The 51500-nt window shown below is 64.6% G+C and carries 70 protein-coding genes, 2 tRNA genes and 1 pseudogene (1 of these 73 running past the window's edge); 17 read left to right on the top strand and 56 right to left on the bottom strand.

Features of this window, described 5'->3' with window-relative positions; genetic code table 11:
* The 45 genes from PMI42_RS22065 to PMI42_RS40775 all read right to left on the bottom strand — a co-directional run.
* Positions 1 to 118 carry the 5' end (the start) of a hypothetical protein gene (locus PMI42_RS22065; RefSeq protein WP_008138140.1) on the bottom strand. The gene continues 422 nt to the left of window position 1, outside the view, so 118 of the gene's 540 nt are visible here — the first part of the coding sequence; it begins with the start codon at positions 116 to 118; the stop codon falls past the left edge of the window.
* Positions 119 to 246: 128 nt separating this feature from the next.
* Positions 247 to 1695, bottom strand: coding sequence for a phage major capsid protein (locus tag PMI42_RS22060; RefSeq protein ID WP_008138139.1), 1449 nt, complete (start codon positions 1693 to 1695; stop codon positions 247 to 249).
* Positions 1696 to 1823: 128 nt separating this feature from the next.
* The gene (locus PMI42_RS22055; protein WP_008138137.1) at positions 1824 to 2564 is read right to left on the bottom strand and encodes a head maturation protease, ClpP-related; all 741 of its coding nucleotides are present in this window, start codon (positions 2562 to 2564) and stop codon (positions 1824 to 1826) included.
* Positions 2565 to 2571: 7 nt separating this feature from the next.
* Entirely contained in the window at positions 2572 to 3540 is a 969-nt protein-coding gene (locus tag PMI42_RS22050; protein ID WP_008138136.1) for a collagen-like domain-containing protein, read from the bottom strand.
* A complete protein-coding gene (locus PMI42_RS22045; protein ID WP_008138134.1) occupies positions 3533 to 4915 on the bottom strand; it encodes a phage portal protein in 1383 nt (460 codons plus the stop codon). Before PMI42_RS22045 ends, PMI42_RS22050 begins: the two co-directional genes overlap by 8 nt.
* A 1-nt stretch (position 4916) precedes the next feature.
* Positions 4917 to 5120, bottom strand: coding sequence for a hypothetical protein (locus PMI42_RS22040; protein WP_008138133.1), 204 nt, complete (start codon positions 5118 to 5120; stop codon positions 4917 to 4919).
* Positions 5113 to 7050: a terminase large subunit domain-containing protein gene (locus PMI42_RS22035; protein WP_008138132.1), complete on the bottom strand. Its 1938-nt coding sequence runs from the start codon at positions 7048 to 7050 to the stop codon at positions 5113 to 5115. Before PMI42_RS22035 ends, PMI42_RS22040 begins: the two co-directional genes overlap by 8 nt.
* A gap of 2 nt (positions 7051 to 7052) precedes the next feature.
* The gene (locus PMI42_RS22030) at positions 7053 to 7586 is read right to left on the bottom strand and encodes a hypothetical protein (protein WP_240535272.1); all 534 of its coding nucleotides are present in this window, start codon (positions 7584 to 7586) and stop codon (positions 7053 to 7055) included.
* Positions 7587 to 7777: 191 nt separating this feature from the next.
* Entirely contained in the window at positions 7778 to 8140 is a 363-nt protein-coding gene (locus PMI42_RS38060) for an HNH endonuclease (protein WP_081502935.1), read from the bottom strand.
* A 152-nt stretch (positions 8141 to 8292) separates the two neighbouring features.
* Positions 8293 to 8414 (bottom strand) — tRNA-OTHER (locus PMI42_RS39335).
* Positions 8415 to 8517: 103 nt separating this feature from the next.
* Positions 8518 to 9180 carry a transcription termination/antitermination NusG family protein gene (locus PMI42_RS22020; RefSeq protein ID WP_008138127.1) on the bottom strand — a complete coding sequence of 221 codons (663 nt, stop codon included), beginning with the start codon at positions 9178 to 9180 and terminating at the stop codon, positions 8518 to 8520.
* A 539-nt stretch (positions 9181 to 9719) separates the two neighbouring features.
* Positions 9720 to 12032 (bottom strand): DNA primase family protein, encoded by a 2313-nt coding sequence (locus PMI42_RS22015; RefSeq protein ID WP_008138126.1) that lies wholly within the window; start codon positions 12030 to 12032, stop codon positions 9720 to 9722.
* Positions 12029 to 12916, bottom strand: a complete 888-nt coding sequence (locus PMI42_RS22010) for a DNA adenine methylase (protein ID WP_008138125.1) — start codon at positions 12914 to 12916, stop codon at positions 12029 to 12031. The genes PMI42_RS22015 and PMI42_RS22010 overlap by 4 nt, the downstream gene beginning before the upstream one ends.
* On the bottom strand, positions 12913 to 13653 hold the full coding sequence (locus PMI42_RS22005; protein ID WP_008138124.1) for a DNA N-6-adenine-methyltransferase: 741 nt from the start codon (positions 13651 to 13653) through the stop codon (positions 12913 to 12915). The genes PMI42_RS22010 and PMI42_RS22005 overlap by 4 nt, the downstream gene beginning before the upstream one ends.
* Positions 13650 to 14897, bottom strand: a complete 1248-nt coding sequence (locus PMI42_RS22000) for a DUF7146 domain-containing protein (protein ID WP_008138123.1) — start codon at positions 14895 to 14897, stop codon at positions 13650 to 13652. Before PMI42_RS22000 ends, PMI42_RS22005 begins: the two co-directional genes overlap by 4 nt.
* Complete coding sequence (locus PMI42_RS21995; protein ID WP_157195806.1) at positions 14897 to 15217, bottom strand: hypothetical protein; 321 nt, start codon at positions 15215 to 15217, stop codon at positions 14897 to 14899. Before PMI42_RS21995 ends, PMI42_RS22000 begins: the two co-directional genes overlap by 1 nt.
* Positions 15214 to 15681: a hypothetical protein gene (locus tag PMI42_RS21990; protein WP_008138121.1), complete on the bottom strand. Its 468-nt coding sequence runs from the start codon at positions 15679 to 15681 to the stop codon at positions 15214 to 15216. The genes PMI42_RS21995 and PMI42_RS21990 overlap by 4 nt, the downstream gene beginning before the upstream one ends.
* Positions 15681 to 15995, bottom strand: a complete 315-nt coding sequence (locus PMI42_RS21985) for a hypothetical protein (RefSeq protein WP_008138119.1) — start codon at positions 15993 to 15995, stop codon at positions 15681 to 15683. Before PMI42_RS21985 ends, PMI42_RS21990 begins: the two co-directional genes overlap by 1 nt.
* Positions 15992 to 16495, bottom strand: coding sequence for a hypothetical protein (locus tag PMI42_RS21980; RefSeq protein ID WP_008138117.1), 504 nt, complete (start codon positions 16493 to 16495; stop codon positions 15992 to 15994). Before PMI42_RS21980 ends, PMI42_RS21985 begins: the two co-directional genes overlap by 4 nt.
* Entirely contained in the window at positions 16492 to 16770 is a 279-nt protein-coding gene (locus PMI42_RS21975; protein ID WP_008138115.1) for a hypothetical protein, read from the bottom strand. The genes PMI42_RS21980 and PMI42_RS21975 overlap by 4 nt, the downstream gene beginning before the upstream one ends.
* Entirely contained in the window at positions 16770 to 16982 is a 213-nt protein-coding gene (locus tag PMI42_RS21970) for a hypothetical protein (protein ID WP_008138113.1), read from the bottom strand. The genes PMI42_RS21975 and PMI42_RS21970 overlap by 1 nt, the downstream gene beginning before the upstream one ends.
* Positions 16982 to 18961: a ParB/RepB/Spo0J family partition protein gene (locus PMI42_RS21965; RefSeq protein ID WP_008138111.1), complete on the bottom strand. Its 1980-nt coding sequence runs from the start codon at positions 18959 to 18961 to the stop codon at positions 16982 to 16984. The genes PMI42_RS21970 and PMI42_RS21965 overlap by 1 nt, the downstream gene beginning before the upstream one ends.
* 15 nt (positions 18962 to 18976) lie before the next feature.
* Positions 18977 to 19141, bottom strand: a complete 165-nt coding sequence (locus PMI42_RS39330; RefSeq protein ID WP_008138109.1) for a YfbU family protein — start codon at positions 19139 to 19141, stop codon at positions 18977 to 18979.
* Positions 19138 to 19662 (bottom strand): hypothetical protein, encoded by a 525-nt coding sequence (locus PMI42_RS21960; RefSeq protein ID WP_008138107.1) that lies wholly within the window; start codon positions 19660 to 19662, stop codon positions 19138 to 19140. Before PMI42_RS21960 ends, PMI42_RS39330 begins: the two co-directional genes overlap by 4 nt.
* Positions 19655 to 20005, bottom strand: a complete 351-nt coding sequence (locus PMI42_RS21955) for a hypothetical protein (protein ID WP_008138105.1) — start codon at positions 20003 to 20005, stop codon at positions 19655 to 19657. The genes PMI42_RS21960 and PMI42_RS21955 overlap by 8 nt, the downstream gene beginning before the upstream one ends.
* Positions 20002 to 20223: a hypothetical protein gene (locus tag PMI42_RS21950; RefSeq protein ID WP_008138102.1), complete on the bottom strand. Its 222-nt coding sequence runs from the start codon at positions 20221 to 20223 to the stop codon at positions 20002 to 20004. The genes PMI42_RS21955 and PMI42_RS21950 overlap by 4 nt, the downstream gene beginning before the upstream one ends.
* Positions 20224 to 20458: 235 nt before the next feature.
* The gene (locus tag PMI42_RS21945; protein WP_157195805.1) at positions 20459 to 20770 is read right to left on the bottom strand and encodes a hypothetical protein; all 312 of its coding nucleotides are present in this window, start codon (positions 20768 to 20770) and stop codon (positions 20459 to 20461) included.
* A complete protein-coding gene (locus PMI42_RS38055) occupies positions 20767 to 21843 on the bottom strand; it encodes an MT-A70 family methyltransferase (protein WP_008138100.1) in 1077 nt (358 codons plus the stop codon). Before PMI42_RS38055 ends, PMI42_RS21945 begins: the two co-directional genes overlap by 4 nt.
* Positions 21840 to 23075, bottom strand: a complete 1236-nt coding sequence (locus tag PMI42_RS37505) for a ParB N-terminal domain-containing protein (protein WP_008138099.1) — start codon at positions 23073 to 23075, stop codon at positions 21840 to 21842. The genes PMI42_RS38055 and PMI42_RS37505 overlap by 4 nt, the downstream gene beginning before the upstream one ends.
* Entirely contained in the window at positions 23072 to 24394 is a 1323-nt protein-coding gene (locus PMI42_RS21930; protein WP_008138098.1) for a DUF5131 family protein, read from the bottom strand. The genes PMI42_RS37505 and PMI42_RS21930 overlap by 4 nt, the downstream gene beginning before the upstream one ends.
* The gene (locus tag PMI42_RS21925) at positions 24394 to 25392 is read right to left on the bottom strand and encodes a reverse transcriptase/maturase family protein (protein WP_035966320.1); all 999 of its coding nucleotides are present in this window, start codon (positions 25390 to 25392) and stop codon (positions 24394 to 24396) included. The genes PMI42_RS21930 and PMI42_RS21925 overlap by 1 nt, the downstream gene beginning before the upstream one ends.
* A gap of 323 nt (positions 25393 to 25715) precedes the next feature.
* Entirely contained in the window at positions 25716 to 26135 is a 420-nt protein-coding gene (gene avd / locus PMI42_RS21920; protein ID WP_008138096.1) for a diversity-generating retroelement protein Avd, read from the bottom strand.
* Positions 26136 to 26182: 47 nt separating this feature from the next.
* Complete coding sequence (locus PMI42_RS21915) at positions 26183 to 27076, bottom strand: phage major tropism determinant (protein ID WP_008138095.1); 894 nt, start codon at positions 27074 to 27076, stop codon at positions 26183 to 26185.
* Positions 27073 to 27285 (bottom strand): hypothetical protein, encoded by a 213-nt coding sequence (locus PMI42_RS21910; RefSeq protein ID WP_008138093.1) that lies wholly within the window; start codon positions 27283 to 27285, stop codon positions 27073 to 27075. The genes PMI42_RS21915 and PMI42_RS21910 overlap by 4 nt, the downstream gene beginning before the upstream one ends.
* Positions 27285 to 27902, bottom strand: a complete 618-nt coding sequence (locus PMI42_RS21905; protein ID WP_008138091.1) for a J domain-containing protein — start codon at positions 27900 to 27902, stop codon at positions 27285 to 27287. Before PMI42_RS21905 ends, PMI42_RS21910 begins: the two co-directional genes overlap by 1 nt.
* Entirely contained in the window at positions 27899 to 28324 is a 426-nt protein-coding gene (locus PMI42_RS21900) for a GNAT family N-acetyltransferase (RefSeq protein ID WP_008138089.1), read from the bottom strand. The genes PMI42_RS21905 and PMI42_RS21900 overlap by 4 nt, the downstream gene beginning before the upstream one ends.
* Positions 28321 to 28656, bottom strand: coding sequence for a hypothetical protein (locus PMI42_RS21895; RefSeq protein ID WP_008138087.1), 336 nt, complete (start codon positions 28654 to 28656; stop codon positions 28321 to 28323). The genes PMI42_RS21900 and PMI42_RS21895 overlap by 4 nt, the downstream gene beginning before the upstream one ends.
* The gene (locus PMI42_RS21890) at positions 28653 to 28991 is read right to left on the bottom strand and encodes a hypothetical protein (protein WP_157195804.1); all 339 of its coding nucleotides are present in this window, start codon (positions 28989 to 28991) and stop codon (positions 28653 to 28655) included. The genes PMI42_RS21895 and PMI42_RS21890 overlap by 4 nt, the downstream gene beginning before the upstream one ends.
* Positions 28988 to 29323 carry a hypothetical protein gene (locus PMI42_RS21885; protein WP_008138085.1) on the bottom strand — a complete coding sequence of 112 codons (336 nt, stop codon included), beginning with the start codon at positions 29321 to 29323 and terminating at the stop codon, positions 28988 to 28990. The genes PMI42_RS21890 and PMI42_RS21885 overlap by 4 nt, the downstream gene beginning before the upstream one ends.
* Positions 29320 to 29481, bottom strand: coding sequence for a hypothetical protein (locus PMI42_RS39325; RefSeq protein ID WP_008138083.1), 162 nt, complete (start codon positions 29479 to 29481; stop codon positions 29320 to 29322). The genes PMI42_RS21885 and PMI42_RS39325 overlap by 4 nt, the downstream gene beginning before the upstream one ends.
* On the bottom strand, positions 29478 to 29717 hold the full coding sequence (locus PMI42_RS21880; RefSeq protein ID WP_008138082.1) for a hypothetical protein: 240 nt from the start codon (positions 29715 to 29717) through the stop codon (positions 29478 to 29480). The genes PMI42_RS39325 and PMI42_RS21880 overlap by 4 nt, the downstream gene beginning before the upstream one ends.
* A 119-nt stretch (positions 29718 to 29836) precedes the next feature.
* A complete protein-coding gene (locus PMI42_RS21875) occupies positions 29837 to 30364 on the bottom strand; it encodes a hypothetical protein (protein ID WP_008138081.1) in 528 nt (175 codons plus the stop codon).
* A 310-nt stretch (positions 30365 to 30674) separates the two neighbouring features.
* A tRNA-Met gene (locus PMI42_RS21870) sits at positions 30675 to 30751 on the bottom strand.
* Between the two features lie 390 nt (positions 30752 to 31141).
* Positions 31142 to 31414 (bottom strand): hypothetical protein, encoded by a 273-nt coding sequence (locus PMI42_RS39320; RefSeq protein WP_157195803.1) that lies wholly within the window; start codon positions 31412 to 31414, stop codon positions 31142 to 31144.
* A gap of 352 nt (positions 31415 to 31766) precedes the next feature.
* The gene (locus PMI42_RS40775) at positions 31767 to 31889 is read right to left on the bottom strand and encodes a hypothetical protein (protein WP_502692694.1); all 123 of its coding nucleotides are present in this window, start codon (positions 31887 to 31889) and stop codon (positions 31767 to 31769) included.
* Between PMI42_RS40775 and PMI42_RS39315 the strand changes: the two genes are divergently transcribed.
* The 11 genes from PMI42_RS39315 (at position 31888) to PMI42_RS39310 (ending at position 38854) form a co-directional block, all read left to right on the top strand.
* Positions 31888 to 32382 (top strand): hypothetical protein, encoded by a 495-nt coding sequence (locus PMI42_RS39315; protein ID WP_157195802.1) that lies wholly within the window; start codon positions 31888 to 31890, stop codon positions 32380 to 32382. The two genes, PMI42_RS40775 and PMI42_RS39315, sit on opposite strands and share 2 nt — an antisense overlap.
* A gap of 129 nt (positions 32383 to 32511) precedes the next feature.
* Positions 32512 to 33000, top strand: a complete 489-nt coding sequence (locus tag PMI42_RS21855; protein ID WP_008138076.1) for a hypothetical protein — start codon at positions 32512 to 32514, stop codon at positions 32998 to 33000.
* A complete protein-coding gene (locus tag PMI42_RS21850) occupies positions 32997 to 33212 on the top strand; it encodes a hypothetical protein (protein ID WP_008138075.1) in 216 nt (71 codons plus the stop codon). The genes PMI42_RS21855 and PMI42_RS21850 overlap by 4 nt, the downstream gene beginning before the upstream one ends.
* Complete coding sequence (locus tag PMI42_RS21845; RefSeq protein ID WP_008138074.1) at positions 33209 to 33667, top strand: hypothetical protein; 459 nt, start codon at positions 33209 to 33211, stop codon at positions 33665 to 33667. Before PMI42_RS21850 ends, PMI42_RS21845 begins: the two co-directional genes overlap by 4 nt.
* 84 nt (positions 33668 to 33751) lie before the next feature.
* The gene (locus tag PMI42_RS21840; RefSeq protein WP_008138073.1) at positions 33752 to 33967 is read left to right on the top strand and encodes a hypothetical protein; all 216 of its coding nucleotides are present in this window, start codon (positions 33752 to 33754) and stop codon (positions 33965 to 33967) included.
* A gap of 5 nt (positions 33968 to 33972) precedes the next feature.
* Positions 33973 to 34230, top strand: coding sequence for a hypothetical protein (locus PMI42_RS21835; RefSeq protein WP_157195801.1), 258 nt, complete (start codon positions 33973 to 33975; stop codon positions 34228 to 34230).
* Positions 34227 to 36245: a DNA cytosine methyltransferase gene (locus tag PMI42_RS21830; protein WP_008138071.1), complete on the top strand. Its 2019-nt coding sequence runs from the start codon at positions 34227 to 34229 to the stop codon at positions 36243 to 36245. The genes PMI42_RS21835 and PMI42_RS21830 overlap by 4 nt, the downstream gene beginning before the upstream one ends.
* Positions 36242 to 36445, top strand: coding sequence for a hypothetical protein (locus tag PMI42_RS21825; RefSeq protein WP_008138070.1), 204 nt, complete (start codon positions 36242 to 36244; stop codon positions 36443 to 36445). The genes PMI42_RS21830 and PMI42_RS21825 overlap by 4 nt, the downstream gene beginning before the upstream one ends.
* Positions 36442 to 36702 (top strand): hypothetical protein, encoded by a 261-nt coding sequence (locus tag PMI42_RS21820; protein ID WP_008138068.1) that lies wholly within the window; start codon positions 36442 to 36444, stop codon positions 36700 to 36702. Before PMI42_RS21825 ends, PMI42_RS21820 begins: the two co-directional genes overlap by 4 nt.
* 187 nt (positions 36703 to 36889) lie before the next feature.
* Positions 36890 to 38089, top strand: coding sequence for a tyrosine-type recombinase/integrase (locus PMI42_RS21810; RefSeq protein ID WP_008138066.1), 1200 nt, complete (start codon positions 36890 to 36892; stop codon positions 38087 to 38089).
* Positions 38090 to 38311: 222 nt separating this feature from the next.
* Positions 38312 to 38854, top strand: coding sequence for a hypothetical protein (locus tag PMI42_RS39310; protein ID WP_157195800.1), 543 nt, complete (start codon positions 38312 to 38314; stop codon positions 38852 to 38854).
* Positions 38855 to 38902: 48 nt separating this feature from the next.
* Here the strand turns inward: PMI42_RS39310 and PMI42_RS21800 are convergent, their stop codons facing one another.
* Entirely contained in the window at positions 38903 to 39322 is a 420-nt protein-coding gene (locus PMI42_RS21800; RefSeq protein WP_008138065.1) for a GFA family protein, read from the bottom strand.
* Positions 39323 to 39436: 114 nt separating this feature from the next.
* On the opposite strand from PMI42_RS21800, the gene PMI42_RS37500 reads away from it, so the two are divergent.
* A complete protein-coding gene (locus PMI42_RS37500) occupies positions 39437 to 40468 on the top strand; it encodes an acyltransferase family protein (protein ID WP_008138063.1) in 1032 nt (343 codons plus the stop codon).
* Here the strand turns inward: PMI42_RS37500 and PMI42_RS21790 are convergent.
* From PMI42_RS21790 to PMI42_RS21780, 3 genes and pseudogenes are all read right to left on the bottom strand, one after another.
* A complete protein-coding gene (locus PMI42_RS21790; protein ID WP_008138062.1) occupies positions 40458 to 41171 on the bottom strand; it encodes a class I SAM-dependent methyltransferase in 714 nt (237 codons plus the stop codon). The genes PMI42_RS37500 and PMI42_RS21790 overlap by 11 nt on opposite strands.
* Positions 41172 to 41252: 81 nt before the next feature.
* Positions 41253 to 41971, bottom strand: a pseudogene (locus PMI42_RS40710) (class I SAM-dependent methyltransferase).
* A gap of 247 nt (positions 41972 to 42218) precedes the next feature.
* Positions 42219 to 43916, bottom strand: coding sequence for a methyl-accepting chemotaxis protein (locus PMI42_RS21780; RefSeq protein WP_008138054.1), 1698 nt, complete (start codon positions 43914 to 43916; stop codon positions 42219 to 42221).
* 254 nt (positions 43917 to 44170) lie between these two features.
* Here PMI42_RS21780 and PMI42_RS21775 point away from each other — a divergent pair, with 254 nt between their 5' ends.
* Positions 44171 to 44362 (top strand): hypothetical protein, encoded by a 192-nt coding sequence (locus tag PMI42_RS21775; protein WP_008138053.1) that lies wholly within the window; start codon positions 44171 to 44173, stop codon positions 44360 to 44362.
* A 3-nt stretch (positions 44363 to 44365) separates the two neighbouring features.
* Here the strand turns inward: PMI42_RS21775 and PMI42_RS40105 are convergent, their stop codons facing one another.
* Positions 44366 to 44530, bottom strand: a complete 165-nt coding sequence (locus PMI42_RS40105) for a hypothetical protein (RefSeq protein WP_193376344.1) — start codon at positions 44528 to 44530, stop codon at positions 44366 to 44368.
* Positions 44531 to 44634: 104 nt separating this feature from the next.
* Between PMI42_RS40105 and PMI42_RS21770 the strand changes: the two genes are divergently transcribed.
* Entirely contained in the window at positions 44635 to 45015 is a 381-nt protein-coding gene (locus PMI42_RS21770; RefSeq protein ID WP_008138051.1) for a hypothetical protein, read from the top strand.
* Positions 45016 to 45036: 21 nt separating this feature from the next.
* On the opposite strand, the gene PMI42_RS39305 is transcribed toward PMI42_RS21770, so the two are convergent.
* A complete protein-coding gene (locus PMI42_RS39305; RefSeq protein WP_157195799.1) occupies positions 45037 to 45243 on the bottom strand; it encodes a hypothetical protein in 207 nt (68 codons plus the stop codon).
* Positions 45244 to 45310: 67 nt separating this feature from the next.
* Between PMI42_RS39305 and PMI42_RS21765 the strand changes: the two genes are divergently transcribed.
* Positions 45311 to 45565, top strand: coding sequence for a hypothetical protein (locus PMI42_RS21765; RefSeq protein WP_008138047.1), 255 nt, complete (start codon positions 45311 to 45313; stop codon positions 45563 to 45565).
* 28 nt (positions 45566 to 45593) lie between these two features.
* Here the strand turns inward: PMI42_RS21765 and PMI42_RS21760 are convergent, their stop codons facing one another.
* The 4 genes from PMI42_RS21760 to PMI42_RS21745 form a co-directional block, all read right to left on the bottom strand.
* A complete protein-coding gene (locus tag PMI42_RS21760) occupies positions 45594 to 45836 on the bottom strand; it encodes a DUF6719 family protein (protein WP_008138045.1) in 243 nt (80 codons plus the stop codon).
* Between the two features lie 251 nt (positions 45837 to 46087).
* Positions 46088 to 46798, bottom strand: a complete 711-nt coding sequence (locus tag PMI42_RS21755) for an outer membrane protein (RefSeq protein WP_008138042.1) — start codon at positions 46796 to 46798, stop codon at positions 46088 to 46090.
* A 286-nt stretch (positions 46799 to 47084) separates the two neighbouring features.
* The gene (locus tag PMI42_RS21750) at positions 47085 to 47480 is read right to left on the bottom strand and encodes a hypothetical protein (protein ID WP_035966316.1); all 396 of its coding nucleotides are present in this window, start codon (positions 47478 to 47480) and stop codon (positions 47085 to 47087) included.
* Between the two features lie 222 nt (positions 47481 to 47702).
* Entirely contained in the window at positions 47703 to 48101 is a 399-nt protein-coding gene (locus PMI42_RS21745) for a His-rich protein BRANT (protein WP_008138038.1), read from the bottom strand.
* Positions 48102 to 48352: 251 nt separating this feature from the next.
* Between PMI42_RS21745 and PMI42_RS21740 the strand changes: the two genes are divergently transcribed.
* Both PMI42_RS21740 and PMI42_RS21735 read left to right on the top strand, forming a co-directional pair.
* Positions 48353 to 48892: a tetratricopeptide repeat protein gene (locus PMI42_RS21740; protein ID WP_008138035.1), complete on the top strand. Its 540-nt coding sequence runs from the start codon at positions 48353 to 48355 to the stop codon at positions 48890 to 48892.
* Between the two features lie 107 nt (positions 48893 to 48999).
* Positions 49000 to 50388 carry a serine hydrolase domain-containing protein gene (locus tag PMI42_RS21735; protein ID WP_008138033.1) on the top strand — a complete coding sequence of 463 codons (1389 nt, stop codon included), beginning with the start codon at positions 49000 to 49002 and terminating at the stop codon, positions 50386 to 50388.
* Here PMI42_RS21735 and PMI42_RS21730 read toward each other — a convergent pair.
* The coding region (locus PMI42_RS21730) for a S10 family peptidase (protein ID WP_008138031.1) at positions 50375 to 51500 on the bottom strand (1126 nt) is incomplete at its 5' end. The genes PMI42_RS21735 and PMI42_RS21730 overlap by 14 nt on opposite strands.

The raw sequence follows: 51500 nt of genomic DNA, 5'->3' as shown, positions 1-51500 counted from the left end.
CGCAGCGGGCATAGCCTTTCAGGCTGACATAGTCGCCATTGTTGGCCGCGGTGTTCATTGCGACCGGCTTGAAGCCGAGCACCACCTGGTTCTTCTCGACGAAGTGAGCGTTCTTCATGGCAGATTTCCCTTTTGGGAATGAGGAGAGCGCCTCTGGCAACATCCGCGCCGGCGCCGGAGCAATTCGGGGAAGAGATGGGCCGCGCGCCAGCGGTCAGGCGGCGCGCGGCATCGTCATTGGTTCGATCAGCGCGCTTGCAGCGCGACGGCCCAGGACAGCGTGTTGCTGCCGTTCTGACGGGCGATGGTCGAAGACCATGCCGGCTGGCCGTTGACCCGGAAAATGAACCGGAACGCGGTCAGCGCCTGGTCGAAATAGAGATGGATTGAACTGTCGGTCTGAACGCCGCCATTAGCCTTGGTCAGCGCCCAATACTGGCTGAGATCGGCAAAGATGATGTCGCCGAGATCGCCGATCGCGGCGCAGGCCTCGAGCGGCACCACCGGGCGTCCCTTCAGCGTCGCATAGGGCGAGTTCGACAGCCCGCCGGCCGGCATGTAGGCGGGCACCGGATTGGTGCCCGGCAACAGAGACGACGCACCGGCTGCCTGGAACGCCATGCGGTTGAGCTGCGGCTCGAGATCCTGGTTGATCAGCCAGATCCCGTTGCGCCGCCAGCCGGAGTACATGCGGGAATACATGTCTTCGACGTTGGCCATCCAGAGCGTGTCGGCCGGCTGCGAGGTGGCCTTGCTGACCTGGACGACGGACGCGCCGACCGCGCCGTAGCCCGGGATGATGCCGAGCGGCTGGCCGACACCGGTGCCGGCGATGATGGCGGTGTTGATCTTGGCCACCATCTTGCTCGGCGCCTTGGCACGCAACCAGGATTCGAGGCCCGAGGCATCCTGCATCATCTCCTCGCTGATGGGCACGATGCCCATCAGCTTGCAAAGCCGGAAGTTGCCAAGCTCGAGCAGCGGCTTGGATGCGGACGGGACTTGCGCCTCGCCTTCCCAATAGACCTGGACGCCGCCGGACGTCTGCCACGGCGTAGTCTCGTCCTTCGGGATCATCATGCTGTTGCCGTCGGTCGTCAGCGGGGTACAGCGGCTGAGCAGGTTCTCCTCCGCCATCACCTTCTGCCAGATCTCCTGAGAGAAGGTCGGCGGGATCAGGAAGCCGCCGTCCGCACCGACACCCTCGCCGCCATAGGTGGTGGCGATGTTGCGGAGCCGTCCGACCTCTTCCGTGACGTTGCCACGGTAGTGGTTGAGCACCGACTGGGCAAAGCTGCCGAACGAGCGGAAGCCATGGCGCTGGTTGTCCTGACGCGGTTCGGCCGGGACGGTGCGGCGCTGGCCGCCGCCCGCAGGCTCGGTCCGCGCTTCCGGCGCGCTGCGGCGGCCCTGGCCGGTGGGCTGCAGCAGCTTCAGCGCCTTGATCTTCTTGGTGAGCTTTTCGAGCTCGCCGGCGCTCTCCTCGATTTCAGCGGTCTCTTCGTCCGTGAGATCCTCGCCGGCTTCGGCGCGGACGCGGAAGGCATCGAGTGCGGCGTTGATCTCGACGACGCGCGCCTCGAGGTCAGCGAGCACCGGCGCGTCCATGCGGATCGCACCGAGGGAGACAGCGCCAAGCGCAGCGAGAGCGGCGAGACGCGAGTAATCGCCCAGAAGGGCGCTCTTCATGGTCATAGAATTCTGTCCTTCTATGGGCTGTCTCGCCTCACGGCGGGACCTGTGATGCGGCCGATCTCACATCGGTCGCGATTGACGCGGCGCATCACTGCGGCGCGTATCCGTCTGCAGACGGAATCTCGGTGTCAGGCCTTCAGCGCCGCGATGCGCGCGAAAGCGGCAGCGGCGCGGCGGTTGTTCGGCTTCAGCGCTGACGGAACCTTCTTGAAGGTTTCCAGTGCCTTCGGATTGCTGACGCAGGCCGCGACCTTCAGGTTCTCAACCATGCGATCGGCAAAACCGTTCTCGACGGCTTCGGCGCCGGTCATCCATGTCTCGTCGTCCATCCACTGCACGATCTTCTTGCGCTCGGCCTTGGTGCGCGCGGCATAGACGTCGATGATTGTGTTGTTGACAGTGTCCAGCATCTCGGCCGAGCGGCGCAGCTCGCGCGCATCGCCCATCGCGATGGTATAGGCGTTGTGGATCATCACGAAGGCGCCCTCGGCGATCTCGATCTCGTCGCCGGCCATCGCCAAGAACGAGGCGGCCGAGGCGGCCAGCCCGTCGATGTGCACGATCTTCCTCGCCTTGTGCTCGTTGAGCAGCGAATACATCGCCTTGCCGTCGAACACCGAGCCGCCTTCGGAATTGATCCGCAGGTCGATCGTCTTGACGCTGCCGAGCGCCTTGAGGTCGTCGGCGAATTGCTTCGCTGTGACGCCCTCGCCGAACCAGTCGCCGCCGATCACGCCATAGACGTAGATCTCGGCGCTGTCCTTTGCCTTGTTGACGACGACGCGATAGCCGCTCGGCTTGGCGCCCGCGGCGGGCTTGGCCTTGATCGGCACCACGGCGTTGAAGATCGGAAAGAGATGCTTGCTCATGCTGCCCTCAATTCGGAACGAGAACCTGGAAGGTCTCGCCATTGATGGTGATCTCCCGGACCATGACGCGGTCGAGGTCCTTTGCCGTGATGCCGGCTCGGAAGACATCGCCGATCTCGATGCTGACACCAGGCTCGCCGCGCGGGCCGACGGGACCGACCTCGCCGCGCGGGCCCTGCTTGCCCATCGGGCCCGGCAGTCCCTGCTCACCACGGGGGCCAGGCTCGCCTGGCTCGCCCCGCGGCCCTTGCGGCCCGGCATCGCCCTGCGGGCCCATCGGACCACCCTCGCCGCGCGGACCCGGCTCGCCGGCTTCGCCGCGTAGACCCGGTTCGCCCTGCGGACCGACCTCGCCCGTCGGGCCGGCTTCACCCTGCGGACCGCGTTCGCCTTGGACACCCGGCAAACCATCGCGCCCATCGCGGCCGATCGGACCAGCCGGACCGGCTTCACCGCGCGGGCCGGCCTCGCCAGCCGGACCGCGCTCGCCGACAGGGCCGCCTTCACCGCGCAAACCTTGCTCACCGCGCTCGCCGCGTTCGCCCTGCGGACCCGCTTCGCCGCGCGGGCCAGCCTCTCCCTGTGGACCGCGCTCACCGCGTTCGCCAACCTCGCCGGGGACGCCTTGTTCACCGCGCTCGCCAACCGGGCCTGCCTCGCCACGTGGTCCGGTTTCCCCCACCGGACCGCGCTCGCCCGCCTCGCCGCGCGGGCCGGAAGGGCCAACCTCGCCGGGCATGCCTTGTTCACCGCGCTCGCCGACCGGACCCACCTCACCGCGCGGCCCGGCTTCTCCGACAGGACCGCGCTCGCCCTGGATACCATCGCGACCGTCACGGCCGAGCGGCTTCTGCTCGAGCGCGCTGACGCGACCGACGAGACGCTCGACCAGCGCAACGGTCCGCTCCAGCAGCGACACCGGCTTTTCCGGCGGCGAGGCTTCGCTGCGCGCGAGCATCACGGGGGATTTAGACATGTGCCGGCTCGCCCATCAGCTGCTCGATCGCGTAAAGCCGTCGGGCGATACGCGCTTGGGTCTCTTCGTCCTCACCGACTTCTGGCGGCGTGGCCGGCTCGGCGTCGTCGCTCTCGGTCGGCGCCGGCGGCGCGCCAGGCGCGGTCTCAACCTTGCCCTCTGCGATCTGCTTCAACGTGACGTTCTGACCCTGCATGGTGTGGATGTCACCCTCGGGGCCGAGCGTGTTCTCGTCCTCGAGCTCGAGCACCCGGTTCGGCGAATAGGCGCCGATCGACGTCATACCCTTGTAGTATGCGATGCGCGCCGCCATGTCGCCGCGCATCAGGGCGCGCATGTCGATCTTGGTGTAGAGCTTCTGGCGGTTCTGGCCGAACAGCTTGAACTCGGCCTCATCCTCGAAGCGCTTCACCCAAGGCGAGATGCTGTCGACGACGACTTCGATGCCCTGGGATTCGATGTTGGTGAACGTCGCCCGCAGCAGGTGCATGACCTTGTGCGGCGGTGCGCCGGTCCACCGACACTGCTCCTCGATCAGGAACTGGTGCACCTCGATCAGCTGCGAGTTCTGGGCATTGAAGCCGATCGGCTTCCAGTCGGCTTCATTGTCCAGGAATGCGGTCCGGTTGGCGTTGTTCGGCCCTTTGTAGAGCTGATCGAACTCAGCCTTCTGGCGCTTCAGCCCATCCGGCTTCAACGGCTTCTTGTTGATGACGACACCGGCAGGATTCATGCCGTTGCCGAAGAAGGCCGCGCCGAACAATTGCGCGGCACGCGCCCAGCCCAGCGACTGGGCGGCATATGCAATCACGTTGACGCCGACCGGTCCTTCGCCGAATCCGCGAATGTGGAACATGTTCTTCGCCGCGAGGATGGTCGCCCCACCCATCGTCGTACCGCGCTGGTCGATCTCGTAATAGAGATCGCCCGGCTCGATCGGATCGCCGTACGCGTCGACTTCATGGTCGGTTGCGCGACAGACCCGCACGCGCTCCGGATGGATCGGCCACATGGCGAAGGGGCGGCCGAGCTGATCCTGCTCGATCTCGGCATAGCCGTTGCCCCAGCGCAACGCCCAATGCGTCAGCGTCTCGCGAAACTGAAAGGACGACCATTCCTTGCTCGGCCGCTTCCACAACAGATAGTCGACGCCGTGCGACGACTGGATCTCCGGGCCGGTCTTGCCGTCCTTCTTGACGTGCCAGGGCAGCACCGCGACGGTCTGCGACAGATAGCGGAAGGCGGCCCAGACAGCCGACAGCATCATTGCCGAATCCGGCGTGATCGCGACGCCGGCGAGCGTGCGGCCAGGATTGGAAACCCTCGCAGCGCCCGGATAGCGCTGGTCGGAGGTCATGCGGTTGAGGATTCCCATGTCAGCCCTCCTCCGCGTGGCTGTTGATGCGGCTCGCGAACACGGCAACGGCCGTGACGATCGCGCCGGGCACGATCAGCGCGGCCGGCGGCCAGACCAGGTAGAACCCGCCCGCCAGCAGCAGAAGTCCGATCGTCAGCATGACGTCGCGGACGTCGAAAGTCCGCGCCAGCCAGCTGCCAATCGAAACAAGGGCGTTACGCATAGAATTCATCCGTATCGTTGGCAGCGAGACGGGCGTTGACTCGTTCGCGCATCTCTTCGAAGCGCGGATGCTGCGGATCGCCGAGGATCGCCGCCTCTTCGGCGAGTGATGCCGCCGATTCAGCATCCGATTGCGGGTCTTGGTCGTCGCCCATGGTGTCGAAAACCGACAGTCCGCCAGCTTCCGGATTGAGGGTCATCAGATGGGCTGCATTGAAGAGCGCGATCAAGGGGTCGATCTTTCCAAAGCCGGCTTCTTCGCGGGCGATCCGCGAAGCGGTCGTCGTTAGCACGACGCGCGCATTGCCGACGCACCAGTTGAGCAGCTCCGAACCGCAGTGGAGGAAGGTCCGGTCGCCGAGCTTGCGCTCGACCGTCTTGTAAGCACCCATCAGGCCGATGCCCTGCCGCACCGCATCGAGCGTCTCGGCATCCTGGGTAATATCGATGCCGGCCAGCGCGTCGACGATGGCGCCGATGCCGGCAGCGTCGACCCCGACCTGGGCAAGCAAGCCAATGTCCCGGATCTTCGCCACCAGGTCGACAACGAACTTGATGTCGAATGGAAGCTCGCCCTCGACGCTAATGGCCGGCGGAAATTCAGCCAGCAGCGCAGCAACATCCGGGTCGCTTTCGGCCTCCTCGGCATCCTTGCTGTGAAAGCGAAACACGATCAGATCGCCGGACGCGATGAACTTCCTGTACTCGGTCAGGTTCGCCTTTCGACGATAAAGCCCGATCGTTGAGATGAGCGCACATGCCCAGCCAAGCCAGCGCTTCGTTACCTTCTCGCGGCCAACCACCCCGGCGCCGAGAAGATCATCGAGACCGCCGCCGTCAAGGCCCATCGTCACGACTTCGCTCCGATCGAGCACCGCGTCGAGCGTGAGCGACGTGTCGATGCCGCGATCCCAGAGCTCGGCACCGGCCCAACCGTCGGCACGCTGCGACATGCCGGCCTGAACGTTGAGAAACTTCGCGTCCCAGTCAATCAGCGAGGCCTTGCCGCCGCGCGCGGCCTCAGCACGCTTTCCGATCAGGAAGTTCGGATCGACCGACTTGCCCCAGTTGGGGTTGGGGATGAACCAGTTTTCCGGCTTCTCATAAGCCTTCGACTTGATCATCTCCTCCGGGAATTCGTAGATGATCGGCAGACTCTGTGGATCGACCAGCTTGCCGTCCCGGATATCGCGAAAGTCCTTCAGCTTCTGATCGAAGATGCCCGACGGCGGTTTGTTCGATTGCGTCGTCGCGTAGATCACGAACCCTTCCGGACGAGAGTTCAGACCGCCCTCGGCTTCGCGGATCATCGACTCCGCGTTGGCGCGCTGGCCAAACAGCCAGAGCTCGTCGATCAGGAGCCCAATCGTCTTCTTGCCCGACACCGTTTCGCTGTCGGCGGCGGCGACCTTCAGGAAGGCACCGGTCGTCCGATGCGTGATCAGGCGCTGGCTGTCCTGGACGTGCAGCAGTTTCAGCAGCTCCTCATCGGCGCGGATCATATCGCGCGCGGGGAAGAACGAATTGTCGGCGACCTCCTTGGTCGGCGCCAGGATGTAGAACTCGCCGCTCTCGCGCCAATTGCGCAAGAGCGCAGTAACCATGATGCCGGCGGCAAGCGTGGACTTGGTGTTCTTCTTCGCTACGCAGAGGAAGAAATACCGGATAAGCCGGCGCCCGAGGTTGTCATCTCCCGAGATCCCGTCGGCGTCGAATGAGCCGAAGAGTGCACGCGGAAGATCGTAGACCCACGGCAGGCAACATTGCTCGATCGTCGGGCGTCCGGGCACGTCGATGATCCGAAGGTCTCGGAATATCGACAGCGCCGCTTCAGCCTCTGCCGGAAAGAGCGCGTCGAATGTCACCAGCGATTGCCGGTTGACGATGCGCTGCTTCCAATCCAGGCACGCCGTCGACCACGTCGGCATCATGTTCACTGGACGGTCTCAATCCTTCTTGCGCCGGGCGCCGGCGGCGGCGCGTATTTGCCAGCGGCGGCATTGCGGGCGGCCACTGCGGCCTCTTCCTTCTTGCCCAGCGTCTTCGGCTGCAGCCCTTCCGGCACCTTCGCGACCTGGACCGTTCCGACGCCGCGATCAAGCAGCGACTTCGCCGCCGAAACCCTCGCGCTCTCGGTTTCGCCGCGGGTGGCGATCGAGCCGAGCACCTCGATGGCCAGGTTGGCGTACTTGCGCGCCTCGACCCGGATTTCGTCGCCGACGACCGCCGCGGGCCGGATGCCGCCGAACAGCGAGAGCTGCGAGAGACCCCCGACGTCGACCGAGGGCTTGCCGTAGCCGCGATCAAGGATCGCGTTCGCCGCATTGACTTTCGAGCTCTCGCTCTTGCCGTGGCAGAGCTGCTTCACCAGCGAGGCGATCGCACCGCGGGAATAGGCCTGCGCTGTCGACTCGATGTCATCGGGCGCCGGCGCCGCCAGGGCGGCCTCGAGGTCGAGCGCCGGCAACGCTGAGGTCGCCTTGTGTCCCTTCGGCTTCCGACCAGCGCCAGGGCGTTTACCGCCGCGCTTGGACTTCGGAGCCGTCTCGTCGCCGGAACTCATGGGCGGTTTGATTTCTTTGATTGTCGTTCGATTGATTCAAAGCTCTGGGCCAGAAAAAAAGTTTTGCGCATGACTACCCATGCGGTTCCGGCTCCCTACGGCCCAGAGATTGACCTCCCCCCTACCCCGGTGTGTGCGCGGGCCGCGCGGGCCGCTGCCGTCTTGCGCCCATGGCACGGACCACAACGCAAGAGCACGTTGGATGGATCGAGCTTGGCGCCGCCATCCTCGATCTCGACGATGTGGTCACCGTAGAGCCTGACGCCATGACGCGGCTGTGCCGAGTCATGATCCTGATCTTCGCAACTACGGCCACGGACCTTGATGATCTGGCGCATCAAGGCCTTCCACTCTGGAGACAGATAGAACGGCTTTGCTTCCTTCGGCCTGACCGAGATGCGCGGGTTGCGTGCCGGCGGCTTCAGCTTCTGACCAAGGACGCGCAGTCTGCCAGCCATCGATCACCGGGGAAAGATCAGGCCGCTTCCGAAGAGGCGCCCCAAGTCTAGGGAGGAAACGCCCAAGGAGGGCAGCGGCAACGAACCGCGCTACCGCACACCCTATGCAAACGCGAAAGCCCGGCACGTTTCCGTGTCCGGGCTTTTGGTAACGCTGCGGGCAGGACTCAAACCTGCAATACGCCGATCCTTCGGATATCACCATTCCGCTCGGCTCGCCGGCCGAAGCCGACTTTCGCGTCTGTCAGTTAGGTGCGTTTTCCGCCACCGCAGCGCCGTTCCGATATAGCATGCTTTGGGCACAATGCCGGATGTGTGAAGCATCAACTCTGCTTCGATGGGGTCCGTTCCGGCGTTCCGTTGTGATGCGGTCGGTACTAGGACAGGCCCAAGGCGCGCATCAAGGTCTGATTCCGTCCCTCGCTGTCAAGCTGTAGTACGTCGTCGAACGCCGACCATGCACGGGTAGTTATGATTTGCGCCCGGAGATCGGCTTCCGTGATCACCTTCGGCTTCGCCGCTTTCGCCTTGGCCTTGGCTTTCTTGCGATCCTTCCATCGGCGCTTCTTTTTGGACTTCGCCGTCGGGATGACCGGCTCTGGTTCGGGCTCCGGCTCGATATCGATGACCACAGGACGCTTCATGTTCTCCATGGCGCGCACGATGTCGATCTCTGCATCGGTCAAGCTGCCGACGATCTCGACGACGCCAGGAATGCCGCTGATGCACTGCCAGTGCTGGTCGCTGTACCACATGAAGACGAACAGATAGCCGGAGAACATCGGCACGCGTCGCTCGACCTTGCGCCCGCGTCTAATGATCTCTTCCTCCACTTCGGGCATGTACACGCCGAAACGATGGCCAGCGAGCACTTCGGCGACCTCCGACTGCGCCGACACGAACACCTCAATCACATACCATCGCGGGTCATTTCCGACGACGATCTCCGCATGGCGGGGATCTCGCCGTTCGTGCGGCCTCGCTAGCTCGGCGCGGACTTCAGGCGAAAGCTTCTCCAACGCCTCTGCGATCGGTTTCATTCGATAGCTCCAACATCTCGATTTTCCCTCTCGATTTGCTGGCCGTCAGAAACCCTTCCGATCTGGAAGGGTTTTTCGTCCACGAAACTGTCCCCTGTGGGTCCAATTTCGCGGACATCACTTCGAACGCTTGCCCAGAGCTCCGAACAGTCAAAAACGTCTAGATTCTAATTCACTTTTATTCTTTCGAGGGTTTGCGAGGGTTGAGAGAGGGTTTGGTAGAGGGTCTAGAACGCAGAATAACAAATGATCTTCGATGGTTAGAGAGGGGGTGCGAGGGTAGAGAGGGTTTTTCCGTGTAACGCCTGAGTCATCTTATCCTTTCCATCCTGCTGTTGCCTCTCCGCGCCCTGTGCGTCCGCTTCCCTTCTCGCATGTGTATGCGCGCGCGAGACCCTCGCAACCCTCGACACGATTGCAAAAGCCCTTGCGGCACAGGCACATGTCGAACGTCGAGGGTTTTTGACAAACCCTCGCCGAACCCTCGCAAAATCCACGACCCTCGGTGACCTATCTGCAACAGGTGAGTCCCTCTATGGTCAGATTTCCTCGTCGCCCGGATATTTGTCGGGCGGCTCATAGCCGTCATTCGGCGGTGAAGCCTGCGCGCCGGGTTGGCTTGGCGCCTCCGGCACGTCGTGCAAGGCAACGTCGACGTACCGATGAATGCGGCCACTGTCGTCGCGCTTGAACTTCTTCTTCATCGTGCGGCCGAAGCGCGTTTCGTGCATATGTGCCTTGCCGTTGGCTTCGCTCCAGGCCTTGTAAGCCAGGAACATCGCGCGAGCGGGCACGCCTGGTCCGCCAACGTCGGGCTTCACATGAGCATCGGCAAACTGGCCGACGGGATCCATCTCGGCGAAGTGCTCGGCCGTGGTCTGGAGTACGTCGTCGGAAAGGATGAAGCCGTTGTTGAGGAAATCGAGTGCGCCGGCGATGAGCCAGTTGAGGATGCCGGAGCCTTCGGCGACGATCTCGGAGACGACGTCCTCGAAGTCGCGGTGTCGTTCCGGCGGCAGCGTCACGGACCATTCCACGATCGCCAGGCGCCGCTTCATGCCGCCGTCGGAGCCGTCGAATTTCGGCTCGCCGTTGCCGCTCATGTGGGGCTTGGCCGTCGGCTTGAACTCGAAATAACCCTTGTACATCGTGCGCACCGGCCAGCGCTCGCCGCCGGTGAGCTTCTTGATCGTTTCCATCTTGAGCGGAGCATCCTTCGGAAGCTCGGCGATTCTCAAGTAGCGTTTGGCATAGCAGCGCGCGATATCCGGCGTCGGTGCGCTGGGATTGTTGGCGACGACGCCAGAGACGGTTTCCGCCGGCACGCCGACCGACAGCCCATCGCCAAAGACGCGCGCCAGCACCTCGAGGAAGACGCTCTTGCCGTTGCCGCCCGTACCGGTATGGAACATCACGCGCTGCACGGGCTGCGCCGTCAGGCTCATGCCCGAATATTGCTGCACCGTGCGGCGCTTGTCCGGCTCCGGCTGGAACAGGTCGAGGAAGTTGGCGAACTCGCGCGCCGTTGCGCCCTTGATGTAGGCGAAGGGGATGACGGCGGTCAGCAAATCCTCGCGGTCGTGGCCACGCTTGGCGACGAGTTCGTACTGGACGCGGCCATCAACGACGAGCGGCCGCTTGCCGTCAGGATCAGGGTTTTCCGGGTCCATCACCGGCACTAAGGAGAGCGTGTGCGTCAGCGTGGCGACCTTCAGCGGATCCGCGTTGAACGCGTCGGGATGCCGGCGCAGATGCGGCGCGGCGCATTTGATCATCGCGGCGATGCGGCCGGCATTCTTGGTCGAGATACCCCATTTCTTGCGGTTGGCGCGCCGCGTCGAGAGCGCTGTCCGCGCCTTTTTCCCCGCCGCGACAAGCGCGAGAAGCTCCTCAACCCTCGCAAATTGTTCAGGCGTGTCGTCGGGAACGATGTCTTTCAGCTCCCTGGCCGCCGCTTCGGCCGCATTGACCGCGCGCGCCTCCGAATTGGAGAACTCAATATAGGCCGCTTCGAGCTTGATCAGGTCGCCGACGCGCTGTCCGATCAGGTGCGCCAGCGCTTCGCCGCCGGCAAGGTCCCAATGCGTGCCGGTCCAGGCGAGCATCTGGCCCGCCGCGACGTCGTCTTCCTGCCGCACCATGAGGTCGCGCCCGAAATAGGCGATCAGGCGCTTGCCGTTGTCGACGTCGGACTGATCGAGGTCAGCGCATTCCCGGAACGTCTCATCGCTGATCGTTTCGTCCGGCGGGCTTTCGCCCTCGTCCTCGTTTTCGAGGGTTTCGGCTTCCTCCTTCTCTTCCCCTGAGGGGGTGCGGGGGGAAGACGAAGGGGAAGACGCAAAAAGAGATGCGAGGGTTTGACCGGAATCGTCTGCGTCGCCGGAAGGCGAGGAAGGCGGGGCAGCCAGAGCCGTGGAAGAGATCACATCGTCGCCCGCCTCTCGCGGGCGCCCATTGATGTGAGGTGCTCCAAGCGCCGCTGAAGCGGCGCGTCGCACCTCCGATAGATCCGCAGGAGTCTTTCTGCCGAGCTTGAGGCCGGCGGCGACCGCAGCCTTGACGGCCTTGGCGCCGAGGTCACGGATCAGGCCGATCTCGACCACAGCCGCCTCGAGCGAGGCCTTGGCGAGCGCCTCGGCGATCGCGCCGGCGGCCGCAAGCGCTCCGAGCTGCTCGGCGAGATCTGACAGCGCCGGCAGGCGATCGTCGCCCTCGGTGGCGCGCAAATGCGCCAGGCCTGCGGCCATCTGCTCGTTGCCGAACTTGCGCTCGGCCTGGGCGAGGGTTGCAGGGTCGACGTCGACGAACGCGGGAGCGTTGTCGACCAGGTCGAGAACGGCTTCGATGGTCAAGCGGCGCCTCCGCAAAACAGCGGCGTCACGCCAATGCCGGCATGCTCGCGATCGAGCGCAGCGGCAGCTGACGGATTGATCCAGAGGACTTCAATGCGCGGCCGAGCTCCGTCGGCATAGGCCTCGAATTCGATGCGGCGCCAGTCGTCGAGCGCGGCGTCATAGAGCGGGTGTGCATAGCCGGACAGCACCACCATGCCCTTGAGGCCGCGCAGCACGCCGAGCAGGCATTTATGGGCCGCCAGGTCCATTTCGTGCTTGTAGGCAGACTTGCCGCCCTTGAACATCGAGCGCGTGTCGTGGACGTAGGGCGGATCGACGTAGTGCAGCGCGCGCTCGCCGTCGTGGCGCTGGAGCACCTCGACCGCGTCGCGATGCTCGATCACGACACCCCGAAAGCGCGCGACGATCGCCGGATAGGCCTCCGGCAAATTGGCCCAATCGTGCGCGGGCGTGGTGCCGCTGCGGTTGGAGTTGGAGCGAAAGCCGGTCGATTGATGGCCGCGCTGCGTCGAGGAATGCGCATTGCTGCCGAACCCCATGAACGAGCGGATGACTAGCCGGCGCGCGCGCTCGACCGGCTCCGGCGACCATTCATAGGCCAGCTCGAATTCCGCCCGCGCGAACGGCGTCAGGCGCAGCAGCTCGATCAGCCGCGCCGCGGCGCTCGTGTCCTGCAACACGCGGAACAGGTTGACGATGTCCTCGTCGAGGTCGTTATAGACCTCGGCATGCGAGCGGGGCTTATGGAGCAACACGCCGGCGCCCCCCCCATAGACCTCGGTATAGAGCCGGTGCGACGGCAGATGCGGCAGGATCTGGCGCGACATCAGGAACTTTGCGCCATGCCAGCGCACGGGCGGACGGGTGATCCCACTCATCATGCTGGAATCCACTGATCGCGGCCGATGCTCATGCCGGCGCCGCGCTGCAAAACCTGTCGAACCTTTGCGCGAGCGTGTTCCTTGCCTGCGGCTTTGGGGTCCGTGCGGACCACGTCCCAGATATCCGCGACGCGCACGGGCCCGTCAGCGCCGGCGGAGGCAACTGCCTCGCGCACGATCTCCATCCAGGTCGCATCGGCGAGCACAGCGACCAGAACAGAACGCGGAAAGCGGAGCGGAACGAATTGGCCATCGATCTCACACGCGGCGAGCACGTCGGCGTCATGCATGCCGTAGGCGCACAACACCGTCGGCGCGCCGGCGTTACCGTCCGCGCGACGTCCGTCCGGCAGGTGGAAGTTGATCCGCCCGCGCATGAACAGCAGCGCGGATGCTCGCTCCCAGACGTGCCGAAAGAATGCCTCCGTCTCGGTGCGCGCGAAAATCAGCGCCGAGCCGCAGCCGTGCTCGCCCATACGACCGAGCCACTTCTCGATTTCACCGTTGGTATAGGGCGGATTGAGCCGCACGCGCCCTTCCCAGCGCTGCAACAAACCGTTTTCCCGTCGCGTGAAGGTGCGCGCGGCCGTTGGATACGGCTGGTCGACAGGCGCACAGGGATCGAGATCGAACGGGCCAAGCGCGGCGATGATCGATGGCGGAGTCAGCCACTCGACCGTCTGCGGACGGTTGGAATGGTGGCCACCAATTCCGGCGTAACGGGATGTCTTGGTCAAGCCGCCACCTCAGCCTTGAGCAAATCGTTGAAATCCAGTCCCGCCGGCGCGAACGCAATCCTGATCACGCGCCCTACCCGTGCGTAGCGTCGCGCTGCGCGTTCCATGGCGTATTCGGTCAGCACGGCTTCGCTGTCGCCATCGCCGAGCAGGATCAGTTCCTCGACGGAATCCGGAATCGACAGGCCGGGATCGTCGAGATCGGGGAATCGATCCGGCACCTTCTGGGACTGGCCGTTCGGCCGCTTCAAGGTCGGGTGGTTGATCGTCCTGTTCGCCCGGCCGGCGAGATTGCCGAGGTCGCCGGCGGCCCAGAAGGCCATGCCGTCTACCGGACGTCCGGCCTGGTGCATCGCGGTCCAGACCGAGAGCACGGTCTCGATGCCTTCGCCGATCACCAGGCGCTTCGGCGCGTCGTGCATCACGATGGCGATGTACGCGCCGGTCTTGGAGCCGCGCATTTTCTTGGCGTTGAGGATCTCGCCGGTGTCGGGGTCGAGGATCTCGGCTTTGGTAAAGGATGGTCGCTCCTCATGGCCGGAACCCTGAGGAGATGCGCCCTGCAGTGTGGCGGCCGAACCTACGTGTGCAGGGAATTCGCGAAGCCAGGTCAGATGCAGCCCGCCGAACTTGCCGTCCGGCCGGATGAAGGCCCCGACCATCGCCGGGCCTTCGTGGATCTTGCGCGGGCCCGCTTTGCGGCCGTGCTCGTCGACGGTCTCGCCGTGCCAGTAGGGTATCGCCGGCGCGAAGCGAAGGCCCGGACAGCGTTCCGGCAATTGCAGGCCTCGCCCCTCGAGGTAGCGGGCCGCGATCGTGTCATGAATCGGCAGCGTCTGCTTCCACGTCCGGTGCAGCCGCTTGCGCTCGGCCTCCCGATAGTCGGCCGACGTCTTTTCCCGCGCCATGCGCTTGCGCTCGCGTTCCTCGAAAAGTTCCTTGGCGCGGGCCGCGTCGATCGCCGTGCGGCCGCCGAGCTTCTCGATCGCGGCGCGGAAGTCGCAGCCCTCGACCTTCTCGACCAGCCTGATGACGTCGCCGCCATCTGGACACACGGCACATACCCAGTTGCCATCCTTTTCGATCACTTCGAAACGCTGCGAACTCGCCCGACCGCCGCAGATCGGACACGGGCCGACCAGCCGGCCGCCGACGCGACGCAGCTTGGTGTAGCCCATCGCGATATCGGCGATCGGGTTGCGCGCCCGGATGTCGTCGAGTTCGTCCTCGGAGATGCGCGCCATCAGTCGGCGACCTCACTGTCATCGATAGTGGCGTCTTCACCCCCTACCGTGGTCGCCGGTGCAGCCATTGCCGCGTCCGCGGCCGATGCCAGCGCAGCCATGCGCTTCTTGACCCGATCGAGCAGGTCCGGATCGCTGTTGATGGCATCGATCATGCGCACCACACCCATGAGATCGTCACGGCGCTGCACCATGTAAGGCACGGGCTCGGTGATCGCGCCTTCCTTGACCCAGTGGTCCTGGACGATCTCGATGCGCTCGGCTTCGAGCATGGCGGTGCGCTGCATGCGGGCGACTGAGGTTTTTCCGGGCAGTTTCACAACGGCCCCCACTGAATCAGCACGCCGATGAACGGCCCGAGATGCTTGAGCTCGTGACCATGCTCCTCGAGCCAGAAGGCGCGCATGTCGGCCCAATCGCCGAAGCCGTCCATCCGTGCGAATGCATCAAGTGCGACGCCCTTGTAGACCAGATCACTGGATGATCCGTCCGGCCTGATCTCGACCCGCTCGCTATGAACAAAGACCCGGATTGCGCTGGCGCCCATACATTTTGCCTCGCCGACCTTGAAACACTTCGGCGAGCGCTGGGCGTGGTAATGCTGAATGGTTTCTCCCGGCCGGGCATGACGCCGCTTGCCGATGGCCCGAATCGTCTGCGTCTTCGGCCTGATGATCTGGCCGGGCTGGTAGCCGCCGAGTTCGCGGTGCTCGTCCTGGATCGGCAGGCCGAGACCGACGCGGATCGGGGCGACGAAGCGGCCCTTGTAGGAATAGGCGACCATCAGGATTCGCCCCGATTGATCTCGGCCAGCCGCGACGACCAAGCTTCCTCAGTCAGAGCGACGTCAAACTCTTGATCGGGCAGATCGGGATCAACCATGATCCGGATGCCGTGAAGTGTTGTCGGTGGAGGGTCCAGACTACGGATGAAGTTCTCCTGATTCCAGCGCGCCACCATCGCATCCCACAGTGCCTGCGATATGAAGAAGCCCACCGCCGGCCGGTCTCTGCGGAGCATCACTTCGCTCAGCTGCGCAAGGTTGAACCGCTCGCTGGCTGTTGGAACATTCGAAGACTGCGAGGACACGATATTCAATGCTCGCCCTCCTCATCACCGGCCGCTTCCATGGCCGCGGGGTCAACTCCATCTAGCGCGGCATCGATTGCCGCTCTCTCCCGCGCGCACCCCGTCCAAAGTTCACCATCCCAGGTGAGCTGATGGATCATGATGTGGGTCGCGGGGTCCGGATGACGTTCAATCGCCGATTTAACGAACCGATCGAGATGCTCGACGGTTAAGAACGGCCCTTTACCGTCCGGAATCTTGCCGGGTTCGAGGATGGTGACGAAGGCGCGGCGGATGCCGCCGGACTTCATGTAGCGATCGCACTCCGCGCGGTGATCGGGATCTTCAGGCGGCAGCGCTCGATAGTTCAGCGGGTTGAGCACCCGCTCAAGGGCGCGGAGCTGCTCAATGTAGGAGTCTTGGGAAACGTGATTGACTGCACCGCTCTCGATCATCGCGCGGCGGAAAGCCTCAGCTGCTTGCAGGAGGTCATATTTCTGCTGGTCATGAAACTTTCGGTCGTCGCTCATGTCACCCCTCCCGCCGGCACCAGGCCGGCCGCATTGAGCCAATCGTTGATCTTGACCAGGGTGAGGCGCTTGGCTTCGTCGACGTCGCTGGCCGGGCGGAAACTGGTCGAGGCCGACGCCTCAGGCAGGTGCAGGCGGAAGCAGGCCTGGTGCCGATCGCCCTCGATCGCATGGATCTCGCCAACGCGCACCTTGCCGAGCATCACAGCCTCGCGGCCGAGCGTCAGCGGCTCGAAGGTCACGACGCCCTCATGAGCGCTGTGCAGCTGGTCCATCACGCAGCCTCGAAGCATGGGCACTTCTCGCAATCGCCCTCGCGCCATAGATGGCCGCCGAGGGCTTCGCGCTGCATCCATCTGGGAACGTCGACCAGCTGGGGCGGCGCGCTTTCGGCCCAGCCACACAGCAGCACGATGGCCGGCGCCTCGGCACCATCGGGCGCGACGCGATAGGCCTCTGCCGATCTGTGCAGGTGACGGCAGGTCATCACGCGGCCTTTCGCTTCTTTGCCGGCTTTTTGGCGGGCTTCTTCGCGGGCTTCTTCGGCGCGGACTTGGCCGCAGCCTTGGCGAACTTCTTCGCCTTCGCCGGCGCCGCTGCCAGCTTGCCGGCCGGCTTCTTCACCGGCGGCCCGTCATAGCCCTTCGCCCGCAGCTGAAGCGGCAGCCAGCCGGTGGTGGGGACATTCTCGAATGCGAACGCAGCGATCTCCGCTTTCGGATTCTTGGCCTGCTGGCGGGCAAGGTCGGGGCCCAGGGCTTCCTCGATCGCCTTGAGGCACAGCGCCTTGTTGACGCCGGCGAAATAGTCCTTGGCGTCGAAGGCGCCGCGCAGCGCCGCGTTCAAGGCCTTGGGCTCGATCGCGTTGCAGATCGAGACGATGGAATCGTGCTGGTCGGCGCCGCCGTCGAGGCTCTTGTTCTGGAAGTCGAGCGCGCCGGCGGCGACCTGGACCAGGAGGTCCAGCTTCTCGGCGGGCTTGAGCTTGCTGGCGAGGGCCAGCGTGCGCGGAAGGTCGTCGGGCTGCCCGAACAGCTTGCCGGGCGCGCCGCCCATGCCGAGGCCGCTGACGGAAACCTTGACGCCCTTGCCGCCGTAGGTGTCGAAGCCGGCGAGCAGGACCGCGAGCGCCAGGGGCGTGTCCTGGATCAATGCGGTCGAGGCCGCCTGGGTGAGCTGGACCGAGAGACGATGCAGCAGCGCATTGGAGATCTCCGGCTCTTCGGGAGCGGCTTTCGCAGCTGGTGCGGACGTCGCGGCAGGTCCTGCCGGGCCGATGTCGTCGTCGTTCCGGGACTGCGGCGCCCTGGCTTCCTCAGGGCGCTTGATGCCGGCGAGCACGATCAGCCGGCCGTCCTCGATCGTGACGATGCAGCCGAGCGTTTTGCGCTTCTTGTCGGGGTAGCTGCGGAGCTTGACCGCCTGGTCGATCGTATCGGCCTCGCTCGCGAGGCGATCCTGCTCCTGCTCGGTCTCTTCGGAGATGATAGTATCGCTGGCCTCGTCTTCTTCGTCGATCGCGGTCAACCGGGCCCGGATCTGTTCGAGCCGCTGCTCTTCGTCGCCCTCGAAGATCTTCGTCTTGACCTCCGAGATGGGCCAGTGCCGCGCGCCGGAGGGCAGATCGGCCAGGATTTCCGCCCAGCCCCAGCCTGCCGAGGTCAGCTCCTCGCACTTCGAGATCAGCAGCTGCCGCGCCAGATGCTTCAGCAGCGCCTCGTCGCTGATGATGTGGGATTTACCGAAGAGGTCGACGGTGACAATGCCGCCGGCAGACTGGTACGCCTCGGCGCCAATGACATCGAGCAGCTGCGTGATCTCTTCGTCCGTGGCGTAGGCGCCGAGCTCGCGCTTGACGTTGTGCACGGTGACGGCATGGGCCTTGTCGAGCTGGGCAAACAGCTTGTCCTGCGTGCCGTGGTCGAGCGCGAGCGTGAAGGCCTGGGCAACTTCCGCCTTGATATCGCCCTTGCGCCAGGCGTCGCGGATCCTCGGGCTGAGCCGCCCCAGCGCCAGCGCCTGGCGGACCTGCTTTCCCGCCATGCCGTATTGCTGGGCGATCTCCTCCTGCGTCTTGCCGTGCTCCTCGAGGCGGGCGAAAGCCTCGTACTGGTCGACCGGGTGGAGCTGCTCGGCGGTGATCGCCGTGGTTAGCGAATATTCGAAGGCCTTGGTCTCGTCGACCTGGTGCATGGTGCAGGGGACCGGCATCTCCGAGCCTTCGGCCTCGATCATGCGCAGCGCTGCGAGACGGCGGTTGCCGTTGGCGACCGAATAGAAGCCCTCGCCTGCGTCCTTGACGATCAGGTTCTCGATCAGGCCGGAGGGGTTATCGTCCGACCGGTTGGCGAAGATGTTCGCGGCGAGCGCGGCGATGCCGTCTTCCCGGCCGGCGACGCGGGCGTTGATGCCCTCGCCGTCCTCGTGGCCGAACTTGAGCATCTTCAGCGGGACCTTGATATCCATGGCGGCGGATTCCCTTCAGCGTTGCGGGTTGGGTGAGTGTTGGCGGACGAGTTCGGCGCTCTCGCGGTAGCGCTTGCGCAGGATCTCGCGCGTACCTTCAGGGCCGGCCGAGCCGTGCGGCATCAGCGCCTCGAGGATGGCGATCTGGTTGAGGAGTATCTGGCGCTCGATGTCGGTCATTGCTTCGCCACCGGCACAGGAGTGAACACGGGTTTGCCGTCGACAATCTCGAAGAGGTACGGCACGGGGTCCGACCAATTCGCAAAGCTCATGCTCATACGGCGTTCGTCGACGTCGGTCAGAAGGAGTGTACCGAGTTCGTCCCACCCGCGACCCTGGATGCGCCGCGTCATCTCCTCGAAGCTGTCGCAAAGCGTATCGATATCGCCGTCGACGATCAGGGCGTTGTAAACGCGCGGAAGCGTCCCATGCAGGACATAGGTCCCGTCGCGCCGCAGCGTCACATCCACGTCGCCGAGGCGCTCGCAGCTGATGAAATCCACGACGTCGCCGAGCGACAGGGGCTGATTGTAGATCGTGTTGTAGTGCGCGGCGAACTTCGCCGCTGCGGCATCGCCGGTGCGGACATATCCGAGCTCGAAGCCAGTCTCGATCGGCACAATATATTCGGCAGGTGCTTTCTTCGCCGGCGGGCATGTCTCGTCAACCCAATCGGCCGGATACCATTCGGTGTCAGACATTCGAGTTCTCCTCGACCAGGTAAGCCGCAGCCCGCCCCAGCGGCGAGGCCGGCGAGCCATCGGGGTTGCGCTTCATGGCGTGGGCAATGACGTCCAGCGGACAGCCGAATTGCAGGGCCAGCGACATCAGGATGGCGCCATCTTTCGCCAGAACGTCGGCCTGCGTGTTGACCTTCTGCGCCGTGATAAAGACTTCTGCGATCGGACCGTAGCGCACCGACCCGCCGCAGCTGCCGTCGCAGAGCAGTTCCCTGCCGAGCCCGACCTTGTAGCGCTGGCCTTCGTGCTCGATCGCGATGGTTTCATGGCGACGGCGATTGGCGAGGCGGTGGCGTCGGATCAATTGTCGAGCCCCTTCTTTGCGCCGCCCATGACAATGCGGTCGCGAACGGAGCGCAGGTCGGCGATCACGTCTTCGAGCTTGTCGCAGTTCAGCGTGAGCTGTGCATGCGGGCGCTCGTCTTCGTCGAGCAGATGAACATGGACGGCCCTGCATAACGGATCGGAGCACGTTCCGATGGAGATGCTGTGCGCGTTGAAGAACGGAAGTCTTCGCGTCATGGCCGCACTCCAGCCAGCTGCTGCCCGGTCATCGCGCGCACCCCTGACATGAATGACTCCAGTTGAAACCGGATCGCGGATGGCCGGCCATCAGGCTCGTCAGGCCTGCCGCGAAGAGGAGAGCGAGGAGAAGAGCCCGGATCATGGCTAGATGGCTCCGAGCAGATACGCGAGGCCGACGCCGGCGGCGAAGATGACGAGAAGAGCGCAGATCCAGCCGTAGAACCTCATGGCTTTACCTCTCTCCGGCCAGCGATATCGAGCGAACGGACGTGCGCGCCTGGTGCTGGTCGATCGCACGGCGCCCGATCGGCGGGTCTCGCATCAACCACGCCGTGAGGTCGGCGTGATGCAATGGGCCATCACGTAGCGGGTCGTAGAGTGCGGGCCTGCGGTCGACGAAGTCGGCCTTGCTCCAGATGTCGGGCGCCTCGGACTTGTACTCGGCGCGCTTGCGGGCGCGATCGGCCTCGCGGCTGCGCTTCCGATGCCCACGCATGTAGTCGCGCATGTAGTCGCGGTTTTCTTCCCTGGAGCGAGACGTCATGCTGCCACCCCCGTCCATTCGAGCTCGTCCCCCCAGCTGAACCAGCCTTTCCGAGGACGCCGCGCGTTCAATTCGATATAGGGGCCCTCGACCAGGCGCTCGGAGCGCGCGAGCCACTCATCGGGCTTGCGAGAGTGCTCCATCAAAGGCGCAACGATCAGCTGACGGACGTCGGCATAGAGCCGCTTCGGTTTGCCGCGGATTCCGAGCCAGCAATCCTCCGGGTTGGCACGCGTCCAATACCCCATGCCGAGGTGCCAGCTGGAATCATCGTGGGCGAGCAACTTGCCATCGTTATTGGTCTTGGCCCAGGTGTAGAGCTTGGTGACGGGCTCATAGCCGTAATGGCGCATCAGCGCGAAGGCGGCCTCGAGGCACCAGTCGACCGTCCACATGCCGATCGCCGAATCGTCCGCGCCTATCGCGCCGACTGGAATATTCTTGATCTTCTCGATCTCTTCCGTCTTGTAGTGGATTCCGGCGGACCGCCCCTCGCCTGCATCGGAACGGGTCTTGAAATGCCATTGGGGGTCCATGCCGACGAAGCCTGCGCGGAAGCCCGATGCGACAAGAGCTTCCAGGTCCGCGACACAGCCGCCGGTCTCGGCGCGCGCCGCATGCGCGGCGCGGCGGCCGGCGATCTCGGCCTCCTTCGCAGCCGATTGAATCGGATCGACCAGGATGGCGCCGCCGCCGCGAACCTTCTGGCGCGCGGCCTCCTCGATCTGCTTGAATGCGTCCGGGGACAGCGCGGCCGCCTTCTGGGCCCGTGACGAGAGCTTCCAGTCCTTGACGCCGATGTCCTTCAGGGTGACGCGGTCGGAGCCATCGTCTTTCGGCTTGCGACCGTCCGAGATCCTGCCGGCTTCCTTGAGCGCACCGATGATCTCGCCCAGGCGCCTGTCGGCTCGCATCTGCGCAACGACGGCTTCTTCGAGCAGCGCCTTGTCCTGGATCTGTCTGGCATAGAGCTTGACGTGCTCGAAAAGGTCGTGGATCTGCACGACTTCGCCGGCGTCCTTGACCTCGGCGAGAGACCGGCATGCGCGATCGTAGGCGGCGAGCAGCGTCATGCCACCTCGACCAGTTGGCGGCCGACGCCGCGGTGGGTGCGGATCTCGAGCCCGAGACTGGCAAGGTCGAGATTGCGGACGATCTGGTCGATCAGATCGCCGGCATTCGGCGGACGTACCGTCCAGAGTTTAGAGACCAGCCATTCGTCACCGACGCAATTCGGCATCGCCTTGTGCACGGCGGCGAAGAGCAGCGCAGCGCGCGGAGCGACCTCGATGCGCCGGCCGCCGCGGCTGATGAAGTCGCGCCCGATCGTGACCGGACCGGTGGCGGATGGACGGCCGGGAGCCTTGGCCACCGGAGGCTCGATCGGCGCTGATTTTGCCGCCCGCACCGGAGCCTTTCCGTCCCTGCGAGGCGTCGTGACCTCTTCGGCCGCCTCCGCAGGGACTGAAGCTTCGAACTTGCCATCAAGATGGGCGGCGATCGCGTCGATCAGCAGCGCGGCAACGCCCTCGCCGCTTTCGATCGCCGCCGCCGACGCGCGGTTGAACTGCGCGGCGAAGTCGAAGGTCTGCATGGCGAAAATCAGTCGCGGCAGATCGCCGAGCCATTCCCGGTCAGCCTCGATCACGGAGCACAACGCCTGCACAATCGCCTTGCGGATCATGCCGGGATTGCCCTTGCGGGTCTTGGTGACGCAGGACAGCGCGGCGACCAGGACGTCGCGTCCATATTTGGCCAGCGCCGATTGCAGCATGCCGACCGCCAGCGTCTCGCCCGGCTTCATCTTGTTCGCCGGCACCGGATAGCGGCAGATGCTGACGCCGGCCGCCTCGCAGGCTTGCGTCAGTTCGTCGGCGATTTTATCGCCGGCAGCCAGGCGCGCAGCATGCAGTTGCAGCGGCGACATCGCAGTGACGTTGGCGTTGATGGCGACGAAGGCATCGGCCTGATCGGCCTGGTCGACCTGGATGATGACGCAGGGCACGCTCTCGAATTCGCACGCAGCGGCGGCCGTGGCGCGATGCTGGCCGTCGATGACGGCGAACAGGCCCTCGCCGATCGGCGCCACCACCACGGGCGTGAACTTGGCCCATTTGAACTTCGGCACGATCGCGACGATGTTGTCGGCACCGCGTCGGCCGATCTCGCGCTGATAGCGCGGATCGATGCGCAAGCGGTCGATCTTGAGCCATTGCAGTTCCGGACGCTCGCCGACGTCGGGCTTCGGGCCCTTCGGGATGCGCGGCAGGAACGGTTTTGGATCGATGCGGCGAAGGTCGCTCATCCCGGCACCTTCGGGAATGCGTTATGCTCGGCTCCGTCGAGGAGGCGACCGGCCTTTTTCTTGCCTACCCATGTGACTGCCGCGCGAGCGGCGTTTCCCTGACACTTCTTGGCTTCACCGCAGCCGCACTGCGGACAGCGCGCGACCTGGTCGAGGTAGTCGGGCGTCTGGAAAAGATCGAATGGCGGCGGCGGATACGCTCCGCCACCACATTGGTACTTATCTGACCATCCGCTCTCGATCGGTCGAACACAGCTGCGACGGTCAAACCAGTGCGTGCGATCGTGATCGGGATGATAGGGCCAGTCGAGGTTGCCGAGATCATCGGTCGGCATACCCCATTCGCCCCACTGCTTGAAGAAAAACGCCGTGTCGTTTCGGTCGCACTGATCGCGAAGGCCCCGCACCCAATCCGGGTGCATCGGGCGAGCGCGGTTGCCGCTCTCGCCACCGACAATGACCCAGTCGAGTACGGCGCCGTGGAATTCCTGGTCGTCCTCGATGGCGACGTCGCATTCGAGCGCGCTGTGGTGGTCCTCGCACCCGTCGCCGTGGCGAACGATGTCCTCGAGGTCGATCGGGCCCAGCAGCGGCTCAAGCGAGACGAAGCGGACCGCAGCCGGCGTCTTCTGCAGCTCCGGAATCCGCTCATTTGCTTCCTGCTGCCGCTCGGCCGAGATGCCGAGCCAGGCGTTCGGGAGGGGCCCGGAAGGAAGCGTGCGGCCCTGCAAGCCCGCAAGCAGTAACGGCCGGATGTCGGTCATGTAGTTCGGGTTAGCCACCATCCAGCTTCGTTCGGCGCGGTTTAGCAGCGCGCTCCACGGCGAACAGGCAATGCCTCGCGGCGCGACCTTCGAGCCGAACAGCCGTTCCATATATGCCCGCATCCGCTTCGCGCGCTTCGTCAGCACCTGGAACGTATGCTGCGGGCACAGCGCCATGACGGCGAACATCTTGTCGAGCATCTCGTCGGTGACGAAGTCCGCGAAGGCGTCCGTCATTGAGCAAACGAAGATCTTGCGAGGCTTCTTCCAGCGAAGCGGCTGGGTCAACATCTGCTCATCGAGGAACAGCTTCACCTCGCCGTTGTTGAAGCCTTTGTGTTCCTCACGAAACATCTCCCCCGGTTTAAAGTCCCGGCCAGTGCCAAGTCTCCGGTTGAAGCCCTCCGCATAACAGTTGCGGCAACCGTCGCTGACGTGCTCGCAGTGCCATCCGATGCGCTCTCTACCGGAGCCGTCGTTCTGGATCTCCATGACGCGGGCGCGGATCGGATTCCAACTGGCATCCGTCCATTCGATTGCCGACCGATCGGCCATCACCGGTTCTCCCGTTGTTGTGGCAACCCGAGGCTCCTGATCAGATTGCCGCTGTCGGCCCAGCTGGCGTGACCAAGCCACGCGGCCAGGAATTCGCGCAGGCGCTCGTCATCGCCGCGGGCTCGAAGGGCCGCGATGGTGCGGCGGGCGCGGATGACGCTGTCTCGGCGCAAGAGCTTGTGGTTGGCCCAGATCCGGTAGCCGAGGAAGTTGATGCCGCGGGAGACGCTGGAGACCTGCCATTTGGAGAAGCGCAGGCCCAGCTCGCGCGCGGCGTAGGATTCGATCTCATCCTTCAACCTGCGCAAATGCGCAGGTTCGCGGCCGAGCACGACGAGATCGTCCATGTAGCGGTACCAGAGCCGTTCGCCGAGATGCTGCTGCAAATGACGGTCGAGCGTGGCGCCGGCGTAGACGTTGGCGAAAATTTGCGAGGTCAGGCTGCCGATCGGCAGTCCCGTTCCCGTCCGAGGCACCATTGCCTCGATCAGCTCAAGCGTCGCCCGGCAGGAGATCTTCGCCTCGATGAGCCGCCACAGCACGCCCCGCTCGATCGAGGCGAAGTAGCGCGAAAAGTCGGTCTTGAGGAAGTGGAGCTCGCCGCCGCGCGCTTCCCGCCGCAGATCGCTTTGCAACTGGACGACGCCGGCATGAGTGCCCTTGCCGGTCCGGCAGGCATAGGCGCGCGGCAGCATGGCAGCATCGAAGATCGGGCCGATGACCAGGCAGAGCGCCTGCTGGGCGATCCGGTCCCGGAACGGCAGCGCCTGGATCAGCCGGCGCTTGGGGTCGAGAATGAAGAATTCGTGCGGCGCACCGGCCCGATAACGACCGCTCGCCATGTCCCGGCCGAGGTCGGCGAGGTTGAGCGCGGAGAATTCCTTGAAGTCGAGATAGTCAGGCGTCAGCCGCTTGCCGGCGGCGGTCAGGCGAAGCGCCGCCTCCATGTTGCGGGGCGAGGTGATCTTGCCGATGAGGTTGCGGTAGCGTCGCGTCATTGCGAGCCCCATTCCAATTGCAGCTGAAGCCGGCCGCGGGTCTCGACGGCAGTTCTGCGCTGAACCGCCGCTACGCCCCGCTCTGCCGGACCGCGCAGTGTGTTTGCCGAAGCAGGAGAGTCGAGCTGACCACAGTTGTGCTGTGACCGGCCGGCGAGGCCGTGGCCTGTGCCGAGCGATAGTCACGGAGCCGTCGTCACTGCGGCCGCGGGCGCCGATGTTCTCGTTCGAGTTGTCCGCCCAGTTGTCGAGGTTCGCGTGGCGCGAGCCCGCGTTGCCCTCGTTCCACCAGGACCCGCCGAGGATCGAAGCGCGCGGCGACATCATTGCCCCGCCTCCCCCTTCCGCACGCCGGCGGCGTGCGGAACCCTGTTCGTGCCCGATGCCGCAAGCTTCTTCTGCCATGCGTTCAGCATGCCGCCCGGCTGCGCCAGGAGCGCGAGTGCGGTGACATGCTGATGCGGCGTCAGGATCTTGATCTCGCCGCGCGCCAGGAAACGCAGCAGCGCGCGCAGCGTGGCGAACTCGGCATCGATCGCAAACAGCCTCGAGATCTGCCGCGACTTCGCCGCGTGGTAGAGACCTCCGATCGGCGTGAACATCTGGGCAAGCACGGTGTCCCTGAGGACGCCATGCTTGCGCGGACTGTTTTGCAGGATCGGATAGAGATAGGTCACGAAAGCCTCGTACTTCTCGACGATCGCCAGGGCTTCCGTCGCCGAATTGTCGTCCCTGACGATCATCGAATCCGCTTCACCTCGAGGAGACGCGTCGCTGTCGCGACGCGGGATCAGGTTTGCAGGTGGTCACTGCGGCCGCGGGCGCCGATGCTCTCGCCCGAGTCGTCCGCCCAGTCGCCGAGGCCCGCGAGGCGCGAGCCCGCGTCGCCCTCGACCCACCAGGACCCGCCGAGGATCGAAGCGCGCGGCTCGTCGGGATCGCCATCGTGGCCCCACACCCACATGTTGCCGGCCGCCTGCATCAGGCCGAACTTGCTGGTGCGCGGGGCGTCGAGGTTGGTTCGCACCGGATCGCTGTTCGTCGCGGTGCGCTCGGTGACGCCGAATGCTGCGGCGGCGAACTCTTCGAACGACAGCAGCTGCTTGCCGTGGTGCTTCATCACGGCGCAGGCCGCGGCGTAGTCGAAGCGCTTGAACCGCCTCCCGGTGGCCGGATCGGTCGGGCAATCGCGGCCATCGGCGATCAGCGCGTCGAAGGCGCTGGTGCCGTTCTCCAAATGCTCGGCGCCGGTCAGGTAGATATCGCACCAGAAGCGATGGCCGGGCGCTTCGACCAGCACCATGCCGCGCGGGTCCAGGCACGCGGGGCGGAAATTGTGATCCCAGAGCGAGTACGGGTTGATCGCCGGCACGGTGTCGCCGCCCTTGCGCGCCTCGGCATTGCCGCCTGGTGCAAAGTGAAAGCCACCGATGAACGGATCATCGCCTCGATTGGCATAGGGCACGGCGACCGGGCCGTCGCCCGAGATCCGCACCACATAGTCGGTCCCGGGCTCGAGCGAGGTGATCTTCACCTCGGTGTCGGCCGAGAAACCGCCGCCGTTGAAGAACGTGCCGGCCTTGATCTGCAACCGGCCAAGGCCCTCGACCTTGAGCACCGGCGCCGCCGGGTCGATCTTGGCGAGCAGCGGTGTGGCGTCCTCAATCTTCGCAGTTGCGTTCATGTGTCATGCTCCATGTTCACCGGCTCCAGGCCGGAATGACGAAAATCGGGATTGTGCTTGAGCACCAGAGCCAGCCCCGCGCGATCGAGCATGGCGCGGAAGGTATCGACGGTTGCGGGCATGCCGAGCGGGCTCTGGCCGACCTGCCGCAGCGCTTCGGCGAGGCGGGCGTCGACCAGCGGGGCGACTTCGTCGGGATCCTGGCGCATCACCCGATCTCCGCGATGGCCGCATCGCGCGCGGCGTTGAGCTCGGACATCTTGTCGATCGATCCGCCTTCGCGGTCGGGGTGATAGGCCTGCGCCAGGCGCTTGTAGTTGCCCTCGATCGCGCCCTTGGTGACGAGCACGCCATGGCCGATCTCCAGAATATCCCGCCAGTGCTTGCCCTTCGGCGCCGGCAGCGCCTGGAAGCCGGAGAAGGTCGCGCGCACCAGCGCGAGCGTGCCGTGGCGCAGCTCAACGCGGCGGGCTTCGATGATGTGGTGGATTGCCTGCAGATTCGCCGCCGGGCTGTCATAGCGGTCGACCGCGATGCAGACCTGAAGACCGTCCCAGGCAAACCAGACCGCGACGCCGGGATCAGCCGGGCGGGTGCCGGTGTTGTGGGTTAGCGGGTTGAAGTCGATGTTGCTCGACAGAATCGGATTTTCGATCTTCTTGCCGCTGTCCTTGGCGAACAGCTCGAGGCTCTTCTTGACGTTGCGAAGCGCCGTCTCGAAGTTGGTCTTGAATGTGCCGGCGCCGCGGCCGTGCTTCCAGCGCGGGAAGCCGGACGGCCAATTCAGGGGATAGGCCTGTGCCTGCGGCTGGGCTTGCGGGCTCATTGTCGAGCCAGCTCCGGCACGTCGAACTTCAGGCTGACCGCGATTTCCTTCCGGCCCTGTTTGCGCGCGACGGCCCGCATCGCATCGTTGCCGATCGCCGTGCCGCTCCAGATCGCAGAGGCCCCCAGCTTTCGCGCCTTGTCGACCAACTGATCCCAAAGCATATTGTAGATGCCGTTCCGGCGATGCTCCGGCAGGACATAGCCGAGCTGGAGCCAAAGCCGGTGGCTGTCCTTCTGTTCGAACCAGATGATGACGCCAACGGCCTTGCCATCGATAGACGCCAAGATGCCATTGTAGCTGTGATGCAAGCCGACGGCCTGCTCGCCGCCGTCATTGATCATTTCGTATTGGCCGCGCAGCGCCAAGGCGACCGCCGGCGTACCATCAATGCCGGAATAGTGGGTGATCTGCACGCTCATCGCCGCGTCTCCTGCGTCGCCGCCTTCTCGTTCTTCACCTGCTGCCAGGCCTCGACGCGCAGCGCCGGCAGGAGCGCGCCGATCGCGGCGAGCCAGCGCGAGCCCGGGTCCATGTCGCCGGCGAAAAAGCCTTCGGTACTGGCCACGATCGCCATGCCGGCATGGGTGCAGCGGACGCCTTCGCTGGCGGGGCGACGGTCGGCGGCGCGGATCTCCTGGGCGAGCGAAGTGAACCGCAAATCGGCGGCAAGGCCATGATGGCGCGCCGGCTTCGTCACCACTTCCTCGGTGAAGACGATCAGCTCCGTCAGCGACTGAGAGAGCGGCTTCATGCGCGGTCCTTCGTAAGATGGCGGCTTTCGTGGGTGACGAGCTCGACAAGGGAAGCGATGACGGACTGCCAACGATCCTCCCGCGACGGCCATTGCGAGAGATCGCGCGCGCACTTCGCCGTGCGCATCATGGTGATGACGAGAAGCTGCACCGGGATGAGGAAGGTGCTGGTCTCGGGTGTCTCGACCACCAGGAGATCGAGGAAAAGCCGGTCGGCGTTGTCGCCGAGCTGCTGCGCATTGTGGCGCCCGTCGAGATAGGCGGTGGCGTAGGAGACGGCGTGGCCCGCGATGAGGTTGGCCTGCTCGATGCGGGTGAGGTGTTGCTGCATCACGCACCTCTCTTGCGAAAAGTGAGAACGACGGCCGTCCTCGAGAGGGAGGAGGGACGGCCGCCGTTCTCGTTCCGCCGGAGGGCGCCTGCGGAAGGCTTGGTGCGCAGAGGAATGCCCCACGCACGGAAGTCGCGCGCCACCATCTGGCGCTCGCGCGGTAGGGTCGGCACCTCGCCGAACGGAAAGAAGAACGGATCGTCCGCTGCCGCGGAAAGCGAAGACCTGGACGCGGCCCCTCGGCGGACGATCCGTACCGCGCATACCAGCAGCAGCGCGATCACGATGAGAATGACGGGCAGCAGCGCCGCCAGGATGTCGATGATGCGGATCATGTTTGCTCCTCCTTCGCAGGAGTCGCTGCGGTGTTGCGGACGGCCTGCTCAAGATCGCGCTGCATATCCGCCTTGGACGGACCCGATGGCATGGCGCGATAGCCGCGCAAGGCATTGCGCTCGATCAGCCTGCGCCGCTCGTGTTCGGCGCTCGTCATTGCAGCTTGCCCTTGCGAAGCGCGATCAGCATGAACGGCCAGCCACAGATCAGCACCAGCGTGATCAGGGCGTTGCCGATGAAGTCGAGCACGTCGCCGGCGCCGGTCAGCTCGGTCGCGTAGACGTGCACCAGGCGCCCGCGGCAATAGACCCAGAACCACACCAGCGAACCGACCTGGACGTGAACCAGGCACGCGGTAATGGCGGCGTGAAGCAACGACTGGTCGGCAAGCATCGAGATGCCCTCCTGTTGCAGGGACGCAGAGGCTCACGTCCGGAAGTGACCGGACGGGTGCAATTGCGGGTGATGTCGGGATACGCTGGTGACGCTTACTTGAACTGGGCGCGAGGATTTCAGCTATCGGTGCTGGATGGCCTCACGGATCTCGGAATGAAGTCGGGTCGCTCGGGGACGAAGACGTCGTTGTTGTCGCTGGCATGCAGATGAACGCGCATCGCCCAGTCATAGGCGAGGTCCATCTGATCCTGCGCCCATGTCGCGACCATCTCCGGGGAGACGTCGACGTCGCCGACGAGCAGGAGTGAACCGAAGCAGATCTCGGCATTGACCACGCCGTCATTGCCGTTTGGCTTCAAGAGATCAGCGGTCATTGCATCGGCGCCCGCTTCCTCTTGCGTCGACCTGCGAAGCTCAGCGCTGACCATGTCCAGGATGTCGGCCGTCTCGGCCTTGTACTTCGAGCGCATGCAGAGGCCGTGCAGGAACAGTGTAAGGTTGACCTGCGCGGACTTCTTGCGATCGTCGGCAAATGCCGCCGTGTGCGCGGCGCTGATGTAGCAGCCGACGACATCGACCAGGACGCCGAGTGCCTGACCCATGTTGGCCGGCTCGAACTTGATATCGCCGTCGGCCTCGCTCATGCCGCCCTCCCCGCAAAGCTCCGGACGACGGCGGGGCACATAGCGCGATCACGCGCCCTTCCCGACGGAGTTTGAACCTTTGCTCTGGTACCCCGTGTCATTGACCCGGGCTGATGGATGCCAAGGCCGTCGTCCGAACTGAATTGGGCCGCGCCCGCTGAAGCGAGCCGGGATGCAGCAGTCCCGCGTGGTGCACCTGCTGTAGCTACGGCGGCCCAAACTGAAATCTCGCTCCGCGGGCGCGGTGGCATCAGCCGCGTTGCCATAGATGGTTGTTTGCGAGCGTCGCCGCCCGCCTCACCGCGAAAATTGGTTGCAGGGGTCAGATTCGAACTGACGGCCTCAAGGTTATGAGCCTTGCGAGCTACCGGGCTGCTCCACCCTGCAAAAAGGTCGAGGCGCGCACTGAGTGCCGCGAGGGATCGGTCATCGGCACCGAGGTGCGTACGGCCTTTCCGCAGGGAGCCTTGCGAGCTGTACCTGACGCCTCTGGGGTATTCCCGAATTGAACCGCGGGGCTCATCACCCCGCGGGCAGACTGCTGCGCGGCAGTCGCGCCTACTCACAACCTTCCGACCGGGATTGACCGTGGTCTTACGGGGCCCATGTGGCTTGCCAGCCGATCGGACTTGCCTCTGGTTGCTTTCGCTACGGCATTCGAATGACGGGCCTGTCGGACCTCCGGATATCGTATCCATCGGATGGGCGGGACGCCGGGTACGGCCGATCCGGTCGCCGACATTTGCATTCCCCCGGGCATGCCGGCCGTCAATTATCTCAACCGCGCCGCCGAGGCCGCAGCTCGTCGAGCACGACCATGAGCGCTTCGTAAGAAGGCGGCGTGCTGCCGTCGATGTACAGATCAGCCTGGCGCGTTGTGCAGCCGGCCTTCTGCGCGAGCGCGAGACCGGGCTTGTCGATGCCGAATAGCGCGACGCAGACGCGTCCGAATGGAGGAAGATTTTCTTGCCGGAGGTTTCGAAGAAATCGATTTCTTCGTGTTCTCCTTGGCCGCACCGGCGGCAATGTGCACGATTCGGCCATGGACATTCTGACGCACCTCTCACGCAACGCGACGCTGTCGATCGAACTTGCAGCACGGCTCCGCAACGCTGCACTGTTCCTGTCGGGAAATTCTCATGAAGCGCATCAACCGTACCGGCTATCGCACGCTGATCTGCATGGCGGCGCTGATCGTGGTCGCGCTCGGCCTGACGCTCCTGCGCGGCTGCGCAACCTGAGCGCGCAAAACCTGTTTCGTCCCGGGACACATCCTCCGCACTTTGACGGATATGTGAAGATTTCTGTTGAAGGTTCCTGTTGCCCCCATCAGGATAGGACAAACAAGCAAGAACAAGCGGGGGTTGAGTATGGGTACAGTGGTTCGCTTTCCCGTGCGGCGTCATGCGCGGGCTCCTTCGGGTCGCAAGAAGGCATCAGCCGGCACCACCCCACCCGAGAACTCGCTCAGACGCACAGCCATCCGAAGAGACGCTTCCTTGCGGCCCGCGAATATGTTTCGCATGTGCGAGTCCGAACAGCCCGCCGCGGCCGCCAATTCCTTGACGGTTTTGCCGTTCTCGGCCGCCCAGCGGAGCATCGGGTGCGAATCAGACATGGGTGAGAGTATTTCCCCCGGAAATGATTCCAGTCAAGCCGCAATATTTCTCCGGGAAACGTCGGCGCCGGTGCCGAGCATCCTAAAATGGCTCATGGGCAAGCATGATGACGAAGACCTTCCGCAGATGTTTCTCGGCCAGTGGCTCGACTTTTTCGAGTTGGACGTGACGGAGGCGGCCAAGATCGCGGGATGCAGCCAAGGCTATGTTTCCAACATCATCGCCAACCGGAAGCCCAACGTTAACGTGCTTTATTTGCTGCGGATTTCCGAACACCTGAAGGTCACGATCAACGACTTCTACCGTCCGCTCCCGCGAAAGGCGGAGCTGGACGCGCTCAAGAAGCTCTCGCCCAAAGCCCAGGAAGCGATCCTTCAGAAACAGCGCCTGCGGGCCTAACCTGCGCAGCCAAAAATCGGCTCGATGGCGCTGTGCGCCCGATGACATTTCCCACAGAAATGTTTTTATTGACGGCAGATTATTTCTGTGGGAAATATCTTCCCGTGAACCACTTCACGGGAGCCTTCCATGCCGTCCGCCAAGCCGAAGATCGAGGACATCCACGTCCATACCGGCGGGATCGGCGGGCAGCCGACGATTCACTGGACGATCGGCGATCGCCGTTTCCACGTCTGGCTTGATCGACACGGCCAGCCCGAGGACGTCATCCACTCAAATCCCGTCACGGCCAAAAAAGATACCCGCCGCGACGAACACCGCGCGCTCGATCGGACGTCGAAGGCGCAATCGGCGATCTGGGATCAAATTTGGGCCGTCGTCCAGCGCGACAACCTGATCGACAAATGCCGGCTGGCCGACATCGCGCAGCGCGCCGCTCAGCGCCGCTATCAAGAAACCCGCGAAACCATCGCGTCGATCGAGCAGGAAGTGCTCAGCGCCTTCCGGCGCGGCGCCGCTGCGTCTGAGCCCGCCATTTTCGAGGCGCTGCACATTAACTGGCTACTCGCGTCGGCCGAGCTGCGGTCGCTGCCGGCTTTGCAGGACGAGGCGGCATGACCCTGACCGTCGCCGAACTTCAGCTGCTCCTCGAAGCCCTCGACATGGCGATCAGCCGACGCCAGTCACAGGCTGACTATTACGAGGCGCGCCCCGATCGATACACGACAGCGTGCGTCACCAAGCATCAAGACAAATCCCAAGCGTTGCATGATCTCGCCTGCAAGCTTTCGGGCTTTCATGCGCGCCGCGACCTCTTGGAGGTCGCATGATCAAGCTTCATCACAAGCGCAAGGAAAGTAGCGTCATGCGTAACATCGCCCATTCCATCGACACCTTCACCGCGGGGATAGCAACTCGCGGCTGTGGCCGAAGGGCCGTCCTGGCGACCAGCCCCGGCAGGACGGCCCTGGTGCTGGTGCGCCATGGGCAAACGGAGAAGGCCCTGCTCGTCTCCGACTGTGGAATCTACAGCCGCGCCCTGTGGGTGCCGAAGGCGATGCTGACGATCGAGGCGTTCGATCGCAGCATCCTGGTGGCGACGATGTCGAAAACCTTCGCCGCGCAGAAGAGCCTGCGCGAACGCTTCATCAACCCTGATCTCTTCAACCAGGCCACACGCGACGTGCTCGACGAAGCCATCAAGCGCGCGGCCGCGAAGCGGAATGGCTATCGCGGGTATCGCGCAGCCCATGCCCGTCACGACAGCCGGAACCAGTTCGCTTGAGTTCACCAGCGCGGCCGGGCGGCAGCACGTGGCGTATCGCCGCCGCCCTCCTCGCGATCTTCAACCGCCAGAGGGACGACTACCATGCAAATCGCCCGCACACCGGCCCGCCACGCCGAGCGACCTGCCAGCATCATCAGTTTCGTCGGCGAGCGCGAGATCGCCAACGTCATCGCCGCAATCGAGGATCCGTTCGGCACCAGCGCTCGTTGCGCGCTCAGCCCGGACGGGCGGCACCATGCAATCGGCTCCTGCGGCGATGTTGTGTGCTGCCACTGCGCGCGAATCTTCTGGGCGTGATGCAGATGAGCGTCATCACCATACATCCCTTGATCGACGGCTCCCTCTTCCTCGATGCCGTCCGCGCCCAGCGCATCGCCAAGGTCGCCGAAATGGCTTCGCGCCTTGTCGAGACCGGCGCCTTCGTCGACCACTCCGATTCCATCATGGTGCTGGCGTCATTCGGCTACGCGCCTTTCGAGGTTCACGCGCTGGTCACTGATGCAAGGCAGGTTGCGACCGAGCATGTGGTGGCGATGGAGATGTGCGAGGCAGGTCAATGATAAGGACCGGCCTCGATCTGACGGGTTTTGAACTTCTCGACGAGATTACGATCGATAGCTTCGCGGGCGGCGGCGGAACGTCGGAAGGCCACGAAGCCGCTCTCGGCTTTTCGCCCACGATCGCCGTTAATCACGACAAGTTCGCGCTGGCGATGCACCGCATCAACCATCCCAAGACAGAGCACTACGTCGAAGACGTCGTCACGATCGACGCCATCAGCATGTGCGATGGCCGGCCGGTCGGCATGCTCTGGATGTCGCCGGACTGCAAGGACCACAGCAAGGCGAAGGGCGGCAAGCCGCGCGACAAGAACATCCGCGGGCTCGCCTGGGCCTGCTTCGGCTGGGTCAAGGCCTTGCCGGTATGGCAGCGGCCCCGCATCGTCTTCCTCGAGAACGTCGAGGAGTTCCAGGACTGGTCGCCGCTGCTCGAAGGAGGGAAGCGCTGCCCGATCCAGAAGGGCGTCATCTTCAAGCAATTCGTCGCCTCATGGGAAGCGCTCGGCTACGTCGTCGAATGGCGCGAGCGCCGCGCCTGGCGCGCCGGCCGGAAGATGCAGGCCGCCACGATCCGCAAGCGGCTCTACATGATCATGCGCCGCGACGGCGAGCCGATCGTCTGGCCGGAACCGACGCGCGGCAATCCAAACGAAGCCGAGGACGCCGCCAAGATCGCGGCTGGACTTCTCACACCATGGAAGACGGCCGCCGACTGCATCGACTGGTCGCTGCCCTGCCCGTCGATCTTCGACACCGCCAAAGAGATCAAGGCGAAGTACGGCATCCGCGCCATTCGCCCGCTCGTCGAGAACACCATGGCACGCGTCGCCAAGGGAACGCATCGTTACGTCCTCGAAGCCGCGCGGCCCTTCATCGTGCCAATTACCCATAGCGGACCGCCGCGCACACACAGTGCAGACGAGCCGCTGCGCACCATCACCACAGCCAAACGAGGCGAGCTCGCAATCGTCTCGCCGGTGCTGGCTGGCTGCGGCGGTCGCGCGGCGCAGACCGAGGCGAAGGGCGCCGGTGAACCGATCATCACGCAGACAGGAAAGCCGGACCTCTGCATCGTCGCGCCGATGATGGTCCCTCGCTACATGGAAAAGCCGGGACACGATCCCCGGACCCGACCTGCGAATGAGCCGCTGGCTACGATCGTGGCCGGTGGGAACGAAGGCCGTGTCGCCGCGGTCCATCTCGCCACGATGCGCAACTCGCAAAAACCCTTCAACGAGGCCGAGAAGCCTGCCCACACGCTCACCGCCGGCGGTGCAAACCTCAGCGTCGTCGCAGCCTTCATGGCGCAGCACAACATCGACGGCCGCACAGGCCATGGCAACGCCGGCCACCCCGTCGACGAACCGGTCTCGACCATCACCGCCGCCGGCAGCCAGCAGTCCCTCGCTGCGGTTCACATGGTCAACATGCACGGCACGGACCGCCGCGGTGCACCGGCTGACGTCCCGCTGCACACGACGACATCAGGCGGACTGCACCACGCTGCCATCATGGGTTTCCTCGCCAAATATTACGGCACAGGAACACCGAGCCAGAGTGCCGATGACCCGCTTCACACGGTGACGGCCAAACCGCGCTTCGGCCTGGTCGAGGCAACCGCAGCGCTTCCGCCGTTCGGTCCCGAGCATTGGGACAAGGCCCGCAAGGTCGCCGACTTCCTCAGGGCACACGGCTATTGGGACGATCGCGAGTTCGTCACCGTCGAGATCGAGGGCATCACCTTCGTCATCGTCGACATCGGCATGCGGATGCTGACGGCGCGCGAGCGCTTCACGGCGCAGGGCTTCCGGTCCGACTACATCATCGACCGAGGCGTCCTCGAGGACGGCACCGAGATCAAGTTTACAGCCGAGCAGCAGGGCTATATGTGCGGCAACTCGGTCTGCCCGCCTGAGGCCGAGGATCTGATCGGCGCGAACTACATCCCGCGCAAGGTACGACGACCCATCCGGCCGATGGCGCCCATGCCTCTTTTCATGGAGGCAGCAGAGTGACCGAAAAGCTCGGCAGCCTCGTCGAATACGTCCACCGCCAGGCTATCGGCCAGTACTGGCTCGACATCTACGTCGATCGCGGTCACTGGGCCGCACTCGGCCCGTTCGCGACCCCAACAGAGCGCCAGGACGCCCATGACGACATGCTCGCCATGATGCGCGCCAGCGGCCCCCACGACCTTTCGGAGCGGCCTCAATGAGCATCGTCAGCATCTCCATGGCCTGCGCCCTGCAACGCGACCTGATGGCGCGCGGCGTGCGCCATCTCGACCTTGACGCCTGCGAGGCCATGGTCGCCGGCATGCTCCATTCCATCGTCACCATCGAGCGCGGCACCCGCGAGGATGAGGATTTGCCACAGCGATGCGCCACCGACGAGGTGGACCTTGACGGCAGCTGCTTGGCGTGCGGGGCGGTCCAAGGGGAGGTGTGCCGGCAGCCGGGGTGTCTACGATGAGCACTGCCGACCTTCCAAGAAAGCGGGTAAAAATCGCCCAGGCCGTCTCGATCCTTGGCCTGGAGGCCCGTACAGTGCGGGACATGGCGGCCCGGGGCCAGATCCCCGGCGCCGCCAAACCCCGCGGCATCTGGACCTTTGATGCCGCCCTGCTCGACCAGTACAACCATGCGCGTGAGACCGAGATATGCCAAAGGGCAAGGGAGGCCGGAAGGCTCCAAAGGGCTGTTTCTGGCGTGACGGCGTCCTCTACGGCCGCATTCAAACCGGCGGACTCGACGTCAAATGGTCTCTACGCACAGACGATCCGGCAGTTGCGAGAAGCCGCCGCAAAGCGGAGCGCGACCGCGCGGTAGCCACCCAGCGCTATGGTGACCAGCGCCGCACCTTTGAGGAGGCGCTGCAGGGCTGGGGAAAGTTCATCCCCACGCAGATCAGCGAGAGCACTTTCAAGCGCTATGTGACGTCCCTGGACGTTCTGGCGCCGCATCTGCAAGGCCTCTACGTCGACGAGATCGACAAAGCCCTGATTGGAAGCATCGTCGAGAGCCGCCGCGACGTGCCGGCCGTGCCGAAGGGCCGTAAGCATCCGGTGACCGCATCGATAGCCACCATCAAACGCGACCTCACGGCCCTCTCAAGCGTCTGCGACTGGATGGTCGATGAGGGCTGGCGCGACGATAACCCTGTCATCACGTGGCTGAAGCCGGGCCGCCGGCGCCGATCGCGGCTGCAGGAACGGCGCGACCCGATCGTCCTGCCGCTGATGGCCCACGTCGAGATGGTGATCGAGCGCGCCCCGGCACTGTTCGCCGGCATGATCCGGGCCGCCCTCAAGACCGGCGCGCGCCTGGACGAGCTCGTCAAAGCCGACCGGGCCCATCTCGATCGGGACCGCCGGCAGCTCACGATCATTGGAAAGCGCAACAAGCTGCGCGTAATCGACCTGATCGACGCCGGAGAAGACTTCGGATTCGAGGTTCTGAGTTCGCTGCCCGCCTCGATCGAGACCAAGGCGTTGTTCTGGCACCGGGCAGAGGCTGGCCCTCGGAGCCGGCTTGGACAGCGGAGGGCGGAGCGGTATCGCCAGGCCTCGTCGAACTTCGGTCGCATCGTCGAGGCCGTTGCCGAACAGGCCCAAAAACAGGATCAGGATTTTCGGCCCTTCCCGTTCCACGATCTGCGCCACCTTCACGCCGTCAACTGGCTGAAAAGCGGCCGGTCCATCTATGTTTTGCAGCAGCGGCTGGGCCATACATCGATCAAGACGACCGAGATGTACCTAGCCTATCTGACGCCGGAGGAGGTGCAGACGGTCACTCTCGGCAAGACCGCAGCAGGATCGAAATCAGGAAACCGACCTTCGGTTCAGGATCACAAACCTTAAAAGAAGTCCCTGCGCTTCAGTAGCTTTCACATTCGACATCCCGTGTGTTCGCCGGGTTTTGTAAACCGAAGGTCGGGGGTTCAATCCCCTCAGCCGGCACCACGCTCGATCCCGCGGCCGCCACGGCGGCTTGTATCGGCAGGCACGCCAACCCCCGACGGCTTTGATCGGCGTTCGCCTGGCATATCGCACCGCGCCCCGCCCCACGCGCTGAGCCCAGGCTTGAGCGTCCAAAAGTCGCAACCGCAATCGGCGAAATCCGCGAACATTCGCTCGCCTGACGCTGCGCGAATAGCGCGCCCGACAAGGCATGTCGGCATTGCTCAAGTTTGGGTTGCAATGCTATCAAGCAACCAATTAAAAACACTGGGTTGCGTTTGGAATGAAACTTTCAGTCAAGCCGGGCTATCGGTCCAATATCGATGGTCTTCGTGCTGTTGCGGTGACCATCTCCAGTTCATTCTTGGGGGCGGCGCCGCTGCCGTCGCCGTCCGGAATTTTTCGACCGAAACCGACACAATGCTGAAAAACGTTGCGGCATCGGTTCTCAACACCATCGTGCTGACACCGACAGAAAAATTGTGCAGCGCTGACGCCTGTGACGTCGCCATCAACGGCGAGTTTCTTTCGCGTGACGGCGGACATCTTCGCCGCAACCTCTCCTTGAGGACAAAGCGCGAGCTCGCCGAAAGAATTGGATTGACGGCCGCTCTCAATGCGATCTCACCGCGCGAGGCGGCTTCCGGCCAATCGCTGACGGAATGATCCAATATCTCGGCGCCAGGGCCTGGCCTGCCGCGACGTGCGAGATCCTCAGCCTGGGCTCCTCGGCACACTGCTTTGCTGGGAGCGCTCGACCCTTGCCCCGCCGACGTCAACCCATGCATGTTTCGATCGCTCGAACACCGATTTGATCGGCGCGGGAAAATCTGGATCTGCGATGGCGCCGACAGCAACGCCGATCATCGCTGGCAGATTGTCGGCCTTCCAATAGACCGTCGAGCCGCACGCGGAGCAAAAATAGAAGCGGACCTTGCCCCCGCTTTCGGCGGCACGAACATATTCCTTCGGCGCCCCGGAGATCGTGACGGCCTCAACCGGGTAGAACGCACCGACCCCGAACGGCGCTCCGGTCCGCCGTTGGCAATCGATGCAATGACAGGCCACCACCAGTTTGGTTGGCCCAGGGAGCGAAAGCGCAACGGCACCGCAACCGCATCTGGCATCGATCATCGAAGACACTCCTGCTCCTTGCTTCTCACCTGCGGGACGCACGGCGCACACCCTGCCCGGCTGCATTGCCCGCGGTTTGACAGGCTTGAGGACCCAAACTAGTCTTGGTTGCATATGGCAAATGAACACAAGCTCGAGGGGTTGCAGGCCGCCCGCGCGATCGCTGCGCTCAGTGTCGCCTATTATCACTCCTATGTCGCGACCCGGTCATTCCCGTCTTTCGCCCAGCACCCGATCCCGTTCCTGAGCGACTGGGGTCATCTCGGCGTCGATCTGTTCTTCGCCATCAGCGGCTATGTGATCTGTCTGGTCGTCGCCAAACCATCCTTCACGTTGCGCGCGTTCTTCATCAAGCGCGCCTTCCGCCTCTATCCGCTGTACTGGACGGTCATGGGTGTCATCGCCTTGATGATCTGGGCCGGCAAGCATCCCGATCCCGTCACGCTCGGGCAATATCTGTACTCCCTGACATTGCTGCCCCAGGCGGGATCGCCCGCCTACTCGGTGAGCTGGACGCTCGAGCGCGAGATCGTCTTCTACGCGCTGGCGGCGCTGACGATCCCGCTGGTCGGCGTTCGCGGGCTTGCGCTGGTGCTCGCTGCTCTCGCCTGGGCGGGATATGTCTTCGGCAATCCGTGGTCGTTCCACCTGGTCTCGACCTATCAGGCCGATTTCCTCGGAGGCGTGCTGGTGTTCATGCTGAGCCGGCATGTGGGAATCGCACCACTCGCCGCATGGTGCGCGCTCGGCGGCGGCACGCTGGCGCTGATATCGCTCTGGCTGGCGCCGACGCTATCCTTTGCGTTCGCAACGACGCTGTGCCTCACCGTCATGCTGCTGGGCCTGGTCCATGTCAAACTGCCCTGGACGCACCCTTCCCTGCATTGGCTGGTGAAGGTTGGAGACGCCTCCTACTCGATCTATCTCCTGCACGGTATCATCCTGTACTATGGCTGGTGGCTCGGCGAGCAGTTCAGCCATTTGCCGAACTGGCTGTGCGAAGTCTGGCGGTTCAGTGCGCTCGCGGTGTGCTGCGTGACATCGAGCCTCACCTGGCGCCTGATCGAGACGCCGTTCATCGCGGTTGGAAACCGGCTCGCCGACCGGCGTCGCGCGACAGCCGCCGCCGTCGCGGTCAGCGGATAATCGTCTGGAACTGCGGTTCCGGCAGTTCATCGAGCCGCCACAGCCCGAGGCTCTTGTCGCGCCAGCCGCCAGCGCCCTCCTCGCAGCGCTCGTTGATCAGTTCGCGCGGCGCCGGCCAGTTGAACGGCGCGGCCTCCATGTTCAGCGCGCGCCAGTCGCCGTCCTCGCAATCGCGATTGGCATCCCATTCGGGAAAGGTCGTGATCAGCAGGAAGCGCGCGCCGCTGGCGCGGAAGTTGGTGACGGCACGGGCGATGTTGCCGAAGCTCAGATGCACCAGACAGTCCCGGCAAAGGATCATGTCGGCCTGCGGCAGAGCATCGCGCGTGATGTCGGCAACGCGGAAGCGGCCGGCGAGCTCGCCGCGGGCCGCACGCGCTCCGTTGGCTGCGATCAGCGACGGCACGATATCGATGCCGGTGTAGTCGATATCGAGCTTGATGCGGCCAATCCAGCCCGCATCGCCGCAGGGCGCATCGAGCAGCGAGCGCACACCGAGCTCTTGCAGCAGGGCAGGAAGCGCATCGCGGATCGCAGCGGTCGCGGGGTCCTCCGAGCCGAGGCCCGAGACCGAGGTTGTCGCGCCCCACAGGTTCGTCCGCTCGATCCGCTCGAACCGCGCGGCGAGATCGAGGCCCGCAAAGTTCTCGCGGTCGGCGGCGAAGCGTTCGTGGGCGAGCACGGGCGGACGGTTTGCGATCATCGGCCGATCCTCACATCATGCGTTCGTCGCGACCACCTTAGCAGGCGTGGCGTGGCAGCCGAAATCTTCATCCCGTCGTCCTCAAGCCGGCTTCTGCCACTCCATGATGTGGAAGTAAGGCACCCGGCGATGAAGCGCATTTCTGTCGGGGTCGCCGCCTCTGGGCTCCGGCTCGACGAACAGGCGCAGCTGGAGGCCGTGGCCGAGCAGCAGCGTCATGTAGGTGCTGAGCGGGCGGTGCCAGTTCTGAATCCGGATGCCGCGCCAGCTCACCCAGATCGGCCGCTCGTCCATGTAACGGTCGATCGCAAAGCGCAAGGCGCCCTCGCCGTCCGGCGTCCAGCCGTCGGGCTGCCCCGCCGTGTTGAAGCTGGTCAGGTTGGCGATCAGCAGCGTGCCGCCGGTCGCAGCGCCGCGGCCATCTTCGCGATCGCGGCGCCGAGATCTGGCATGTCGATCAGGCTGAGATAGCTCACGACCAGATCGAATTCCGCGGCAGCCTCCATCGTCTCGGCCCGGCCGAGCCGATAGTCGCCATGCGGGTCCAACTCCCTGGCGCGCGCGAGCAGCGCTTCCGTGGGATCGATGCCGGTGGTGCGGATACCGGCGCGCTGCATGATGCGGCAGAAGCGCCCTTCCCCGCAGCCGACGTCGAGCGCATTGCGAAAACCGCGCCCTTCGATGCGGGCCCGCATCGGCGCGTCCAGCACGAAGCGGCGGCCGTAATCGCCGTCGTCACCCTGCTCGATGATCCAGGCGGCCGCAGACGCGGCCCAGCCGTCGCTGTCGTCTTCATCCATGGGGCGTTACTCGGCAGTCGACGCCGGCGCTCGTCGCCGCGGGACGGCCACTGACCACAGATTGGACCGAAGTTCAACATGAGGTAGCATGCAGGCCATGCTCCCCAACACCGCCAACGAGAACGCCAAGATCGTCGCCGGAGCGGCTACGGCCGTCATCATGACGGCCGTGCTGTTTATCGTCGTGCTTGCAGTCCTGATGCAATAGGCGCTGTCAGCGCGGCGGGCGGATGCCGCCGCGCCGGGCTTAAGCGGCGCGCACGGTGCGGAGGAATTTTCCGACTTCGTCCTTCAGCCGGTTGCTGTCGGTCGCCAGCATCTTCGCGGTCGAGAGCACTTGCGAGGAGGCCGAGCCGGTCTCGGCCGCGCCGCGCTGCACGTCGGTGATGTTGGTTGAGACCTGCTGGGTGCCGTGCGCGGCCTGCTGCACGTTGCGCGAGATCTCCTGGGTCGCGGCGCCCTGCTCCTCGACGGCCGCGGCGATGGTCGACGACACTTCCGACAACCGCTCGATCGTCGCGGAGATGTCGCGGATCGCGTTCACCGATTCCTGGGTCGCCGACTGGATGCCGGAAATCTGCTGGCTGATCTCGCCGGTCGCCTTCGCGGTCTGCTCGGCCAGCGTCTTCACCTCGGAGGCGACGACCGCGAAGCCGCGGCCGGCTTCGCCTGCGCGTGCCGCCTCGATCGTGGCATTCAGCGCCAGCAGGTTGGTCTGGCCGGCGATGGTGTTGATCAGCTCGACGACGTCGCCGATCCGCGTGGCCGCGACCGAGAGCTCGCTGACCCGTTCGGTCGTGGTGCGGGCCTGGGTGACGGCCTCACCCGCCATCCGCGCGGATTCCTGCACCTGCCGGCTGATTTCGTTGACCGAGGAGGACAGCTCTTCGGTGGCGGTCGCAACCGACTGCACGTTGCCGGAGGCTTCGCCCGACGCGGTCACCACGACCGAGGTCAGCTCCTGCGCGCGCTGCGCGGTGGTGGCCAGCGTCGAGGACGACGCTTCGAGCTCGGTGGATGCCGAGCCCACCGTCTCGATGATCTCGCCGACCGCACGTTCGAAGCCGTCGGCGAGGTTGATCATGTCGCGCTTGCGCTGCTCGGCGGCCAGCTTCTCGGCTTCGGCCTGGGCCGCCTTGAGGCGTTCGACCTCGAGCCCGTTGGTCTTGAAGATCTCGACCGTCTTGGCCATGTCGCCGATCTCGTCGCGGCGCTCCTTTTCGGGCACCTCGATCTTGAGGTCGTTGCGGGCAAGGCCTTCCATGGCGAGCTTGAGGCGGGCAATTGGCCGGGACATGGCGTTGAGGCCGATGAACAGCGCGATCGCGATCCCCAGGATCAGGCCGCCGCCGCTGACCCCGACCACGGTCCAGGTGGCGGACCGGGCATCGCGGTTGATGGCGTCCCTGCGCTTGCTGACCGCCTGCGCGGTCTCGCTGACGAACTGGGCAATGCGCGCCAGCGCCGCATCCATGACCGGGTCGCACTCCTTGTGCGCACGCTCGGCGGCCTTGGCATTTTCCTCGGGCGTGCTGGCCTGCGAGCCGGCCTTCAGCACCGGGTCGCAGCCGGCGAACACCGCTTTCAACTGGTCGCCGATGCTCTTGATCTGGCTCGCGCGGGACGGATCGTCCTGCTCGGCTGCGTCGAGATATTGGCGGATTTCATCGCGGTTCTGGGTCGCGATCCTGAGACGGTTGGCGTTGCCCGCCTCGGTCGCCTCGGTGAGGACCGCATAGAGCGCTGCGTGATAGGTCTCGGCGCGGCGCTGGGCCCGCGTCAGGTTGAGCGCGGACGACTGCGCCGCGGAGAGTTCGCCGAACCCGTCGACCGTCGCGGACAGTTCGCGCGTGCCGAAGCCGGCAACGGCGACCATCGCACAGCCCATCACGGTCACGATCAGCGCAACCTTCCACACGATTTTCAAATTGTTCAAAAAGCTCATCTCAGCCCGTCCAATGATTTTCCGGTCCAGCAACCGAAGCAGCCCCAGCCGCGCCATTGGAACCAGCGGACGTTAAAAATTGATACCAAATGACACGGGTAATCTTACGGAAAACTAACTGATTTCGGCGTGGCCGTAAGCTTCGCGTAAGCTTCAGCCGCCTTGGCCGCGATTGTCCGCTCCTTGGCGGCCCGGAACCATTCGTTCGCCTCGATCGTTCTCGGCCCATGCGGATCAGAGAAGAAAATCGGAACATGTTTCTGCTGGGGGCGGTGACGTTGTGCTGCACCGTTGTGGCAGGAACGCTCGCGCTGCTCGACCCGGTTGTCGGGCAGGTGCCCGAGAGACGCGCCACCGACAACAGCCCGGCGCGAGCGACCACCGCCGAGCCAGTCAGGGTGGTCGGCGCACCCTTCATGCCGAACGTCAAACCCCGCGAGCGATAGCGCTCATCGCGGCGATGGGCTCTCGCCCTCTCCGGGCCGGACATGGACGCGCGCCAGTTCTTCCACGAACGCAATCACCTCCGCCCGCTTTTCGGGCGACAGCGACAGGAACGCACGGACGAGCCGCAAACCCTGCGCTTCGTCCGACTGATCTTTTCCGGCATCCATTCCGGCATTGTCGGGCGCCCGGGAAAAATATGCAATCCCTTGCAGGATATCTTCTTGATTCGCCCCCCGAGCTTTGGTGGAATGGCCGCAACAGGGGGTAGCCCATGAAGTGGATCATGGAGCGCGACGCTCTGATCGCGCAGACAATGGCCTTCGTTCAATCGGTGACCGGCAAGAAGGGTGACCTCCATCCGCTGGCTGGGCCGACCGTGTGGGTCGAAACCGCGGTGACAGAGACTGTCACCGTCGACAGCTTCGCTGTGGACATCGGGCCGCCGCCGATTGCGCCGTCGCCCCCAGCCGTCGCGATGGCGCCGCCCCGGGCCAGCGGCGATTTCCGATCCGAGATGCAGGGCAGGATCGCCAGCTTCCGCAAGCACCAGGAGCGGTTCGAGCGCGAGCGGGAGGAATATTGCGCGGCAACGCTGACAAAGCTCCGCGCCGCCATCCGTGACCCCTCCCTGCGCCGGCCGGCCGAAGATTGAGGCCGGCGGTCGTTCAGGCACCTACAGCCAGGACCAAACCAACCAGAGATTGGCCACACAGGCGCTGAGCAATCCCAGCGTCAGTGGCAACAGCATGTGCCCGCAGCAGGTCTTGAGGTCGGTCGTCATGGCCGAAAACATCCGCTGATTCCGGCAAATGAGTCCCAAGGATTCTTTTTTTTGGGATTCAGGAGTCGTTAAAGACTCAGGGCCCGCAGCTTCGATCACGGCCCCGTGATCCCCTCGGAACCCCCGCCCGATCAAGTCGTTAACGCGTTTTCCCGGAGCGGAAAGAATGCCCTACGCCCTGTTCTGCAACGATGCCCAGATCAGCAAGGCCTATCCTGATGAGTCCGACGTCTGGAAGCTCGCCCAGCGGAGCGGCCTCGTCGTGGACGTCTCGGCCGACGACGATCGGCACGGCCCACGCCGGGTGCTCGACAATGACTACAAGATCAAGCCGTGCCAAGCCGCCCAGGGAGAGGACCCCGCCGGGAACAAGGCCGAGGCCGAACGGCAGTCGAGGATGGAGCTTCAGCTGAATTCGTGAGGTCCGGCCGGACTCCCCGGTGACTATCTCAGGGGGTCGCGGTCGCCAGCGATGCCTGCTCGCCGGCCAGCACCACGCAGGCCTTGCGGCGGTGCAGCCCGCGGATCGCGCCTGTTACCTTGAGCACCCTCCCGGACGGGCACGAGGCGTCCTTGACGAAGGCTACCTCATAGGGGGCCAGCATCAGAGGCTCGGACTTGAGGATTGTCTGTGCAGCGCACGGCAAGGAAATGAAGCACGAGAGCACACCAGCCGACACCAAAATACGCATGTCCGTCGTCCCACCAGCCCGGTAATTGTCTTATAACGCCTTGCGGAGCGCGAGTTCCGTAAGTCGCAAAAATTATTTTTGCTTTACGCCAGCCCCATGACACGCGCGAGAAAGCGCGTGCCGGAACGTTTGCTTGCAAATGACGCGCCAGATGGTTCACGCAAAGCAAACAAGGGCGGACAAACGGCCGGCAAACGAAAGGCCGGCGGGAGGCCGGCCTTTGTCAGATCTGGATCGCCTTGGATCGCGGGTCAGTAGCGCGAGGCTGACGGACCGCCCCAGCCAAAGCGGTAGTTCACACCGACCTTGACGGTATGCTCGTCCTCCCGGCCGCGGACGCCGACGACGTCGGCCGGACCGGAGGTGATCGTCGTGCTGCCGAAATTGTAATACTGGTACTCGGCCTTGGCCGACCAGTTCGGGGCGAACATGTATTCGAGGCCGGCACCGACGGTGTAGCCGTCCTTGTTGTTGCCGGTCGCGGTAAAGGCCTGCGGCACGCCGGCGACGTTGACGCCAAGACCGCCGTTGCGCCAGGCGTAACCGCCCTTGGCGTAGAGCAGCGCCGGTCCCCAGGTGTAGCCGATGCGGCCGGTCACCGACCCGAGCTGGTCGGTATTGGACGTCACCTGCGTCCCCAGCGGGAACGTGACACCGTTGTTGTTGGTCGGCAGCCAGGAATACTGGGCCTCGATACCCACCACCCAATTGGGCGCGAACTGGTAGTCGAAGCCGCCCTGCACGCCGCCAAGGAAGCGGGCGTCGCTCGACTGGAAGCTGCTGTCGCCGGCAAAGGCGCCGCCGACATGGCCGCCGATGTAGAAACCGGTCCAGTTGTAGATCACCTGCGGCGGGGTATAGGCCGGCGCCTTGGTATAGGTGCGCGGTTGCATGTCGGCCGCTGCGGCCGGCGCGGCGAACGCCAGCAGAGCGGCTGCTGCGCCCAGGAAAATCGTCTTCATGGTCATCCCCGTTCTTTCATTTACGACACTCAGGAAACAACGTGGCGTGAATTGGGTTGCTTCGCGGCGATGCCGGAACGTTGATCGTTCGTTACTGTGACGGGGTGGCAACAACGCGATTTTGTTCCGTCACACCTGCTTGCACCGACTGTTTTCGTCGTCTGCGCAAGGCTGGCCGTAACGATCTGTCGCAAGGCAAACCGGCCCCGTTCAAAGCTCGCCAAAATGTGATCCAGCGGCTCCGGCGGCTTCTTTCTAGCAGCGGGCGATGAAGGCCGGCTTTGCGCTACCGCGTCATCTTTTCCAGTTCCGGAAAGGGTGCGTAAACCGCGCCGGTGCAGAGTTCGCCCGCGCGATCGACGACGCGGTCGGCCCGCCCGTTGACGAAGACGGCGGCCCGTTCGCGCATGGCCTTGTAGCTGCCGTCGCTCTCGCGTGGCGTGAAGTGCAGGCAGGCGACATAGAACTGCCGGCCGCCGATCTCGCGCAGCACCGGCTCGGCCATGCTGGCCTCGCGAACGCCGACGGGATTGTTGAGGTAGGCACGCATCAAAGCGAGCGTGTCGCTGCGAAAATTGTCGGGAAACGGCTGCGGCCCTCCGGCCTGGCCCCCCTCGATCAGCGACGGACGGTCACCGTCGCTGCCGAAACATGCCGCGAGCGCCAGCGGCAAGGCCAGAATCACCGCACATCTCGCCAATCGCCCCACAGCCCACGCTCTCCGCTCACAGATCAGGGAGACGTTCTAGCCTCAAGGTTGCACGAAGGGAATTCGCTTGCGCAGGCGCACCGTCCCGCCGCCGATGCCTTGCGCTTTCGCGCAGGACGCCGGAACGGCGGGGCGGGCCTGACGTCCGCGCACGACGGCGGGGCAATGGGATGCCGCCGCGCGCGGGATCAGTCGTTAGCTGCGCTTCTCGGTGGTCAGCGGCTTGATCGCGTCCGGCTGCGCCTTCAGCGACTTCTTGGCCGACAGATGCTTGTGGTGATGGCGATGCGTGCGCACGGTCTTGTGCTCGTCGGGCGTCACGGCCGCGTTGGCGTTCATCGCCTTCGACTTGGTGTCGACCTTGGCGTCCGCCTTGACGTCGGGGGCCTTGATATCGGACGCCTTGGTCTCGGACGCCTTGGCATCGGCCTTGACGGCGGCATCGGGTTTCGCAGCGGTGGTCGGCAGCTTGGTCTGGCTCTGGTCCGCCTTGATCACCGGTGCGGTCGTGGTGGTCTTGGCGGGTTCGGTGGCGAAAGCCGGAGCTGCGATCACGGAGGCGGCGAGCAAGGCTGCGGAAATGGTCTTCAACATGGTTGGTCTCCTCTTGGAAGGATCTTGAGACGGCGCCCTCTCGCCGACCCTTCGATCGTAGGTGTGAGCCTAGGGGGCACGCACTGAACCCAGTCTGAAGCCGGATGCAGGCTGCCGTTCATCTGGATGACAAGTTTGTCATCTGGCTCAGGGCGAACAGGCCGGGCCAGCCGGGAATGTTTTTGCCCGCCGGGTGTTCCGGTCTTCGGGCAATCGTGTAGGATCGCCACGTTCCATACGGGAGAACTTCGATGCGCAAACTCTCTACGCTTCTTGTGCCGGGACTCGTCGCCATGACGCTGGCGGCCGGGCCGGCCCTGACCAGTGCCTATGCCGCGGGCAGCGACGAGCCCTCACCGCCGAAATCGGACTCCTCGACCAAGAAGGGCAAGAAGAAGAGCTCCTCCGTCAGCGATCCCAAATTCCTCGCGGCCTATCGCACCGCCTACACCACGATCTACGACAGCCACGACTATGCCGGCGCGATCGGTCAGTTGAAGTCGCTCAAGCGCGACGACGTTGCCGACGTCGCGAACCTGATCGGCTACTCCTATCGCAAGCTCGGCGACTACCAGTCGTCCAAGGTCTATTACGAGCTGGCGCTGAAGGACGATCCGAACCACGTCCGCACCTGGCAGTATTACGGCCTCTGGCAGCTCGAGCAGGGCAACCGCGAGCAGGCGCAGTATCACCTCAACAAGATCGCCTCGCTCGCCGGCAGCGACAGCTCCGAATATCGCTCGCTCGCCGCGGCGCTCGACAAGCCGACCGGCGCGACGCTCGTCTACTGAAGATTGCGCATCTTCGCACGAAACGAACGGGCACAACCTCAGGGTTGTGCCCGCTCCACTTTCTCGGCTAGCCTCGCACCAATCCTCCCCTCGCAAATCGGTGCGTAATGGACAATTGGCTGAGATCCGCGATCGACTACATCAGCTCCTGGATCGAATTCCAGCAGACCACAATCCAGCAGCCCGGCGTCATCGTCGCCTTCGCCTATCGTGGCCAAATCGTCGCCGAGCACGCCTTCGGCCTCGCCAATCTCGATACCGGCGAGAAGCTCACCCCGCGCCACCGCTGCCGCATCGCCTCGCACTCGAAGAGTTTTACCTCGGCCGGCATCATGAAGCTGCGCGAGCAGCGCAAGCTCCGGCTCGACGACACGGTCGGCCAACATGTCGGCGGCCTGCATCCGCGCGTCGCCGAAACGACGATCGCGCAGCTGCTCTCGCACAGCGCCGGGCTGACGCGCGACGGCGCCGATTCCGGCCAGTTCATCGACCGACGTTCCTATCTCAATGCCAAGGAGTTGCTCGCGGAGCTGAAACTGCCGACAGTGATCGAGCCCGGCACGCGCTTCAAATATTCCAACCACGGCTTTGGCCTGCTCGGTCTTGTGGTCGAGGCCGTGACGAAGGAGCCCTTTCCGGTCTGGATCAAACGCGAGATCATCGAGGCCGCAGGCCTGCGCGAGACCGAGCCCGACGCACCACTTCCGAAGGGCGCATCATTCGCGCGCGGCCACACGCGAAAAGTGCCATTGGGCGAGCGTTGCGTGATCCCCGGCGACAATCCCACACACGCGATGGCGTCTGCCACCGGCTTCGCCGCCACCGCCGCCGACACCGCCCGTTTCTTCGCCCAGCTCGCGCCCAATGCCAGAAAGAGCGTGCTGTCGGTCGCCAGCCGCCGCGAGATGACGCGGCATCATTGGCGCATCCCGCAGAGTTTCGAGGCTTATTACGGCCTGGGTATCGGCGCCGGCAAGCTCGACGGCTGGGACTGGTTCGGTCACGGCGGCCACTTTCAGGGCTACATCTCGCGGACCTGCGCCATCCCCGCTTGTGAGCTCGCGATCAGCATCATCAGCAACTCCATTGACGGCGCCGCGCCGTCCTGGATGGACGGCGCGATGCAGATCCTGCGCGCTTTCAAGACCCGCGGCGCACCCGACCGTCGCGTGCGTGACTGGACCGGCCGCTGGTGGACGATCTGGGGCGCGACGGACCTCGTACCGATGGGCAACCGCGTGCTCGTCGCCAATCCGCAGTTCAACAATCCGTTCATGGACGCCGCCGAGATCGAGGTGACCGGCCGCGATACCGGCAAGCTCGCCTGGGCCGCCGGCCATTCAAGTCATGGCGAGCCGGTGCGCCGCGTCCGCGACGCCCGCGGCAAGGTCAGCGACGTCTGGATCGCGGGGGCCAATGTGAAGCCGGCCAAAATCGTTGCGCGCGAGATCGCGCAGAGATATCCGCCGCGGAAACGCCGGCCTACTCCCGAATGAGCGCCTCGACCTCGCTGCGGAATGCCTGACGCGAGCCATCGCGCGAATAGAACATGTGGCCGCCGGGGTAGACGACGAATTTCACCCGCTGGGTCGCGAAGGCCGGCAATTGGTCGAGCACCCGCTTCGTTCCGAAATAGGGCGTGGCAAGATCGAACAGGCCGTGCCCCACCAGCACGTTGAGCTTTGCGTCAGTGGCCATGATCTGGCGTAGCTCCGACACCGACTGCGGCGGGCTGATGCCGCGGCCGTAATCCCAATCGATGGCACCGTTCAGGACTTCATAGGAGCCGTCCGGCCGCCAGTTGAGCTTGCGTGTCAGGACATCGACCGCCGCACTCGTCAGCGGCGCCTGGAGCGCATCGCCCGAGGGATCGCCGAAGCGGGAGCTGCCCGAATCCGGATAGGGATCGAAGCCGCGCACGGAGGCATCGTAACGCCCCGTCACCTTGCCGCTTCTGCGGTCGAACTCGCGGCGGAATTCGCCGACGTCGAAGCGGCCGGCGAGCCTGCGGCTCACCTGCTGGTCGATCCCGGTGAGCTCGGCGACCTTGTCGGCCAGACGATTGGTGGCCTCCTTATCGGCCTCGCCCTTGATGAGATCGGCCAGAAACTCGCCGCGTGCATAAGCCTCGACATCGGCGAGATCGGCGCGCTTGACCGGTCCTTTGGCTTCGCGCGCCACCGCGACATAGCTCGGCAGCGTCGCGACATATTGCAGGAGGCTGGTGCCGGTGAACTCGCGGAAGTCGAGCAGCGGCGACACCAGGATCAATCCCCTGACGCCGACGCCGTGCTGGAGCTGCAACTGGCGCACCACCTTCGGCCCGCGAATGCCGCCATAGCTTTCGCCCGCGACGTATTTCGGCGAGGTCAGCCGGTCGTGCTTCTCGAGCCAGCGGCGGATCACCAGCGCGATCGAATTGGCGTCGCCGTCGACGGAATAGAAGGATTTGCGCGCATCCTCGCCGCTCGCAACGAAGCGGCTGTAGCCGGTGCTGACAGGATCGATGAAGACGAGATCTGTGAAGTCGAGCCAGGTCTCCGCGTTCGGCTTCACCTCGGGCGAGGCCGACGGCGAGAGCGCTTCGCCGTCGAGCGGCAGGCGCCAC

The organism is Bradyrhizobium sp. YR681, assembly GCF_000282615.1.
Taxonomy (GTDB): Bacteria; Pseudomonadota; Alphaproteobacteria; order Rhizobiales; family Xanthobacteraceae; genus Bradyrhizobium.
Note: the sequence above shows the minus strand (reverse complement) of the source record. Positions and strands in the feature narration are given on the sequence as shown.

Excerpts from the sequence above, each read along its gene's own strand:
- PMI42_RS22060 (WP_008138139.1), bottom strand. The coding sequence starts at position 1,695 with ATGACCATGAAGAGCGCCCTTCTGGGCGATTACTCGCGTCTCGCCGCT.
- PMI42_RS22055 (WP_008138137.1), bottom strand. The coding sequence starts at position 2,564 with ATGAGCAAGCATCTCTTTCCGATCTTCAACGCCGTGGTGCCGATCAAG.
- PMI42_RS22050 (WP_008138136.1), bottom strand. The coding sequence starts at position 3,540 with ATGTCTAAATCCCCCGTGATGCTCGCGCGCAGCGAAGCCTCGCCGCCG.
- PMI42_RS22045 (WP_008138134.1), bottom strand. The coding sequence starts at position 4,915 with ATGGGAATCCTCAACCGCATGACCTCCGACCAGCGCTATCCGGGCGCT.
- PMI42_RS22040 (WP_008138133.1), bottom strand. The coding sequence starts at position 5,120 with ATGCGTAACGCCCTTGTTTCGATTGGCAGCTGGCTGGCGCGGACTTTC.
- PMI42_RS22035 (WP_008138132.1), bottom strand. The coding sequence starts at position 7,050 with ATGATGCCGACGTGGTCGACGGCGTGCCTGGATTGGAAGCAGCGCATC.
- PMI42_RS38060 (WP_081502935.1), bottom strand. The coding sequence starts at position 8,140 with ATGGCTGGCAGACTGCGCGTCCTTGGTCAGAAGCTGAAGCCGCCGGCA.
- PMI42_RS22020 (WP_008138127.1), bottom strand. The coding sequence starts at position 9,180 with ATGAAACCGATCGCAGAGGCGTTGGAGAAGCTTTCGCCTGAAGTCCGC.
- PMI42_RS22010 (WP_008138125.1), bottom strand. The coding sequence starts at position 12,916 with ATGATGAGTGGGATCACCCGTCCGCCCGTGCGCTGGCATGGCGCAAAG.
- PMI42_RS22000 (WP_008138123.1), bottom strand. The coding sequence starts at position 14,897 with ATGGCGCGCATCTCCGAGGACGAACTCGACGACATCCGGGCGCGCAAC.
- PMI42_RS21990 (WP_008138121.1), bottom strand. The coding sequence starts at position 15,681 with ATGGTCGCCTATTCCTACAAGGGCCGCTTCGTCGCCCCGATCCGCGTC.
- PMI42_RS21980 (WP_008138117.1), bottom strand. The coding sequence starts at position 16,495 with ATGAGCGACGACCGAAAGTTTCATGACCAGCAGAAATATGACCTCCTG.
- PMI42_RS21975 (WP_008138115.1), bottom strand. The coding sequence starts at position 16,770 with ATGGACCAGCTGCACAGCGCTCATGAGGGCGTCGTGACCTTCGAGCCG.
- PMI42_RS21970 (WP_008138113.1), bottom strand. The coding sequence starts at position 16,982 with ATGACCTGCCGTCACCTGCACAGATCGGCAGAGGCCTATCGCGTCGCG.
- PMI42_RS21965 (WP_008138111.1), bottom strand. The coding sequence starts at position 18,961 with ATGGATATCAAGGTCCCGCTGAAGATGCTCAAGTTCGGCCACGAGGAC.
- PMI42_RS39330 (WP_008138109.1), bottom strand. The coding sequence starts at position 19,141 with ATGACCGACATCGAGCGCCAGATACTCCTCAACCAGATCGCCATCCTC.
- PMI42_RS21960 (WP_008138107.1), bottom strand. The coding sequence starts at position 19,662 with ATGTCTGACACCGAATGGTATCCGGCCGATTGGGTTGACGAGACATGC.
- PMI42_RS21950 (WP_008138102.1), bottom strand. The coding sequence starts at position 20,223 with ATGACGCGAAGACTTCCGTTCTTCAACGCGCACAGCATCTCCATCGGA.
- PMI42_RS21945 (WP_157195805.1), bottom strand. The coding sequence starts at position 20,770 with ATGACGTCTCGCTCCAGGGAAGAAAACCGCGACTACATGCGCGACTAC.
- PMI42_RS38055 (WP_008138100.1), bottom strand. The coding sequence starts at position 21,843 with ATGACGCTGCTCGCCGCCTACGATCGCGCATGCCGGTCTCTCGCCGAG.
- PMI42_RS37505 (WP_008138099.1), bottom strand. The coding sequence starts at position 23,075 with ATGAGCGACCTTCGCCGCATCGATCCAAAACCGTTCCTGCCGCGCATC.
- PMI42_RS21930 (WP_008138098.1), bottom strand. The coding sequence starts at position 24,394 with ATGGCCGATCGGTCGGCAATCGAATGGACGGATGCCAGTTGGAATCCG.
- PMI42_RS21925 (WP_035966320.1), bottom strand. The coding sequence starts at position 25,392 with ATGACGCGACGCTACCGCAACCTCATCGGCAAGATCACCTCGCCCCGC.
- avd (WP_008138096.1), bottom strand. The coding sequence starts at position 26,135 with ATGATCGTCAGGGACGACAATTCGGCGACGGAAGCCCTGGCGATCGTC.
- PMI42_RS21915 (WP_008138095.1), bottom strand. The coding sequence starts at position 27,076 with ATGAACGCAACTGCGAAGATTGAGGACGCCACACCGCTGCTCGCCAAG.
- PMI42_RS21910 (WP_008138093.1), bottom strand. The coding sequence starts at position 27,285 with ATGCGCCAGGATCCCGACGAAGTCGCCCCGCTGGTCGACGCCCGCCTC.
- PMI42_RS21905 (WP_008138091.1), bottom strand. The coding sequence starts at position 27,902 with ATGAGCCCGCAAGCCCAGCCGCAGGCACAGGCCTATCCCCTGAATTGG.
- PMI42_RS21900 (WP_008138089.1), bottom strand. The coding sequence starts at position 28,324 with ATGAGCGTGCAGATCACCCACTATTCCGGCATTGATGGTACGCCGGCG.
- PMI42_RS21895 (WP_008138087.1), bottom strand. The coding sequence starts at position 28,656 with ATGAAGCCGCTCTCTCAGTCGCTGACGGAGCTGATCGTCTTCACCGAG.
- PMI42_RS21885 (WP_008138085.1), bottom strand. The coding sequence starts at position 29,323 with ATGATCCGCATCATCGACATCCTGGCGGCGCTGCTGCCCGTCATTCTC.
- PMI42_RS39325 (WP_008138083.1), bottom strand. The coding sequence starts at position 29,481 with ATGACGAGCGCCGAACACGAGCGGCGCAGGCTGATCGAGCGCAATGCC.
- PMI42_RS21880 (WP_008138082.1), bottom strand. The coding sequence starts at position 29,717 with ATGCTTGCCGACCAGTCGTTGCTTCACGCCGCCATTACCGCGTGCCTG.
- PMI42_RS21875 (WP_008138081.1), bottom strand. The coding sequence starts at position 30,364 with ATGAGCGAGGCCGACGGCGATATCAAGTTCGAGCCGGCCAACATGGGT.
- PMI42_RS39320 (WP_157195803.1), bottom strand. The coding sequence starts at position 31,414 with ATGTCCATGGCCGAATCGTGCACATTGCCGCCGGTGCGGCCAAGGAGA.
- PMI42_RS39315 (WP_157195802.1), top strand. The coding sequence starts at position 31,888 with ATGTGCGAGTCCGAACAGCCCGCCGCGGCCGCCAATTCCTTGACGGTT.
- PMI42_RS40775 (WP_502692694.1), bottom strand. The coding sequence starts at position 31,889 with ATGCGAAACATATTCGCGGGCCGCAAGGAAGCGTCTCTTCGGATGGCT.
- PMI42_RS21855 (WP_008138076.1), top strand. The coding sequence starts at position 32,512 with ATGCCGTCCGCCAAGCCGAAGATCGAGGACATCCACGTCCATACCGGC.
- PMI42_RS21850 (WP_008138075.1), top strand. The coding sequence starts at position 32,997 with ATGACCCTGACCGTCGCCGAACTTCAGCTGCTCCTCGAAGCCCTCGAC.
- PMI42_RS21845 (WP_008138074.1), top strand. The coding sequence starts at position 33,209 with ATGATCAAGCTTCATCACAAGCGCAAGGAAAGTAGCGTCATGCGTAAC.
- PMI42_RS21840 (WP_008138073.1), top strand. The coding sequence starts at position 33,752 with ATGCAAATCGCCCGCACACCGGCCCGCCACGCCGAGCGACCTGCCAGC.
- PMI42_RS21835 (WP_157195801.1), top strand. The coding sequence starts at position 33,973 with ATGAGCGTCATCACCATACATCCCTTGATCGACGGCTCCCTCTTCCTC.
- PMI42_RS21830 (WP_008138071.1), top strand. The coding sequence starts at position 34,227 with ATGATAAGGACCGGCCTCGATCTGACGGGTTTTGAACTTCTCGACGAG.
- PMI42_RS21820 (WP_008138068.1), top strand. The coding sequence starts at position 36,442 with ATGAGCATCGTCAGCATCTCCATGGCCTGCGCCCTGCAACGCGACCTG.
- PMI42_RS21810 (WP_008138066.1), top strand. The coding sequence starts at position 36,890 with ATGCCAAAGGGCAAGGGAGGCCGGAAGGCTCCAAAGGGCTGTTTCTGG.
- PMI42_RS21800 (WP_008138065.1), bottom strand. The coding sequence starts at position 39,322 with ATGATCGATGCCAGATGCGGTTGCGGTGCCGTTGCGCTTTCGCTCCCT.
- PMI42_RS37500 (WP_008138063.1), top strand. The coding sequence starts at position 39,437 with ATGGCAAATGAACACAAGCTCGAGGGGTTGCAGGCCGCCCGCGCGATC.
- PMI42_RS21790 (WP_008138062.1), bottom strand. The coding sequence starts at position 41,171 with ATGATCGCAAACCGTCCGCCCGTGCTCGCCCACGAACGCTTCGCCGCC.
- PMI42_RS21780 (WP_008138054.1), bottom strand. The coding sequence starts at position 43,916 with ATGAGCTTTTTGAACAATTTGAAAATCGTGTGGAAGGTTGCGCTGATC.
- PMI42_RS21775 (WP_008138053.1), top strand. The coding sequence starts at position 44,171 with ATGTTTCTGCTGGGGGCGGTGACGTTGTGCTGCACCGTTGTGGCAGGA.
- PMI42_RS40105 (WP_193376344.1), bottom strand. The coding sequence starts at position 44,530 with ATGGATGCCGGAAAAGATCAGTCGGACGAAGCGCAGGGTTTGCGGCTC.
- PMI42_RS21770 (WP_008138051.1), top strand. The coding sequence starts at position 44,635 with ATGAAGTGGATCATGGAGCGCGACGCTCTGATCGCGCAGACAATGGCC.
- PMI42_RS21765 (WP_008138047.1), top strand. The coding sequence starts at position 45,311 with ATGCCCTACGCCCTGTTCTGCAACGATGCCCAGATCAGCAAGGCCTAT.
- PMI42_RS21760 (WP_008138045.1), bottom strand. The coding sequence starts at position 45,836 with ATGCGTATTTTGGTGTCGGCTGGTGTGCTCTCGTGCTTCATTTCCTTG.
- PMI42_RS21755 (WP_008138042.1), bottom strand. The coding sequence starts at position 46,798 with ATGAAGACGATTTTCCTGGGCGCAGCAGCCGCTCTGCTGGCGTTCGCC.
- PMI42_RS21745 (WP_008138038.1), bottom strand. The coding sequence starts at position 48,101 with ATGTTGAAGACCATTTCCGCAGCCTTGCTCGCCGCCTCCGTGATCGCA.
- PMI42_RS21740 (WP_008138035.1), top strand. The coding sequence starts at position 48,353 with ATGCGCAAACTCTCTACGCTTCTTGTGCCGGGACTCGTCGCCATGACG.
- PMI42_RS21735 (WP_008138033.1), top strand. The coding sequence starts at position 49,000 with ATGGACAATTGGCTGAGATCCGCGATCGACTACATCAGCTCCTGGATC.